The sequence below is a fragment of the Bacteroidota bacterium genome (assembly GCA_018692315.1).
GTDB lineage: Bacteria > Bacteroidota > Bacteroidia > Bacteroidales > JABHKC01 > JABHKC01.
The window spans coordinates 1-48,335 of record JABHKC010000076.1 but is presented as its reverse complement, the minus strand read 5'-3'; the positions used below and the strand labels follow the sequence as shown (position 1 = coordinate 48,335).

Below are 48,335 nucleotides of genomic sequence, written 5' to 3'. Positions count from 1 at the left end.
TTCTAATTTCTAATTTCCAATTTCCAAACAAAAACATTATCTTTAGCAAGTTTTTGAAAAATGAAATATTAGAAAACGTGGAAAATTGCAACGAAAAACAATTCCATTACATTTCCGCCCCAAGCGGTTTGTTTGCAGTTTTTACAAAAGAAACCGGGCAAACCGACAAATTACAATATATCCACACCGACCACCTTGGCTCTATCCAAACCATAAGCAATGAAAGCGGGCAGATAGAAGCAACCTACAGCTACGATGCCTGGGGAAGACAAAGAGACGCTACCAACTGGTTTTTATACTATACTACACCGCTGCAAGCATTTAACAGAGGCTATACCGGCCACGAACATTTAAGCGATTTTGGCTTAATTAATTTGAACGGCCGCCTCTACGATCCTGTTCTTGGCCGAATGTTAAGCCCTGATAATTATGTGCAAATGGCAGGGAACTCACAGAATTATAATAGGTATTCTTATGCACACAATAATCCACTTATCTATACCGATCCTAATGGGGAGAATCCTTTTTTTGTAATGGCGGCAGGCATGATACTTTGGTCTGGCGGAAAGGTAATGAGTGATTATGCAAGTATGGGTAGAATTGAACAAGGGTGGGGTACTGTCGGTAGTATATTACAGGTTGTCGGTGGAGTAATGATGACTTATCATATGAATGCCGCTTTTAGTGAAATTTTACCAGCAGAGCAGATAGGTAATAGTGCTTTTGAATTTGGTATTACACCTCATTTTTCCATGGGTACTGATGGAATCGGTTTGGGTGTCAACTCAACGCTTGTTCGTAATTTAGGCAATGGTTTCAATACAGGAGTGAATCTTGGTTTAACATATTACGCTAGTGCTCCGGGTACTGGAGAAAGTGGTTTTGAAGGTAGGCTTGGATATGGTTTTGGATATAAGGACAATCCTTTTAAGAACTCTAACCGTAATTTTTGGAAAAACCTTACAATTCAAGGAGGAATAGGCAGTACCTATTTCTTAAGCGGAGAGACTTCCCAGCTAAGTGGACAAGTCTATGCCGGTGGTGGTAAATGGAAGCTAACATATGAAAATGATACATGGGCTCCGGTTCCGGGATTATGGGACTTTAATGGGGCTACATCTGATCGAGATAAATTCAGAACTGCTGCTTTGAGTATTGATATTACAGGAGGAAAATTAAAAGGAGCCAACGCGGGCTTGCTTCTTTTTACTGGACAGCCTAGTGGGGTATCTAGAAATGGTACTTTTATTGGACCTGGAGCCAACAAATATAGATTGGGAGCTGTATATGGAGGATACAATAATTTTAGAGTAGGATATAATAGTGAAAAAAATATTAGAGGACCTGTTCAAAATGGATTCCATGATATTTTCGATTATTCCCACTTTAAAGTACTAAACATTGCGGATCGATTTTATGGAGGTTATTATACATCAAATCCTTATACATTATGGTAAAAAGAATTTATTTATTATTAGTTATAATACTATTTGTAGGTTGCAGTAAAAAGCTATTTGACCTAACTCTGTCTAAAACTCCTTATAGTGGAGTTGAGTTGAGAATTGATGGCTACTATTATTCGGATGAATATTCAATTTACGCTGCAGCATCAGACGATTATGATAGTTATGTTGATATAGCCGTATTTTACAGAGATGGGTTTTGTATTCATACTGGTACTCATCTTAATAGCCAGGAGGATACACTAATCTATATTGAGAATGAGATTTTGCTTAACGAAGAGTATATTTCTGACTTAAAGTCCACACCCCAACATATTGGGGTGTTCCAAATTAGGTATCCTGATATTGAATTTGAAATTTGGGAAGCCAGGACAACAACTTTTAGTAATTATGGGGAGATATTAAATGACTCTACATTCATTATCAATAAAAAAATGAATAATGGAACAGGAAATACTTACTCAGTAAACTTAACATACCGGTTTAAACAGTTCAGCCCAAAACCAGACAGTACGAATAATTTTGTTAAATAACTGAAAGAATCTCTGGATAAGCGAAGTTTCCGAACTTTGCTATTAGTTGTTGGCAGTTTCTCTCAACTGTAGAAAGTTTGCAATTTGTGGTTTATTCTAACATAAGATTAGTTGTTAATATTTGCTATTAGACATAATATGTTGAATAGGAGCTATATAAATAAATATTGAAAATATGAAAAAGATGAAAACAAAATTTAAACTATTATTAATAATCCTCTCAATCAGTATCCCAGCTATTTCTCAGGATTTTACTTTCGTTTACGACGATGTGGGAAATAGAACTGATAGGTTTATAACACTTTCTCCACCAAGCAAAGCTACAATGCAAGATACAAGTTTTGTAGATGAGGAAATCCTTGAGGAAGAAGAAACTACTGAAGAACAAAAACTACACGATAAACTCGGCAGTTTCAATTTGGTGGTTTATCCTAATCCTACAAAAGGAGAGGTAGTTGTGCAAATCTCCGGTGAGGAAAATCTTGGTACTGTTACTTACAAAGTTTTTGATCGATTAGGCAGAGAAATACTTTCCGGAGCAAAAAGTTCAAATGTTTTGCAAATAAACCTAAGTGGGCAAAAAGCCGGTGCATATTTTCTTTGTGTAGAAATATATGGCAAAGAAAAATCTTGGAAAATTGTGAAGGAGTAAAGCAAAATTTAATACTACGTTCTAATCAGTGTCAGTCCATATACTTTAGTGTTTGCCCTATAAAGGTCAAGTTTAAGGCGTGTGAAAAATTCAAAAAGCAGCCCCGATTAAAGCATCGGGATAAGTATTTGGATTTTGAGCAACAACGCAGAAGTTGGATTTTATTGACAAGCACTAATTACTAATTGCTACCGATTTATTTATTAATGATTTTGGTGATTCATAGGAATATTGAACCCTATAATTCAGAGAAATAGGATATAGAAACCAATTGAAAATTCAGTTCTTATGCACTTTCTGCTAATGAATTCACTTAAATATTTTCACTATAGAATTTCAAAAAAAGAAGAAGCAAAATTTTCAAAATATTATTAAATAAATAATTTTGAATTTTGAAAATGAATATATACTTTTGCGGGCTATTTATTGAAAATTAAAAATATAGTTAAATTATGGTAAATCAGTACGAAACCGTTTTCATTTTGACTCCCGTTTTATCTGACACTCAGGTAAAGGAAGCGGTACAAAAGTATGTAGGCTTTTTAAAAGAAAATGGAGCCGAAATTGTCCATCAGGAAGACTGGGGACTAAAAAAATTGGCTTATCCAATTCAGAAAAAATCTTCAGGTTTTTATTCACTATTAGAATTTAAAGCCGAAGGAGAAGTAATTGAAAAATTAGAAACCAGCTATCGAAGAGATGAGATGATTATTAGGTTCTTAACTTTCAAAATGGATAAGTTTGCTGTTGCATACAGTATTAAGAGAAGAAAAAATAGAAAAGAAGCAACCGAAGAAAAAAAGGAGGATTAAAAGATGTCACAAAATCAATCAGAATTTCGTTATTTAACACCCCCATCGGTAGAGGTAGTTAAGAAAAAATATTGTAGATTTTTAAAAAATAAAATCAGATATATTGATTATAAAGATCCTGAGTTTCTTAAAAAATTCTTGAACGAACAAGGAAAAATTCTTCCACGAAGACTAACAGGGACTTCTTTAAAATATCAAAGAAAAGTTGGCCAAGCAATAAAAAGAGCCAGACATTTGGCATTGCTTCCATATGTAACAGATTTAATGAAATAAAATTTGGAGGTAAAAAATGGAGATTATATTAAAAAGAGATATGGAAAATCTAGGTCATGAAAATGATTTAGTTAATGTAAAAAGTGGTTATGGAAGAAATTTTCTAATTCCGAAAGGATATGCCATTTTAGCTACTGCTTCTGTAAAGAAAATGCACGAAGAGAATATACGTCAAAAAGCGCATAAAGAAGAAAAACTTAAGAATGATGCAATTGCATTGGCTGCACAGCTTGAAAACAAAAAGCTAAAGATCTCTGCTAAAGCAAGTAGCACCGGGAAAATTTTCGGTTCTGTTGGAAATATTCAACTTGCTGAAGCTATTGCTAAGAAAGGAGTTAAGGTTGACAAGAAAAATATCAGTATAGAAGGCGATATTGTAAAAGAAATTGGTGCTTATACTGCAACAATCAAGCTTCACAAAGAAGTAAAAGTAGAAATTGAATTTAAGGTAGTTGCAGAATAAAGAAAAATTGGATTTATTTTAGTTATATAATTATTAAAAATCCTTTTTGTTTTCATAGTGTTTTAAGGTTTAGAAAAGTCTCACATCGTTGAGACTTTTCTTTTTTTGGGAAGTTCTGACTCAATTTACTCAATTAAATATTAATCTGAAAGCCAAATAGATTTAATCCATTTAGGATTGTCAATGTATTGTTTATTTTTCAATTCCATGAATTCCATTCATGGCTATTCAGCTTCAATCCTATACAGGATTGTTGTAGGTGCTTAGTAATTACACAGAACATAAGGCGACTTCTAAAAATGCAAATTTCTTCGTTGTTTCGATATTTTAAAATCCTCATTTACAATAGTAAACTGCGGTTTTGAAATTTCTCACGCCTTGAAATTTGCTATTTTTAGAAGTCCCTATAATAGATACAAAAATTGGAAATTTGAGATCGCTTTGCAATTTCAAATTTCCAATTAAATAAAAGATACATTAAAACTACTCAGGTTTCATTACCAATTTTACAGTTTTCGAGTCGTTTAAATATTTTTGTGCCGCTTTCTTAATATCATTAATTGTAAAGGAATTTACTAATTTGTCGAAGCTGGACTTGTCTTCAAGTAGGTTTTCCTTATGAAAATAGTTGTGTTTCAAGGTGTTCAACCAATATCTATTTTCTTTTAAATACTCGTTATGTTCCTTAATTTTATTCTTCTTAAACTCGTCCAAATTTTTCTGGCTTGGTCCATTTTTCCTTAAGTTATCAACTTCTTCAAAGATTATTTTGGAAAGTTTTTCTGCTTTTTCAGGATCGCAATCAAATTTCATTTCCAATTTCAACTGTTCTACAGGATAATGATAAGTTCTACTCTTAATTCCCACACCGTAAGAACCGCTTTCAGCTTCACGAATAGTTTCGGTATATCGTGTGTCTAAAACACTTTCAATAGCATCTATTAGCAATCTATTTTTCACATTATATTCTAGATCGTTGTGGTAACATACATAAACTGTACTTTTCGGGGTTTCTACAGGGAAGTTAAATGTTTTCTCCACTTTCTTCTTAGGAAATCGTACATTTTGATCTTTCCATGATTCCTTGTTCGAAAGCTTTGGCAAAGCTCCAATATATTTGTCTAACAAGGGTTTTGCTGTTTTCTCATCAATATTACCAACGAAGAAAAAAGTAAAACTACCCGGATCGGCAAATCTTTGTTTATAAATCTCACTTACTTCGGCGAAATCTGCTTCTTTCAACAGCTCTTTAGAAAATGGTCGTTCTCTGAAATGATAGTTCCCGTTAATTACCTGAATGCTATCTGAAAATGCAGAATTTGGGTCATTACTTTTATTTTCCATATAGCTACCCCAACGTGTAAGCAATGAATTAAAAGCGGTTTCATCAATTCTAGGCTTAGTAAAATATAGATGAACCATTTGAAGCATGGTTTCAAAATCTGCCTGAGAAGAGCTTCCATTTATGCCTTCCTGAAGGTCATCTACCCAAGGATTCACGTTTACAACTTTATCAGAGAGTAGTTTGTCAAGTTGGATATTATCGAAATTTGATAAACCTCCATAAGATACAATATTTGCCGAAAGGCTTGCTGATATGTAATCTTTATCGCTATGGAGTGAAGCTCCTCCAATACTGTAAGACGACATCAAAATTTCATCATCTTTAAAATCGGTAGTTTTAATAACAACTCTCGCTCCATTTTCATAAGTAAAAATTGTGGTTCCAAGCTTTTGGTTTTTTTCTGTCGAAATAAGTTTGCCGGGAGTAAGTTTTTCATTGAAAAGAGGTTCGTTAGAAACATTGTCTTCAAATGCTACTATTTCAACTTTATTTATATTCTCAAGAGCTTTATATATTTTTTCTTTAGATGGAATTTCAATATCTGGATTGTCTGGTCCTGTAACTACTACAACCCTATTTTTTTCCGTAATCCACTTTTTTGCAAGAACATTAATTTCTTCAACAGTAATGGATTTCATAATTTTCTTTGCAAATTCATATTCAAATTCAATTCCCGGAATTGGATCGTTTTGAAGAAAATGTTGCTGATATTCGGATGCGTAACTTGATGATTTTCTTTTGTTTCTCTCATTGAAAGCTGTTTCCATGCTTTTCAAATAATCCTTTTTTGCACGTTCTAATTCGGTTGATGTGAAACCATGTTTTTTGACTCTTTCGTTTTCTACTAAAAGGCTCATCAAACTTTCTTCAATTTGATTGTTTTTTGAGATTGCTGTGGATTGATAAACATCTTTTGTTCGACGAATATTGTAATAGAAAGAAAATGCATTGATAAACGGAGCTTTCGCATCTAATGAGATTTCTTTCAATCTGTCATTAATCATTGTGCTAAATAATTGCTCAAGAGTTAATCTTTTCAGATATTTTGCATTTTTTATTAAAATTGGGTCATGCTTATAATACACACTTACATTACAATATTGAGCTTCTTTATCTGTCTGAATATCAACGAGAGTTTTATCGTGTCCCGGAATTTTGAAACTCTTTCTTGGTTCTGGATTTTTCGTAGCAGGCATTTTTGAGAACATTGTTCTTATTTTCTTTTCAATTTCTTTAGTGTCGAAATCGCCAACTGCTATAATTGCCTGCAAATCGGGACGATACCAGGTTTTATAAAATCTTTTTAGTGCATCATATGGACAGTTATCAATTATATCAATATCTCCTATAATATCTCTTTCGGCATATTTTGAGCCTGAAAACAGAACTTTTTCATATTTCGAACGCATTCTGAAATTTGCACTCCTGCGAGTTCTCCACTCTTCGTGAATAACACCTCTTTCGCTATCTATTTCTTCGTCTTCGTAAGAAACATTATAAGCCCAATCATATAAAACCATGAGCGAAGTATCAATATTCTCTTTCTGGTCGATAGGTACTTTTTGAAGCATATAATTCGTAACATCATGAACTGTGTATGCATTAATCTCAGGTCCAAATTTCATCCCTATTCGTTGAAGATAGTTTATTATATCTTTCTTCTCGAAATTTTTTGTCCCATTAAATGCCATGTGTTCGCAAAAATGTGCTAAACCATTCTGGTCATCATCTTCGAGAATTGCACCTACATTGTTGACCAACCAAAACTGAGCCCTGTCTTCCGGTTTGTCGTTACTACGTATGTAATATGTCAATCCGTTTTCGAGTTTTCCGTAAATAACGTTTGGATCAATCGGTAATTTAAAATTCGGATTAGAATTCTGTCCGAAAATACTGCCTGTCATCATTGTGAATAAGACAATTAGGCTAAAAAATAACTTCTTTTTTTTCATCAATAAAAATTTAATTAATAATGTTAGTAAATGTTAATTATGAGTTATGAATTATGAATTACATAAATAGTCAATATTCAATTAAAAATATTCAATTAATATCATCTTCCAATACCTGAATCTGCATCACTATCTTGTCGTCTTTTGTAATTGTTTATTCTGTATGTAAGGCTTATCCGTATAACCGGAGCTTCATTTTTGTAAATAAAATGCGAATAAAAATCTTCGTATTTTGTTTCCACTTCATAAATTCCTGTAGCAAATATATCTCTGACATTTAGTGAAACACTTGCTTTTCTTTCAAGAAAATCGTGTCGGACTGACAAATTTGCAACATAATATTCCTCTTTTGTACCTTGTCCTTCAATGCCTGGACTAACATATACACCCGTAAGTTGAACACGTGTTGCAGACGAGATTTTAAAAGCTGCAGTCAAACGCGAATCCCAACTTGTGCTTTCCAAATCAATACTTTGATCGTAAATATCTGCTTCTATATTATATTTGTAGAGGTTTCCGCCAAGATTGATATTTAACCATTTATAAGGGTCATAATTGAACATAAGTTCTGTACCATAAGCGTAGGTTTTGTCAAGATTTTTGTAAGTGATGAAAACTACATTCGGGTCGGCTTCATCAATATCAATAGCATAAAGTTTAGTATTGTTGGTATGTCGATAAAATAAACCTAAGGATAAAAACGATTTTTTCATTCGGTTCATATAATTAAATTCATATGAATCAATATCTTCCGGTTTCAGCAATGGATTTCCCATACTAAAATTATATGAATCGCTATAGTTTGGAAATGGATTTAATTCCCAGGGCTGAGGACGATTTATTCTTCGTGAGTAAGAAAGCTGTACTTGCTGATTTGCTGGAAGTTGTCTCGTGATATGACAGGAAGGATAATACTTTAAGATTTCTACATCATATTTTTCATCTGTTGTTTTTTGGTGCAACAATCTGTCGGTATATTCTACTCGTAATCCTGCTTGATATGAGAAACCAAAAAATTGGCTCGAAAAGGTAGTATATCCAGAATATAGATTTCTATCGAAAAGCATTTCGTTGGAATATTGCGAATTGAAAACCCAGTCGTTAAAATCCGGATCTAAATTTTCATATACAAAATTGGAAGTCCCGCTGGTAATGTGAGTTTGAATTCCAGCTTCAAGTTTCCCTTTCGAAAATGGTTTTGTATAGTCAACTTTTGCTCTCAAGTTATTTCTTACAGGATTGTGGGTTGAACGCATTTTCGACAGCAATCCCAAACTAGTGTATCCAAAATCTGTTGTTTGTTCGTTCGATTCTTCAATGTCCTTTCCGTCCCACTGCCAACCACTTACAGAAACTACAAATTTATGTTCATCTTGTGCAAAATCGTGCTGGAAATTCACCGAAGCGGAAAAATATACTCCATCAATTTCAAAAATATTGTCAGATATTGAGAAATCATCATACGAAGAAACATCATCCCATAAATGATATTTTGTATTGAATTCGCGGAAATAGCCAAAACCACCATATGTTCCCGAAACAGTAAGTGTATTTTTATCACTCAAATAATAATCTGCACCCAAATTTATGCGCCAGGGTCGTTGTGTGTTTTTACGATCGGTTTTTTCCATTAAATAGCTTGTTGTGTCAGAAAAATATGTCTCGCGATAGTTTTCTGTTTCGGCCAAACCGGTGTTTCTGTTATAATTTGCAGAAATAAAATAATTGACTTTTTCTTTGCGTAAATTAAGTTGAAAATCTCCCCCATACTTGTTCATTGTTGCTGCAGTAAGGTTTACAATTCCGTTAAAACCATTACGTTTTTCCTTTTTCATTACAAGGTTTATTATCCCGGAAGTTCCATCGGGATCGTACTTTGCCGAAGGATTTGTAATGATTTCGATATTTTCAATAACATTTGCCGGAATTTGTTTTAACAAATCGTTGCCGCTCATAACAGTTGGTTTTCCATCAATTAGAACTGTGAAATTTGAACTTCCCCGTAGTGAAACATTTCCTTCTATATCGACTACTACAGACGGAACATTTTCGAGAACATCTGCTGCGGTCCCTCCTGCTGCATTTACGTGCTTACTTACATTTACTACTTTTTTGTCAATTTTGTATTCTACATAAGATTTTTCGCCTACAACTTCCACGCCTTCAATATTTTCAATGGCTTGAACAATTTTCAATTCTTTTAAATCAATAAATGGAGTTTCTTTGTTTAATTCCAAATCGGGGGTAATCATTTTCTCATATCCAATAAAATTGGCGGCAATATAATATTTCCCATATGGAATTTTTGATAGCTGAAATGTTCCACTACTATCGGAAATTGTGCCATCGACCATTGAGGAATCTTGCTGCTTATACAAAACTACATTTGCATACTCAATAGGGAGATTAAGATTATAATCAATTACTTTTCCCGAAATAACTGAATTTCCGGATTGTTGAGCAAATGAAACTGTAAAGGATATTAATAATAACAAAATGGTAAATATTCTCATACTCTATATATAAATAAAACATAATTTTTGCGAGCACTTACCAAATTACAAACCAAATCCTATAAAGAATTGATTATATTTCATTTAGAACAATATTGTTAAATATTTCATGCCAAATAGCGTCCGAATATGTACAGTCATTTTTCATAAGTGGACAAACTTCGTTTTAATATATTTCCTCTGATAGAAATTACAAAACTGCTTTTTGTTTGAAAGGAATTTTATTTATTGGTGATATTTGTTTGACTTATTGAAGAAACATTGGCTTAGGCTTAGTTCAAGCCTGATTTTTCAATGGGAAGTCGGGCTCAGTAGTTTCTCGCTGTTTTTATATTCTTAAATATTAGGCTTCGTTTTTATTATTTAACCATTTTATTATTTCTCTCAAAAAGTCAATTTCTTCTTTCGTAACATAGTAAGAATGAAAATTCTGATTTCGTAAACGATTAAGTTCTACCATCCACTTTGTTTTGGCCTCTTTACTACCACTTTTTTCATTTGGTCTTGTGTATGGTTTTTCAAATAAATCTCTCCAATTTTTAATTGCAATTTCTCGGTAATCTATTATATGCAAACAATTCCAGGGTTCAACTTTTTTGCCTGTCTCCCTCTTCTTTTGCTGTGCCATAACAACTGCTAGGTCTTGTATTTTTGGAGGAACACCATTGTCAAACCATTCTTCTTCAAATTTGCTAAATAACTTCTCCTTAAAGTCATTATTAAAATATATTTCAATTTCTCTAATTATTTCAAACGCTTCTGTATTAAACTCTTTTTTCTCTTTTAACAAATACTCTTCAAGACCAATTGGTTTAAAATCAGCTAGTTTATCACTTACTGCTTTTTGCAATGTCCTCCAATACTTAATATCTCCACCTGCCCCATATGAACTTTTTAGATTCTCTGTAACTTCATCACTAATATTCTTATAAAAATTTATTATTGGATCTAAATAATGTTTAGTTTCATTAAAAATATCTTGTGGCTTTGATTTTTCGTCAATAATCTTTTCGTTTAATAAATGGTCTACAATATCACTTAATAATCGAGTTACTGCATATATTCCTTTGTTAATGATTATTATATTGTCTTTCTCCTCCCACAAAACCTCTAAGTTTTCTCTTAAATAATCAAAAGAAAGTAATAGGTATTTGCGTAAACTTTCAAAAGTATTGTCTATATCTCCATTATAGAACGTTCCTAACTTTTCAATCTTGCTTTTTGAAACTTTTCCTAAAAACGATCCTTTTTTAAGAGAATTGACAATTGTTTCTGATGTTATTATTTTTTTATCTTCTCCTATTGATATTTTATTAAAAAGAGGTGATAATCTTGTTTCACCAAGATATATTGCAATTCTTGAACTAAGTGCTTTTTGTTGTTCCATTAGATTGCTGGAAGTCCATAACAGATCTGAATTTAATGTTAATCTAAGATTTTTTGAAACAGATTTTTGATTTTCATTAATTTCCATAAACAATTTAACTTGTTCACTTCTATCTAAATCAACAAATGCAACAACAGGTATAGTATTTTTTATTTTGTATTCTGTTTCTGCATAACCATACAAACGATGTTGTCCATCAATTATATATGCAGACCTATATTTCTTAGGCAAATGTAAAATACCAACATCTGAGATTGTAGAATTTACTTGTGTATTTGCTTTATCAAAGTTTAATCTACGACCACCACTATCAATACTGATTACAATAGAATTTGGAAAATATCCTTTTTGTTCGTCAATAAATTTTTGAACTGATTTTAATCTTGATTTTTTGATTAGTCTCTGATAGGTTGGCATCATATTTATGTTAGCCTTATTCCTATGTAAAACATAACCTATTTTTAATAATTTCTCAGGTTCTATCGAAAAAGAATAATATGTATGTCCGCCCATTTTACCTCTTATTGCAGGAACAAGATTATCAATTTCAGGTATTTCCTGTCCATAAAATAAAGAACCTAAAAGTTGATATCGAGTTGCCAAGCCTAATTGTTTATATAAGTTCAAGTAATATTCGATAGCATCTTCGTCAAAATGAACACCATTAAGTATATCTAATCTTTCAATATCGTGTTTGCTTAATGCGTAATTTTGAGTTGCAAAAATGTACTTAAATTTAAGTTTTTCATTAGGAAACAAATCTTTAATAGTTTGAACAAGACCTCCGATTGTTCCTTTCATTGCTTCAAGTTCGTCTTTAAAATCTCCCTTTTTATTTGAAACTGCTGATTTACACTCAACTATTAGGATAGTTTCTTTGTCTTTTGCAAATACATCAATTTGTTTTGTTAATTTTAAATTTTTCCTATCGTATGGCAAATGAAGGTTTCTATCCTTGTTTAATAAATTAAAACCAAGAGATGCAAAAAGTTGCCAAACTTTATCTTCAAAAAAAACATCTTGTGATTTTTGTTTTTTAATTCTGATTTTTGTTTTGTATTCTCTATCAACTTCCCAGCCATCTTTAATTTTATTTTCAAGTAATTTTTTCGCATTTATTGGTAAGCTATCAAAATTAAAAGAGTTTTTTCTCAGTCTAAGGCTTGATTTAATATCTTTTTCTGTAATTAATTTACTTAATAATTGTATCCTCGTTTCTTCGTTCATATTCTAAATATTTGTAAAGATGAATTCATTAACTCTATTTCTTGAAGCTCCTTTTCCCCCAATAGTGCTATGTCTTTGAACAATATGCTTTTTTCCAATATTCTTAAAAAGCTCATCAATACTATTGTGTGATGCATTTGTTAATATATAAAAAGCATTTTTTGAGTTAATATATTTTAATAATTCTGCAAGTCGTTCTTGATCTTCCCATTTGAAAATTGATTGATTGTATTGTATAAAACCATTATTTTCGTGAGCAACAGTATAAGGGGGATCTAAGAAAATCAAATCATTTGCTCTGATATTTTTCTTAACTAAATCAAAATCTCCATTTTTAAGTAATACATTGTCATTTAACAGTTTACTTAAATTAAGTAGATTTGGAAAACCGAATAGGTTTTCACCTTTTCTATATCCAAATGGAACATTATATTCCCCTTTGTTATTTACTCTATAAATACCATTATATGATGTTTTGTTCAAATAAATAAATCGAACGGCTTTACTAACTTGACTTCTTGGTTTTTGGCTACGAATTTTATAATAAAATTCCTTATCATTCTTATAAGTTTTTAATTTTGATATTATTTTCTCAGGGTTTTCTCTAATTACAGAGTAAGCATTGATTAAATCTTCGTTAAAATCTGATATATAAGATGTTCCTTTTATTAATCCTTGATTTTTCAGAAATAGAAAAATCGATCCCCCTCCAATAAATGGTTCGTGATAATTATTAAAACTTTCAGGAATAAAGTCCAAGATAGATTTTGTCAACCATCTTTTTCCTCCTGCCCATCTTAGGAAAGGTTTTGTATTATTAATCATCTTCATTTAAAGTATAAAAGGTTTTAAATGCATTAGAAATCAATTGATGCTTTGAAATAACTCTAATAGTCGAAAGTGTATTTTTTTCAATTAATCGATAATTACTTTCATCAACCTTTAATTCAAGGTTTAATTGGTTTTGAATAAGATCTCTAACCAAAATAGCACAAGATTCTACAGAACGAACTACAAGGATCCCATTTAAAACCCCTGTACTTAAAATTACTTGTAAAGCTAATGGGTGAACTTCTCTGAAAATTTTCGCCCTTTTCTCAAACCGTATTGCTGTTCCAACAAGTATATCTTTTAAGATACTCCTATATTCTTCACTTAAATCAGTTTTAATATTTTTTACAGTATTGTCAAACCATTCTTTAATATTAGACAACTCATCTTCATTTTTAATACGTTTATTAAACTCATTCTCTAAATCAAAGTCTGCCCAATGAGATTTAACAATTTCAAAATAATCATCAGAATTAAGTTTTTCTAATTTTAGATGCAATAATCTCGAATGTAAGGCTTCTACATCCTCGGACTCATCAATTTCAGTAATATCACCACCTATTTCAGTTATAAGACTAACCAATTCATTTATTTCTAATCTTCCAAATCTTTCTGAATCTATACCTCCATTTATATAATATAATTTAGGAACGTATATAATTACAGGCTTACCTTGTCCTAATGTCACAGAAGCTTCAGAGTCTTTACCAAATGTATCTTCTTTTTGAGCCATATATATACAAATATTCGCTCTTTTTAACATTAAAGCTTCTACTAAACCTTTTGCAACTCTATCTTCAATCCATGACTGAGTAGGATTGAAATATCTAAGTTTAAATTGCCTAACCTCTGAATTTTGAAATAGATTTTCAACAAAATTATTTACAGATATAAAGTCTGCATTATTTCTCATAGAAGTAGCGACATAAACATCCATATAATCTGCTGTTAAATAATTAGATAGATTGTTATATGCTTGTATTTGAATTTCTTCCATTTTATTAATATCAGTGGATTCTTTAGGAAGAATATATTTTACTTCTTTTTCTAAATCAGAAATATCGTAATTAAACATAGGGGAAAACAAACCGTGTTCCAAGGTTGACTTAAATTTACGAAGTAATGAGTCCATTTTTCTCCGTTTCTTTGAAGAATAATCTTCAATATTAAAAGTTCCTTCTTTCTTTTTTTCAATAATCTCTTTTAAAAACGAAGAAAGCACTTTTCTTTCTTTTTCTTCATTTTTAACCTTACTTGCTGCTATATATCCTAAGAATGGTAAGTCTTTATTAGGAATCTTATTTGTTTTATCCCATTCAATTCTATTTGTATAATTATCCGTATTTTTTTCTTCCAACTGCTCCATTATTGTTTGAAATGAAGTATCAGAGATAATATTCATTTGTTTAAAGGCTTCTTGAATGGTGTTATATAACCTTATTGCATCAATATGAAATTTAGTTATAGAACTCTCAAAAGCTTTTATTGTCCTAAACACATCTTTTCCTAAATATTTGTCGAAAAAAGGTTTGTAAATAGGTTTAATCCCATAATAAATAACAATACTATTAAAATAATCTAATGATTGTTCTGGTGTTAAATTTGTATTAAATAGAATATTTAGATTGTTCTCTAAGACCTTAATTATTTCTTTGTCAAGATTTTTTGAATTTATACTTAATCCTACAAATTCAGTTAATTGAGCTTCAAAATTTATTCTAAAAATAGACTTTTCTTCTGTAAACATTTCCCACAAATCTTTTGGAAGATTGATTCCTTTACAAATGAGCTTGAACTTTTCCTTTTCAGGCAGACGTTTGCCTTGTTCTAAATGAGCAATATTAGATCTATTAACATTATTTCCTATTTTTTCAGCTAACTGTGATTGAGTCAATTCAATATATTCTCGATGTATTTTAACGTGATAACCAAGTTCCTCTAATCCATTAATTTCTATATTCATAATTCAATATTTATTTAATTCAACACGCTTTGCTGGAAATCCGATATGAAGCCTAACATCTGTGTAAGAGGAAACTTCCCCTAATTTTTTTTATTAGTTGGGTAACTATTATTTCCCTTTTCACGGGAATATGTTGAACTTTTGTTAAATAATGTCATCTATTGGATTTTTAAAGTTTATAAAATTATTCCCCCAAACATGTGTTTATATTTTTGTTGTTTTACTCGATTCAAAGCATAATTTCGTTCAACTTTGTTATAAATTATTAATGTTAATAATACCTTTGCAAAAATAATAGAATTCTGACGGTTGTCAAACTATTTTTGTCTTTTTTCTACAATTTTATCTTTATTCATTTCCATAAAATGTAAAGAGTGAGAAAAAATTGAATTTATGGTAAAATAATTGTGGGAAATGTTGAACAAAAAACACTATAAATTCCACCTCCCTCCAAATTCCCCAAATTATTAAAATTATATATAAGCCAAATCCTTCATTATAAATCCACTGGCTTGGGTTTAGTCCAATCCCGATTTTTCATCGGGAAGTCGGGCTCAGTAGTTTTTCGCTGTTTTTATATTCTTATGTGTTAGCACACATAGTTAATTTTCAAAATACTTATTGATGATACCGTCATTAGTAATAATTTCTAGGGATTTTGTTTTAACTTGAGATATTATCATTCTGTCAAATGGGTCTTGGTGATGAAATGGAAGTGTAAGAAGTGTTTCTAAGTCTTCAAAGTCAAATTCAAGGATAATGAACTCTTTTTCTTTGAGATAGTTTTCCAAATCCTTAAAGCTAACCTTTAGTTTGAGTTTTCCGATGCTTACTTTTATTGCAATTTCCCAAAGACTAGCATTACTTATAAAAATCGTATTACTCTTTTCTTCAATTATTATTTTCGTATCTTTCTTTATTCTCTTATCGCCTACAATATACCAAAGTAGGATGTGTGTATCAATTAAATAATTTATTTTTGATATTCCCTAAAAATCATTAATCGGTTCATTAAAATCGTCGGAAACAAATTCAATAAGATCTTTCCCCGAACCGAAAATTGCAGACTTGCTCTTGGAAGTTACACTTAATTCCTTTTTTAATGATAATAATTTATTAATTGAATACTGGTCGCTTAATTTTGTAATCCAATCAATAAGTTCAATTTTTACAGTATCTGCATTCATATTTCATTAACTTTTAATATTCTAATTACAAAGATACATATTTTTGTTCAACTGTTTTTCTCTTTCTTGCATGTGTGAACCGGGTTGCTTACGTCCCCCAAGGACTGTGCTTGCATGTTTCCCTGCACACACAGGCAAACCAAATGTGCTATTTGTGCAGTGGCTTTCTATTTCTATATTTTCTTGTAGCAAATTTATCATTCTCAGGTCTCTGTTTTGTTTGTGCCCAACATTAGTATAAACAGAAAATTCCGTTTATTTCTTTATTATTATTTTTTGTTTTAAATGTCCATATCGTCGAAAGGATTAGCAATATCATTGAACTTTGTATGGTTCTTCTTGAACCATCAAGAAAGTACTTAAATAATGTATTTCCTTGAACTTTCTTTACTAATGTTTTAATTGATTTTGATGTTTTTAGACTTTTATCAGTTTCTCCGCTTCTTTTAACTTTTATTCCTTGTTTATCATCATATTCAAGTTTTGGCACTTCAACATTCTCAAAACAGTATTTATACGATTTGTAATTTTTCCCGTTAGTTTCTTTCGCTATGTAGTCTAAAATACTTTTCATATTTCCAGTTTTCTTAAATATCTCATTGTTTCTCTTTCTACTTGCTCAAACTCTGGTAAATCTTGAATTTGTTCTTTCATAGACTTCTGCCAACGAGCTTGATATTGCGGTAATCGTTGTTCTAATTTTATGAAAAATTCCTTTGGATTAACCTTTTTACTTTCACACTTAGCAATAAACTCATTGATATAAAAGTCAAGTTCTAATCCGTGTGTTTCAAGTAAATACCATATATCATAAAAATCTCGTGCTTGCATTCTTTGCATTACTGAACGAAGTTTTTCAACAAGAATTTCTTCAAGAGCGTAACAAAGTAATTTATGTTCTTCTTGGTCAGTATAAGTTAGGAAAACAAGTTTGTTAATTGGTTCAAACTGTAATTTCTCACTTTTCGAAATATCAACTTTAACACGTTTATTTATTCCCATTCCGCCAAGCGGACCGATATAACTGATGTAGAAATTTATTCCACCATTTTGGTGTTCATTATCATCAATTATTTCTAATGGTATATTGGCTTCTTCTCTAATATATTCAAATACCTCATTAAAGTAATCGAAAATTTGTTGATTTGAAATTTTGTAATATAATAATGTAAAATCAAGGTCTTCCGAAAATCTATAATCTTCAAAATATACTTTCTTCAATACTGTTCCACCTTTAAAAGCAATTGCTTTTGATAATTCATTATGCATAGCCACACCTTGCAAAATCCAAGATAGAATATAATCCTTTTCAATTTGCTGGTCTCGAACACCTACTGCTCTTGCTTTCTTTTGTATTTCTCCCGGTTTTATCACGTATAAATAGCTGTTTTAATGGTTTCTGTTTCAATATTTTGTTGAATACTCCATTTGGTTTTTATTTTTCCTGATTTTGGAAGTTCAGTATCTAAAATCACAACAGAATTTGTTTTTAATTTCTGTAAGTCCTCAATTATATTTGTTTCAACTTTTAATATTTCTAAAATGAATCCTAGTCTTTTCACTACTGCTTGTGAATTAAATTTAATAGCATATTCTAATAAAATATTAAATTTGATTTTATCACGAGAAATATAAATGGCTCTTGCTATTTCAACAATTCCACCTGAGTAATCAGGTTTGAAAAGGCAATCAATAATTGTTTTTTCAAGGTCTGAACAAACAACTTTATTAAAATTATCTATCCATATTTTCTTTGTTCCAAAAAAATGGGTTTCATTATGATAGATAAATTGAAATGGTACTTCTTTAACTTTAATTGTTGATGGTCTTACTTGTCTTGAAACTACAATTTGTTCTTTTAATGACGGTTGAGTAATTAAATTGTAAACTTGTAAGGCAGAATAGTAGCCAATGTAATATTTTGCATCTTGCACTAAATATTCAGCTAACAAATGCCAGTCTGGCATAAATGTTTCAGCATCTTGTTCGTACGGAATTACGTAATACAATCCTCTTTTTACTCTCATTAAAAGTCCCCTGCGCGTCATATCGCTAAGAAGTTCTCTTAATGCACTATCATTAGATTTGGGCAATGCTTTTTTAGCAAGTTCATAGTCAAAACAATGTCTGTCTTGTTCATTAAAGAATGTCAGGATTTCATTAGACTGCTTTGATATGTACTTATTTCTCATAGTTACTTTATCAGATTAAAACTGCTTACAAAGATATAAAACATAATTCAATAGAATTGCAATAAATAGAGTTAAATTATTAATCATAGTATAATTGTCAGATATAACCTGTTTTAATTACTATAATCAATCTGTTTTTTTGCGAGCGTTGGCAAGAAATAGCTCTTTTGGTTTTTTCGGATTGATGTTTTACGTGTCGGCAAAACCAAATGTGCTATTTGCGCCGTGGACATTTCATTTCAATCTTTTCTTGGAGCAAATTTGCTATTCTATTTCGCTTCATTAACTTGGTCACAACTAACTAATATGCCCACCCAAGTGCCCAATATTTGACATATCACTCATATGTAAATTATATTTAGTTTGTTTTAAATCAGGCATTTGAATATTTTGTTCCATAAAAGTCAGTTGCCTATATTTATTTTTTGCGAATTTATAAAAAATCTGTCTGACATTTTATATAGGCAAGATTTTTATTTGATACATATGTGTATATTTCTGTTGTTTTACTCAATTCAATGCAAAATTTTGTTCAACTTATTAAAAATTAATTTAATGTTAAAAATACTTTTGCAAAAATAAAAGAATACTGATAGTTGGCAAAGTATTTTTGACTTTTTTCCTTAAATCCCATCTCTGTGAGATATGCCATCAGAGCATCAACTCAAATTTTCTTTTGCTTAATGAACCGCTAAGTACGAGACCCGTACGCTTAGAGGTGTGAGATGTACACTGGCGGTTATTTGACCATCATCTGCCTACTCTAATAGAGCATGTTTCTTTTCATAATATTCACAATTATCCTATTTATCAATACGTTAATCCAATAAGATTATCAGGTTTGTATTGTTTAATATTGAAATCAATATTTTGTATCTTGTAAAGAACTTGTTTAATTAATCTCATTGTAGCATAATGCTCAAAGAGTAATTCATATTTATATTCTTTTTGTTCATCAGTCAAAATTTCAATATAATTTCTAGTTCCTTTTTTTATTCGATCAGGACTTCTTGGTCCAGGGTCTGACTCTCCATTATATCCAGCATATATAATAGTTAGATTTTTAATTTTATTGAAATCTAAATTAATATTTTTGTCTTGTGTTTCAATTATAAGCATATCATTATTAATAGACAAGAAACCTAATTCAATATAGGTTTTAGAACTAACTATAAATATAGGTAAAAACACCATAAAAAGCAATAATGATATTAGCTGTAGTATTCTATATATTATTGTACCTGAATCAAGGAAAATAATTAACAGAATACTAAATATAAAAGTTACAAGCATTCCAATAATGCAGTTCTTTAAAAATCTAGAATATTTAGTTTTTATAATTTTTATTTTCATAATTAAACTACAGATATACAATATTATTTTTGACATAATATCCTTATTACACTTCATTAAATAGGCTCTAACTAACTAATATGCCCACCCAAGTGCCCAATATTTGACAAATCACTCATATGTAAATTATATTTAGTTTGCTTTAAATCAGGTATTTGAATATTTTGTTCCATAAAAGTCAGTTGCCAATATTTATTTTTTGCGAATTTATAAAAAATCTGTCTGACATTTTATATAGGCAAGATTATTATTTGATACATATGTGTATATTTCTGTTGTTTTACTCAATTCAATGCAAAATTTTGTTCAACTTGTTAAAAACTAACTTAATGTTAAAAATACTTTTGCAAAAATAAAAGAATCCTGATAGTTACAAAGTATTTTTGACTTTTTTCCTTTGATTCTATTATTATTGATTTAATAAAAAAATGTAAGCTATCATAGTACTGAATATTTACTTTTTCCTGATAAAAAAGTAAAGAAAGAACAGCTATAACAAATCTGGAAATGTTTCTGCAAAACACAGATAGATAAAGCTTTAATCTCCTGCTATGTTAATTTTCAAACCATAAAATATTGAGTTTATGACAATTTTGTATGTGCTAAGCTTGATTTACTTCAAATTAAAAATAGGAAATCGTCCCGGAGTGTAAGGTGCTTTTATTTCTTCGAGCCGTGTTTCTATTGATTTCAGGTCTTTTTCAATCAAATTTTTTAGATTTTCTATTATAATCTCAAATTCTTCTTTGGCAATTTTAAATGAATTTGTGTGAGTTTTTGTTGGGGCAGAGCTGGTAAGGCTTAATTCGTAAGTAATTGTGCTAATCCTGTTCAATATTGTAGGGGCTTGATTGTCGTTGCGTTTGCTCAAAGTAGGGTCTCCATTTAGAATTTCAATAATTTTTTGTGATTCGTTCAATAGTTTTTTTGCATCAGCTTCTAATTTTTGCGATGTATTTCCTGAATTATTCAGAGCTATTCTTATTAGTTTGGCTTTGTGGTTCAAGTCGGAAGCCAATTTGTTAGCTGCTTTCATACTTCTGTTTATTTCGGCAATATCGTCGAGAAAATAGGAAAGAAGCTGTCTGTTTCTGTCAATATCTGCAGAAGATAGTAAAGGAACAACTTTAAATGGAGTAGGTGGGAACAATTCTGAAACTGAATCGTTTACACATTTGGAGAGTGATATTTTGTAATTTCCCGGAATAATTAATTTTCCTGCATCGCCAAATGAGTATCTGCCCGGTTTTGGAGTAATAAATCTTGCAGGAGATGTCGATGGGTGTCTTAAATCCCAGGTAATTCTATGAATTCCTGCATTTGCAGAAGATCGTAATTTTCTAATGATTTTATCATTCCTATCAAAAATTGTAAAAATCAAATATGGTTTGACTTCAGTATCTTCAGCTTTTAGTTCTAAATAGTCTGGATAAGCGATGTCGGTGTTTTTTTCTAAAGCATCTTTTTCTGCTTTTTGTCTTTTTTGTTTTACTGTTTTAATATCGTTTTTCAGATAATAGTAAAAACTTGCACCATATTGTGGATTTTTTGCTGTGTAATAGCTTTCGCCTTGTACTCCTTTATTCCTTAAGTTTAGCGGTCTAGTTTGTGAAAACAATAAAGCCTCATTTATTGGAAAAATAAAACTTTCTTTCTCTTTAAATTCACCATCAATCAATCGAAGAGGAGAATAATCGTCTAAAATATAAATTCCTCTTCCAAAAGTCCCAAGCACCAAATCGTTTTCTCTTTTCTGAATATCAATATCTCTGACCGAAATTGTTGGTAGTCCGCTCTCTAACTGAGTCCATTTTTCCCCACCATTGTTGGTGAAATAAACCCCAAATTCTGTTCCTACAAATATTAATTCAGGTTTAACATGATCTTGAGCAATTGTATGCACCGTACCATTTTCTGGCAAGTTACTGCTAATCGAAATCCATGTTTTTCCTTTATCTGTACTTTTTAAAATATAGGGTTTAAAATCGGCTCTTTTTCTATTATCGAAAGATGCGAAAACTGTATTTACATCAAAATTTGAGGTATAGATACAACTAACATAAGTCAATTCAGGAATACCTTTGAATTTGTCAAATTTTTTCCAATTTTTTCCGGCATCTTCAGTAATTTGAATTAGCCCATCGTCTGTTCCAATATAGATAAGATTTTCTTGTAGAGGAGATTCAGCTAATGAAACTATATTTCCGAAAAGCGAAGTTGAAGCATTTTTTGCCACAGCATCAACGCTTTGAATTTTATCCATAACCGGAAGAGAATTTCTGTCTAACTGACGTGTCAAATCAGGACTGATTGTCTCCCATGAATTTCCCATATCGTTGCTTCTAAACAGTTTATTTGCAGCAAAATATAGTCTGGTATGAGAATGCGGACTTATAATTAAGGGGGAATTCCAATTCCATCGATAGGGAGCTTCATCCTTAGCTTCTTTTGGCTTGATGCCAATTCTTTCGCCGGTTTCTTTATCATATCTTACCAAACCACCATATTGCCACTGCGAATACACAACATTTGGATTTGTCGGATCTACTTGCGATTCATATCCATCGCCACCAACCGTGATAAACCAGTCGGAGTTTACTATTCCAGCAGTATTTGTAGTTTGTGAAGGTCCACCCAAAGTGCTGTTGTCCTGAGTTCCTCCATAAACATTATAAAATGGATAATCGTTATCAACAGTAATTCTATAGAACTGTGTTACAGGAAGGTTTGCGATATATTTCCAGTTTTTAGCATGGTCGAAAGTTTCGTAAATTCCACCATCGCCACCTATCAAAATGTAATCGGTATTTTTGGGATCTATCCATAATGCGTGATCATCCACATGGCGAGATTTGTTTCCTAAATTATTCCATGTTTTGCCTCCATCTTTGCTGAATTTTGTCCAGGTATCTAATGAGTAAATAATATCTGCTTTTGTTGGATGGCAAATAATTTCCTGATAATATTGGGCACTATTCGACTTATAATTATATTGTTCTACCCATGAAGCTCCTTTATCTGTCGAACGGAAAAATCCACCTTTATCACCACTGGCTTCTATCAATGCAAAAACATAATCGGGATTTGCAGGAGAAATAGCTAAACCAATTCTGCCTAAATCGCCTGAAGGTAGGCCATTTGCAAGTTTTTGCCAATTTTCGCCTGCATCGTTCGATTTGTAAATTGCAGCCTCAGGTCCTCCATTTATAAGGGTGTAAACATGGCGTCTTCTTTGGTATGATGCTGCATAGATAATATCCTGATTTCGAGGATCGAAAACAATATCTGTTATTCCAGTATTTTCGCTTATCGATAAAATGTTATTCCATGTTTTTCCACCATCGGTCGATTTGAAGAGACCTCTTTCTCCTCCAGCTCGCCACAGCGGACCTTGCGATGCAACATATATGACATTTGAATTTCGAGGATCTACAAAAATTTTGGCAATATGCTCAGAAGTTTTCAGACCCATATTTTTCCATGTTTTTCCGCCATCTTCCGATTTGTAAACACCATCGCCATATGAAACGCTTCTTTGGCTATTGTTTTCGCCAGTTCCAACCCAGATTAGGTTTTCATTGTTTGGGTCTATTGTAATGCAACCTATTGAGTAAGACGATTGACTATCAAAAATAGGATTCCAGGTTGTTCCGGCATTTTCGGTTTTCCAAACTCCTCCTGAAGCCACTGCAACATAATATTCGCTTCTGTTGTTTGAGTTTACAGCAAAATCTACTATTCTACCTGAGGTTAATGCCGGCCCAATGCTTCGGAATTTTAGTCCGCTAAGCGAAACAGATGATTTTTTTTCTATTTCTTTTTGAGAAAAGCTTGTAAAGCTAATTAACAGTAAAAATATAATTAGAATTTGAGAGTTGAAATTTCCATTTATTTTCATGGGTTTATTAAATTTAGTTCTACAATATTTTCTTCAATGCAAATAAACCATTTTTTTTAATAATATGTGGCAATAAAAAAATGGACTATCTTCGTTATACCCATGTTTAAATTAGTAATTCTGATGTGTCGGAACTTTCTGAAATTAAACAGTTTATTCAGGTATTTGTAGGATTTTTGACATTTGCTTTAAGGGACTTCTAATAAGACTTATTAATTGTTTAGATTTCTTAGAAACAATTATAGATTCCTACGAATTAAGATTAATATTAAAATAAATTCATACTTTTGAATAATTAAATAAGAAAGTATGTTTTATAGATTTATTGCGATAATAATTTTGCTTTATGTTTGGACTTCAAATGGTTTTGCTCAAGAAGGAATATCGGACATTTATACAAGTCTTTATGAAGTTAAAACGGAAAGATTTAATCTTAGTGCAACCCGAATTGCTTCCAAACCTTTACGTAATAAAGAAAAATTGCGTAGAAAGGCTATAAATTGGTTTATGCTTCATAGCAATGAAATTTTGGTATTTGAAGACGATATGGAGAATGGAGTAATTAAAGGAAGAGGTTCTTTCATTTTTGAAAATAAAATAACATTAAGAGATAAAATACTGCCACCACGAGCAGCAGAGAAAACTGACGGCAAGATTTATTATACTGTTGTTATTAGAGTTACCGATTCGACATATTATTATAGTTTTAGGGATTTCAATCATAAAGCCTTGAATAATTTTGGAGATACCAGCTTTGGCTTTATTCCAAAACGATTTGATGATTTTAAGAAAGTTTGTGAAGTAGATGATGTTTGGTGCAGATTGGTTTACAAAGAAATGGTTCGCCAATGTAATACTGAAACTTTTGTTAAAATATTGAAGATTAATTGGTAAGCTCTGTTATTGATTTTTTTTGATTCAGTTGTACACAAAGAAATACGTTTTTTTTGTAACTAATCAGTGTATGATAATAAATTGTAACATGCTAAACTAAAGCAAAATAAATAATATAAGCGTAAAGGTCGTCATGCAAATTGCAATGTTTCGCAAAGAAAACATATTCAATAACTTAGCGTTTTTTTTGCGGTTAAAATAAACTTCAGAATAATTATAAATTCAGCACTTTAAACACACTGATTAGTTACATTTTTTTTATTTTCATGGAGAAAAGAAAATATTTTCAAATCTACTGATATTCATAAATTTTGTCATTGATAGATTTTGAAAGTAATATTTTCTATATTTTGTAAAACAATTAGTTACAAATTTGCACACTCTTTTAAATTCTTACTTCCTTACAATTCAAACAATAGTCTCGATGCACACTCAATCCTGAGCCACAGACTTTGCAAATCCACCTATTTTCTTCATTTCTTATAAAACTCTCCAATCCAACTTTTTTAATTGAATCAAGGTTTTCAATCATGCTCATTTTGTATTTTTTTCGGTATCTATTGTCAAGTCTTTTTAATCTTACACAAGGATATTTCGGGCAATCGAAACAAAATCCTGATTTGATTTCTTTTAAAAATTCGCAATTGACAATATTACAGCTTCTACATTGTTTTGGTTTGTTATCATCATCTTTTCTAAAACACCCGCCACACGGTTTTTTATCTCGCATATGTCCAATACAAATTCCACAATTCATTCCACATGCAGCAATCATATTTGCATAGTTCAAGTTTTGATTCATTTGATTACTTATTTAGATATTTTTTCTATTGTATTTACTGTTCTGGCCTGACCATATAAATATTTTTACTATTTATGGGTTAACATTACAGTTTCTTTTGTCTCTTTGTTTTTTAATCTGTTGGATTAGTATTCTGTTTCGAAGCTTTAAAAATGGCTTTTCAATTATTAAATGTAAAATGAATCCACCAATTATAGCTATAGCAATGCAAATCCAAAATGTCCAAATTTCAGTGATTTCTATTTCAAGTTTTTCAATCAAAATTTTGGAAAGATAATACAATTGTTTGTGTGTAAGATATATTGAATATGACAATGTTGCAACAATAAAAGTAAACCTTGATTTGTATCTATACAAAACACAAGTCGGGCTAATTGCTGCAACAACTATTATCCCATATGCAAATGAAATCAGTGGAAAACCAAAAATGGCAGTACTGTAGGAGATAAAATTCTCAATAACTTGATAAGCTATCAAAAATGTCAATAATCCAATAATTAAAACAAGATTTCCATGTTTGCTAATGTATTCTTTAATCTTTGGTTTGAAATTAAATACAGCTGCAATTCCTACTCCTATTAGTAATCCGTCTATTCTATTGTAGCTTGGGTAATACACTTTCTCAATAAAACCTAAAGCCATTTGTCTGCGATTACCATTATCTATAAAAGGTTGTACATACTCATGCCAACTGAAAAACCTAAGAATAAATCCAAGAAAAAGCAATCCAACCATCAAATATGGACTGAACTTTTGAGTACGACTTTTAAAAACTACAACTATTAATATTGGAAGTAATAAGTAAAATTGTTCCTCAATACAAAGAGACCAGGCGTGTGAAAAAGAACTTTGTGTTTTAGCATCTAAACTAAAGTTTTGAGTAAATGTCAAAAATCTCCATAATGGAGGTAAACCTGAACCCTCGCGTAAGTTTGGCAATGAATAGTATAAAATCAGAACTGCAATGAAAGCTGGTATAATTCTAAAAAATCTCTTTAAATAGAATTGTTTGAATGAAATTGAATTTGATATGCGAATCTCATTTAAAAGTTGATAACCAATCAAGTATCCGCTAAGCACAAAAAATAAATCTACTCCAGTCCATCCAATTTGTTTTACAGGTTCCAACCATGAAGGAACACCTTTTCCAAAATGAAAAATCATGACGAGTAAAATAGCAATTGCTCTTAAATGGTCTAAACCGTGAAGTTTATCAGGTTTATGGTCAAATAACTTCATTATTAGTAAATTGTCATTTTCATGTTGTTATTCTGGCAAAATACTTTTTTTCAAATATCTGTAATGCCCAATAATTTCATATTTAAAAAGGCAATCTTCTAAAACTTGTCCATCTCCAATATTGTGAACAATTAAAAACCGTTTACCATCATTTGATTTTTTATTAACCACAATTCCAATATGTACTATTCCACCACCCAAACTCCAACAAACAATTTCACCGGGCAAGTAATCTTCAGATTTTTCTGATATGATTTTTTCTTCTCCTTTTCTTTTAAAAAAGGTCATTAAATTAGGAACTCTTCTATGATCTATATTTTTGTCTGTAGTTTTTAGCCCCCAATTTTTAGGATAAAGATTAAAATTATCCTTCATATCTTCGTGGACTTCTTTTTGTAAATCAATTCCAATTTTTCTATAAGCTCGAATAATTACATCTGTACAAACTCCCTTATTGCTTGGTATGTCTCCATTTGGATAACTGATTGAGAAATAAGTTGGATCATATGTTACTTGCTGTTCTGTCAAAACTATGGCAGAATCTGCTAATTCAAATTCTACTTGCGAAAAGCAAAAATTGAAAATTAATGAAAATAGTATAATTAGTTTTTTTCTCATTTCCGATTATAGCCAATCTATACTGTTCCGCAATATTATTTCTATTTAAATTTTAACTCCAATAATCAAAATATCATCTATTTGTTCTTTGTCGCCCATCCAGTCTTCATGATTTTTCAACAAAATTTCATGTTGTGCTGCCATATCATGTTCTTGTATTTGGAATAAAAGTTGTTTGAATGGTCTTGATTTGAATTTTTTATCGTGATCTCCACCAAATTGATCGACATATCCATCGCTAAAAATGTAGATAGTATCGCCAGGTTCAGTTGGAATTACATTATTTGTGAAAGAAATTTCTGAGAAGGCGTGTACACCTATTGGCATTCTGTCTGGCTTCTGAATTCTCAATTGGTATTCCTTGTCTTGCACTATTTCAAAATTTCCTTCATTTTGTTCGCTGGGGCTGAATGTCTTGACTGAATTTCTGTAAATATACATTGGGTTGTTTGCTCCGGCAAATTCTATCATATTACTTTCTTTGTCGATTATGCAAAGGGCAATATCCATTCCGTCTTTTGTTTCTTCAATTCTACCCGATTGATTTAGAGAATTAATTACATTATCTCTTAAATGGTTTAGAATTTCGCTTGCTTTAGTCATATTTGCTTTATTGACAATTTCGTTAAGGAAGGCAATCCCGAGCATACTCATAAAAGCTCCGGGAACTCCATGCCCTGTACAATCGGCAGCAGCAATAAATATTTTATTTTTCTTTTTTGTTAGCCAATAAAAATCGCCGCTTACAATATCACGAGGTTTATCTAAAATTAAATAATCACTAAAATTTTCGTTTAGCAATTGGTGTGGTGGAAGAATAGCGGTTTGAATTCGTTTTGCATACCTAATACTGTCTGTTATTTCTTTTTTCTGATATGTAACTTTTTCTTTTTCTGCTTCTAATTCTTTTGTTCTTTCTTTAACTTTAATTTCAAGATTTTGCCTGAAAGATTCAACAGTGATCATTGCATCGTAAGTCCTTAAACTTGATAATACAACTGAGAAAATATTATCGGTAGTAAGCTCAGTTTTAGTCTTATAATCGTTTATTTCATAGGCAATAACTGCTTCTCGTTTTGGAGCCTGACCGGCTTGTCCTGTCCATAAAACAATTCTGATGAAGGGATTCTCAAGTTTTTCTCTAACATACTGAACAAACTCTAATCCTGCATGAAGAGTTTCCATAACTACATCTAATAAAATTAGAGCAATATCAGGCGTTTTATGAAGTATCTCTCTGGCTTCTTTTCCGGAATAAGCATCATAGAATTTGATTTTTTTCGATTGAAATTCAAATCCGTCTAATGCCATTCTTATCACTGTGTGTATATCTTTTTCATCATCAACTATCAAAACTTTCCATTGCTCGCCAATATTAGTGTCATGAGACTCTTCCTCATCTTCTGCAAATAAATCGTCAAATAATAAATCGTCATCCATTTTTTATGTCTTTATTTCTAGTGGTGTATGAATTGTGAAATTTACTCCCTTTTCTACTTCGCTTTCAACAACTATTGAACCCTTAAGTTTTTGCGTCAATAGGTTATAAACGATGTGCATTCCCAGGCCTGTTCCAAGTTGCTTATTTGTGGTAAAAAAGGGATCGAAAACTTTTGCTAAGACATCTTCCGGAATTCCTTTTCCATTGTCGATATACTGAATGGTTAGTTCACCATTATTTTTTTCTGCATTAATGTTTATTTTGCCAGTCTCTTTTTCGCGGAAACCATGAACAATAGAATTTATTACAAAATTGGTGATGATTTGTGCAAAAACACCTGGGAAACTTTTTAATTGAATATCGTCGGGACATGTAATTTTTACATCAATAGGTTTTTCTTTGAGTTTAGGTTCAAGGCTCATTATCACATCGTTGAGATACGATTTTAAATTAAACTCACGAATATCTTCAGTAGATTGGTCAACCGATACTTGTTTGAAACTTTGCACTAAATTGCCGGTCCTTTCCAAATTTGTAAGAAGCAATTTTCCCGCTTTATAGGCTGAATTTAAGTAAGATTCGAGATCTGTTTTTTTCATTTTCTTACTTTTGTAGAGATCAGCAAAATCTTTTGTTTTATTTATCAACGATGAAGAAGCAGATATCCCAATTCCTACCGGTGTATTTATTTCGTGTGCAACTCCGGCAACTAAATTTCCGAGCGATGCCATTTTTTCAGACTCAACAAGTTGTTCTTGAGTTTCTTTAAGTTCAATCAAAGTTTCAGATACCTTGTTCTTCTGAATTTCTATTTCATTTTTTTGTTTAACAGCTATATCTCTTTTTTCTTCAATTTCGTCCCTTTGGGTTTCAATTTCGTCTCTTTGCATCGATAACAAAACATTTGCAACTTTTTTCTGACTATAGCTTCTATAAACAATTATTGCTATCATCAAAAGCAAGATTACTAAACCTACTGATGCATAAAGTTGAAGGTTCTTTTTCTCATTATCTTTCTGAAGGATTTCATTCTCTTGCTCTTTCTTTTCAGTTTCGTACTTTGTTTCTAGCTCAAGAATGGATTTGTTATTGTCGGCAGTGAAAACCGAGTCGTACATTTCGGTATATTCGTGATACTGAACTAAAGCATTTTCGAAATCGCCCATATTTTCATAAATATCTGAAAGGGATTGAATTGCATAAAGTTTTGTTTTATGAATCTGAAATTCTTCCGCTACCCCCAGGCTTTGATTAATGTATGTTAATGCTTTTTGGTGTTCGCCCAAATTCGAATATGTTAAACTAATATTCATTAGTGCTTCTGCAATTCCTATCTGATCGCCAATTTCTCTGGCAATATTCAACGCTTTTTCAAAGTATTTGAGAGCTTCAGCATAATTTTCAAGTTCATCGTTGTAATAGCCTAAATTGTTTAGATAAAACGAAACTCCCATAAGATCGTCAATTTCTTCTGCAATTGTTAATGCCTGTGATGTATAGTCAATTGCTGTGTGGATTCTCTCTGTATAATCAATATCTATTGATTCGCTGTTTATAACTACATCGCCAAGATTGCTAAGGATGGAGGCTTCTAATTCTCTTTCACCTAAACCTTTTACTATTTCTAATGCTTTTTCGTAATATTCTTGAGCTTTGTCGTATTTGTTCCATAACATAAAAATTGGAGCCATATTTATCATCGACTTGGCTATGCCTAATTCATCGTTAAGTTTTTCACATATTTCAAGCGATTTTTGAAGAAATTCGAATGCTTTTGAATACTCGCCTGTAGCATCGTATATAATTCCTATGTAGCTATAAATATTCGCACTTTCTTTTCTATCTAACAAAGATTTGCTAATAGCTAAGGATTTTTCAAAAAACTCTAATGCTTCCTCATAGTTACTAATAGTAAGGTTAGCCAAACCTAAATTTGAGTATGATTTTGCAATGGCTTTCTGATTTTCGATTTCTTTCGCAATTTGTAGTGCTTTGTTTGCGATGGTAATACAATCTTCGGGATACAAATTCCTGAAATTATAGGCAAATTCGTTTAGTTTATTAGATTTTTCTATTTTAGAAAAGTTTTCAATAGTTGCATACAGGCTGTCAATATTGAGGTCTTCTGCATTAAGTTTATAAAAAAGACTTAATACTACTATTGAAAATATTACTATTTTTTTCATCAATTATCAAAAAATCTTGAAATATCAAAGATATAGTTTTATACTTAAATAAAACTAAAATATTTTGAATTTTTAATTCAAGTGAATATTGATGAGGGTAGAATTTCACCTATTCGTGTCGAAGAGATTCAACCGGATCTTTTTGTGCTGCACGTTTTGCCGGCATGTATCCGAATATTACACCAATGGAAGCCGAAACTCCAAAAGCAATAATTACTGAAAAGGGAGAAATTATTGTTAAGATATCGGCAAATTGTTTAATTAGTTCAGTAAAAACATATCCAAGAATAATTCCGATTAATCCTCCTGTTAAACTAATCATAGTTGATTCTGCAAGAAATTGTACAACTATATCTTTTTTTGAAGCTCCCAAAGCTTGCCTTGTTCCGATTTCTTTTATGCGTTCCATCACAGAAGCTAACATAATGTTCATAATCCCTATCCCTCCTACTATTAGCGAAATACTTGCTATCGCTCCTAATACAATATTAAAAATGTCTTTAGTCTTTTGTTGTTGCTTAAGCAAAAGTTCGGGAACGTTAATTTCAAAATCGGGAACTTCTGAATGTCGCCTTAGTAGCATTCGTGAGAGAATTTCAACTGTATTATTAATTTGTTCAGTTTCTTTGACTTGCACTACAATTTTGTCTAATTGATTATAATTTCCTTCGTCGGTACCGTTCGACGAAGAAATTATTGAGCCTCCTTCGATAAAAAACATACTTGTACTTGATAGTTTCGAACTTATCAATGCCCTATTTTTATATTGCATCAAAACAGTACGAATGGGGATAAATATTTTATTGTTTGACACATTTATTCCAAGTTCTGATGTGAGCTTATTCGAAAAATTCTGATTTTTCAAAACTCCAATAATTTTTAGCCAAACATGTCCACATTTAATGTATTGCCCAACAGGATTTATGTTGTTAAAAAACCTTTTTTGTGTTTTCGATCCTATAATACAAACCGGCAATCCGTGCTCCAGTTGATAATCATTAAAAACTTTTCCTTCTTCCAATTCAATATTGTAGATGTCAAAATATTCTGATGTTACTCCAATCATTTTTGCAGAAGTTCTTTTTCCCTCTCTTGCAATGAAAGATTCTATGGCAATTTCAGGACTGACAATATTTATATTAGGTAGAATTTCTTTGATAGCATTTACATCCTTAAGTGTAAGACCTTTAGAGAATTTTTTCGACTCGCTCTCTTCCTCATTTTCATTTTCGTTTAAATTTGATTTCAGAATTGGAGAAATTACAATATTGTTTACACCAACCAACTTTATTTGTTCAAGGATTTCCTGCTGAGCACCATTACCAATTGCAAGCATACTTATTACTGCTGCAACGCCAAAAATTATTCCTAAAGCTGTAAGAATTGATTTGAGTTTGTTTGCTAATAAGGCTTCAATAGCAATGCTTATATCATGAAAATATCTTTTCATTTTTGTTTTTTGTAATAAAAGTACCGAAATCTTATCAATTTATTGTTATACTAATTTTCTGTTCTAAATCTAACGGAACTTTTTTCTTTTTTTTCAATGAGTCCTTCCTTTCTTTTTGTCTTTCTTCGTTTAACTTCTTTTTAAGGGCCTCCTTTTTTTTAATTTCTTCAAAAATTTCCAAACCTTCGAATTGTAATTCTTCTACATTTTCAGGTGTCGATAAAAGTATCACCTCATCTTTGGCAATTCCTTTATTTACAATAATTTCATTTTCATTAAATTCCCCTAATTCAACAATTTGTTTTGTCGGACTAAAACCATTTTCTTTAATTACAAAACTTAAACTATCGTTTGTGTGAACAGCTTCGAGAGGAATATACAAAACATCCTCAAATTTGGCTGTGAGTATTGCATTGTTGGTGGTCATTGCAGGCCGTAATATTGAGTCATATTCATTGACTCTGATGAGAATCTCAAAAACTTTTGAGTCAGAATTTGGAAGTTGTTCACCAATATTTGCTTTATCGAAAATTATTCCTGTATATTTTTTTTCGGGAAAAGCATCCACGCCAATTTCAACTGCCTGATCAATTTCAATTTTGCTAATATCAATTTCATTCACATATGTTTTAGATATCATGGCAGAAAGGTCGGGAAGCGTAGCAACAACAGGATCCCAGGCACTGATTTTTGAGCCAACTTTACGTTTTGCCCCGCCCCATTCTTTTCTATAAATTACCATGCCTGATTTGGGTGCTTTTATTTCAAATTCGTCCAGGATTTTTAATAAATTGTCTAATTCTCTTTGTTTTTTCGATTTTGTTGCCGAGACTTCAACCATATTTGCATCAGCTTGTTTCTTTTTTATTTCGTAGTTTTTTTTCGCCTGAGAATATGCTCGTTCGGCTTTATCTAAGCTGATTTTTGCCTGACGAATTGTTGCCGGTGTTTCATATTTAGATTGCTCCAATTCTATTTGTCGTTCTTCGAGAGAATAATTCATATTTATCAATTCATCGCGCGCATTTCGCAATTGTAGAGTCGTATCTAATTGAGTTTTAATATACTGTGCTTCAATTTTTTGAATTTCATCGTTCAAATTATTCAATCGATTAGTTCCTTCAGTTCGATCTAAAGTAGCAACATAATCGCCCGAATCGACTACAGTTCCTTCAGGAATTAAATCTGTTATTTGAACATTATAAATTCCATTATTTCTCAATCGGGAAGGTCCTCTGATTTTTTCGGAGTTTTCGGCTTTTAATTCTCCTGTTGTCATCACAACAACCTCGAACTCGCCATACGAAACCTTTGTTTTAATTATTTCAATTCCTTCGGTTCCCGATGAACTGAAAATTGACATTGCAATAATAGCAACTATTATCACAGCGATAAAAATCCAATATTTAGTTTTCATAATCTAAATTATAATTTACTGTACTGAACTAAAAACTACACAATATATTTTGTAAAAATGTATAAAAAAATGAAATGAAATATTAATAAAATTGAGAAATATTTTTTGTAAAATAATGCATTTTTTGAAATTGCTAATATGATAATCTGAAATAATTTATTAAGTCCTCCTTCTTTTTTTCTTCTCTTCTTTTCCAATCAGTTTTTTTACTTCATTGAGCATATTTAAAGCTTCAATAGGCGTTAGGTTGTTTATATCAACTTTTTGAATTTCGTCTCTAATTTGTTCAAGAATCGGATCGTCTAATTGAAAAAAACTTAGTTGATAGCCTTCCCTATTTTTAGAAATTTCTTCGGTTGGTTTGCTTAGATTTTGCTCTTTTTGATTTCCTTCTAATTGTCCTAAAATTTCGTTTGCCCGTTTAACAATACTTTTTGGCATTCCTGCCATTTTTGCAACGTGAATTCCAAAACTGTGTTCGCTACCTCCACGCTTCAATTTTCTCAGAAAAATGATATTTTTATCTAATTCTTTGATGGCTACATTATAGTTTTTTATTCGCGAAAACGACTTCTCCATTTCGTTAAGTTCATGATAATGTGTAGCAAACAAAGTTTTTGCTTTCACTTTTGGGTGTTCATGAATGTATTCTACAATTGCCCATGCTATAGAAATTCCATCGTAGGTGCTTGTCCCTCTTCCGAGCTCATCGAACAAAATAAGGCTTCTGTTGGACAAATTGTTTAGGATGCTTGCAGCTTCATTCATTTCAACCATAAAAGTTGATTCGCCAAGCGAAATATTATCTGAGGCACCCACTCTTGTGAAAATTTTATCGACTATCCCAACTTTTGTCTCAACAGCTGGAACAAAACTTCCTATTTGAGCCATCAAAACTATCAGGGCAGTCTGCCTAAGAAGTGCAGATTTTCCTGCCATATTCGGACCTGTAATTATTACAACTTGTTGGTCGTTGTTATTTATGAAAATATCGTTTGGGATATACTCTTCGTCAATCGGTAGTTGCTTTTCTATTACAGGATGTCTGCCTTGTTTTATGAAAATTTCGACTGAATCATTAATTTCCGGTCTGAAATAATTGTTGTTTTTTGAGATAGTAGAAAACGATAAAAGGCAATCAATTATTGCAATCAGATTTGCATTAAGCTGAATTGGGACAATAAAATCGCTAATGCCTAGAACAAGGTCGTTGAAAAGACGAATTTCAATTTCATGAATTTTTTCTTCAGCAGTAAGGATTTTTGTTTCATAATCTTTCAATTCTTCGGTGATATACCTTTCGGCATTAACTAAAGTTTGTTTACGAATCCATTCAGGTGGCACTTTATCTTTATGTGTGTTTTTTACTTCTATATAATATCCGAATACATTATTAAAACTAATTTTTAGTGAGCTAATACCAGTTTTTTCGATTTCACGATTTTGAATTTTAAGAATAAAATTTTTGCTTGAGCCAGAAATTTCTCTCAAATTATCCAATTCTTCCAAAACATTAGTTTTAATAATATTTCCTTTGCTGATAAGATTGGGTGGATCGTTGCTAAGTTCTTTTTCGATACGTTCTCTTATTGAAATACATGGATTTAGTTGTTCGCCAATTTTTTGTAAAGTAGAATCTGAAGAATTTTGACAAGCTTTTTTTATTGGTTCAATTGCCGAAAGTGCAAATTTAAGTTGCAAAACTTCTCTCGGAGAAATCCGATTTACTGCCACTTTCGATATAATTCGCTCAATATCTCCTATCTGACGAATTTGTTCTTCTACAGAAAGTTTTAAAGTTTCATTTTCATTAAAATATTCAACAACATTTAGCCTTTCACTAATTGGTTGAATATCTTTCAGAGGCATTGAAATCCAACGTTTCAACATTCGTGCTCCCATTGGTGAAATTGTCTTATCCACAATGTCTATCAAGGTTTTTGCATCATCATTCAAGGAATCGAAAAGCTCAAGATTTCTGATTGTAAATTTATCGAGCCATACGAAACGATCTACTTCTATTCTTGAAAGAGTGGTAATTTGTTGATTTTCTCTGTGTTCTGTCAAATCAAGATAATGCAGAATAGCACCTGCTGCAATTATTCCATATTTTAAATTCTGAACACCAAAACCTTTTAATGATTTGGTACTAAAGTGTTTATTCAATCTCTCATTTGCCGAGTCAAAATTAAAAACCCATTCATCAAGCGGATAAGTATAATATTTATTTCCAAATAGTTGAGTAAAGTCTTTTCTTTTTTGTCTGTCAAAAATAATTTCTTTAGGTTTGAAACTACTCAAAAGTTTATCAATATATTCGAAACTGCCATCAGTAAGTAAAAATTCACCGGTCGATAAGTCTAAAAGAGAAATTCCACCATAGTTTTTGTCGAGATAAACACAGGCTAAAAAATTGTTTTCTTTGTGCTCCAACACATTTTCGTTGAGAGAAACTCCGGGCGTAACTAATTCTGTAACACCTCGTTTTACAATATTTTTTGTAAGTTTTGGATCTTCAAGCTGCTCGCAAATTGCCACTCTTTGTCCGGCTCTCACAAGTTTCGGCAAATATGTGTCTAAAGCATGATGAGGAAATCCGGCAAGTTCTACAAATTGAGCTGCACCATTTGCCCGTTTTGTTAGGGTAATTCCCAAAATATCAGCAGCTTTAATTGCATCTTCCGAAAATGTTTCGTAGAAATCGCCAACTCTGAACAACAATATTGCATCAGGGTGTTTTGCCTTGATATTGTTATATTGTTTCATCAAAGGTGTTTGAACCGGTTTATTGCTCTTTGCCAAAATCTTAAAATGAATTATAAATTATGAATTATAAATTAAAAATTGTGAATTACTTGGTTTTCAGGTCATTTTAAGTATAAATAGATTAACATATGTTTTCAAATTTAGTTTTCAAATTTTCAATAATATTTTTACAAAGATAGAAATACTAATTTCTAATTTCTAATTACAAATTGCTATTGATACAAAATTCATAACTCATAATTAATTAATAGTTTTGTTGGAAATTAAAAATTTGAATATGTGGGATTTTGAAATAAATAATTATGAAAATTTTCTTAGGCTGGAAAGAGCCTTATCTCATAATTCCATAAGTGCATATATCAGTGATATCAAGAAATTTAATAGTTTTTTAGAATTATCAAAAAAGGATAAAAAACCCAAGGAGATAGAATTGTCAGATCTTGAAAAATTCATTGAATGGCTTGCTAAAATGGGAATTAGTGCAAGAACTCAAGCCAGAATAATTTCAAGCCTCAAGTCTTTTTTTAAATATTTAATTTTCGATGAAAAGATTGAAAAAGATCCAAGTAGTTTGTTAGAAGCACCAAAACTTGGGATGAAGCTACCTGAAGTTTTGGCTGTGGAAGAAATTGATGAACTACTTGCTACTATAGATTTAAGCAAACCGGAAGGTCAGCGAAACAAAGCAATAATTGAAACTTTATATAGCTGTGGCCTAAGAGTTTCGGAACTGACCAACTTAAAAATTTCGAATTTATTTTTCAAACAATCCTACATAAAAGTTACAGGAAAAGGAAAAAAGGAACGCTTCGTCCCAATTGGAGAGATTGCAAAAAAGGAAATTATTTTGTACATAGAAAATTATAGAAATAAACTTGATATTAAAAAAGACAGCCAGAATATCGTTTTTCTGAATAGGAGAGGAAACAAGCTAACAAGAGTGATGATTTTTACCATAATCAAACAATTGGCACAGAAAATTGGTCTTGAAAAAGCAATCAGTCCGCACACTTTCAGGCATTCGTTTGCAACCCATTTGATTGAAGGAGGTGCCGATTTGCGGGCAGTGCAAGAAATGCTTGGGCACGAATCAATAATTACAACAGAAATTTATACACATCTTGACCGTGAATATCTTAGAGATGCAATTATTAGTTTTCATCCTCGTGGGTGAAATTTTGATATATAATTGTAGCTTGGCATGAAATTAGTTAAGTCGTACCATTTGAGCTAATAAAAACAAATCTGCTTTATAAGATTGACATTCTAATTTATTGACAACAATTTGTAAATTTAGGGATTATATTCCCTAAAAGTTATTACTTTTGAGAAATAGGACTTTAATTCGAAAAAATCATGAAAAATATAGACGTTTGCCTTTCGCCGGAATTATATCATTTGCATGAAAATGAAAATGCAATAGTTGTTGTGATTGATATTATTAGAGCTACAAGCAGTATTTGTGTGGCTTTTGAAAATGGTGTTAAGAAAGTTTTTCCGGTGAAAACCATAGCTGAAGCTTTAGAATATAAAAAAGGCGGATTTCTAATTTCAGGCGAACGAGATAGCTACAAATTGGAAGATTTTGATTTGGGAAACTCGCCATACGATTTTATGACTGAAAAACTTAAAGGTAAATCCTTGGCAATGACCACCACTAATGGAACGCAAGCTATAAAAACTGTTGCTAAAAACAATACTCTTGTATTAGGCTCAATGCTAAATTTCCAATTTTTGTGTGAGTGGCTAATTCAGAAAAACATGGATGTTCTCTTGCTTTGTTCGGGTTGGAAAAACAAGATAAACATTGAGGATTCTGCATTTGCAGGAAAAATTGTTGATTATCTTATTGAAAGCAAATATTTTACTTCTGATGGTGATTCTGCCAATCTTGTCAGAAATATTTATAAAACTGCGAAAAATAATCTTTTCGAATTCGTGATTGAAAACTCGCCCCGTTTAAATTCTAAAAGACATTTTCTTGAAAAGGATATAAAGTTTTGCCTTACTGAACAAAACCTGAGAATGATTCCTATAAAAAATGATAACTATATTGTTCCCGTTTGGGAAACTTAGGGTTTGAATTTCAGGCAAATACTTTTTAATTGAAAACCCGGCTAAAGCAATTGAGCTGAAAGCCTGGAAATTAATGCTTATTGAAATGACTTTCAACAACTTGAAGATATGCTTTCCCGTTTCTTAGGTTTTCTTCAGATGCGATACCTTGATCGAGAATTAATTTTTCTCCAATATTATCGTAAACAATTTGAGAATTTTCAGTAACAAATCCAAAACCATTGTTAAAGCAAAAAAATGCAAATGATGAAGGATCGGTATTAAAAAAGCTTTTGCTAAACAAATATTTCTCTGAAGGAATTTCAAGTTGATTCAAAATTATTTTTGGAATATCGGTCTGAGAGGCTATTGTTGAAACTACAGTCGATGCTTTAGTGATAGCTCCTCCTATCAATAGAAAAGGTATTTTGAACTTTTCCAATTCATAGTATTGCGTATTGTTCGGCAATCTGCTTCCATGGTCGGAAACTATTGCTATAAGTGTATTATCCCACTTTTCAGTTTGTTTTAGTTTATTGATAAAATTTCCTAAAAATCTGTCTGTGTAATTGGCTGAATTTAAAAAACGGCTACCCTCATCTTCGCCATCAAATTCCGATTTTAATGGAACATCGAATGGTTCGTGGCTACTCAAAGTGAAAATCACTTTAAAGAATTGAGTTTTTGAACTAACAATATCTTTATATAATTTATCGAAAACAATATGATCATGAACTCCCCATTTAGAATTGTTGTCCTTTTTTCTGAAACTGGATTTGTCTATAATTTCATCGAATTCCCCATTCACAAAATATGATCGCATATTTGCAAAATTCAAGTCGCCACCATAATAAAATGTTGATTTATATCCAACTTTTTTTAAATCTTTACTCAAGAATGGAAGGTTTTGTGTTTTGTTTGCAAATTTAATTATTGAATTAGTCGGTTGAGCCGGAAAACCACTCAAAATTGATACAATTCCTTTATCAGATCTGTCGCCCGAAGCATAAAAATTATTGAACAATATCCCTTCGTTGCACAATTTATTCAAATTAGGAGTAACTCCACGTTTTCCACCTAATGGTTCAATTATTTTAGAACTGAAGCTTTCTAAAATAATTATGATAATATTTGGATTTTTTGAGTTTGTAATTTTTTCATCAATGTCATTATTGGAATGAAGTTTTTCAAAAATCTCTGTTGCTTTTTTTGGTTCAAAGAACTTAAAGGAATTTAGATCGGAAGTTTTTGTAAGAGAGTAGATTACATTCCAAACCAAATTTATTGCTGCATGGTTTGCGTAAAGGTTTTTATGAAAATATACGCTTCCAATATTCATAGTAGAAACGCCAAAGCCTCCTCGAATTGGGATTATCAGACTGAAGAAAATGATTATCAATAACGTTATATTTAGTGTCTTTCTTACTTTAACTTTTGCAATTTTTGCCTTATGTAATTTATTGTAAATCAGTATAAATATAAAGCTAATGAAAATTGTTGCCAAACTTAAAAGTATTACTAACAACAAATCAGTTGAAGCCATCATTTCTTTCGGATTTGAAATGTATTGCAGGGGCGTTTTGTCGAGTCTGAAACCCCAGTTTCTATACAATTCCATATCGATAACTGTGAGAATGGTTGCCAGAATTATCAGCAGCAAGCTATATATTTTTATGATTTTTAAGAAATGAATATTAGAAAAAACTACTGAAAATATTATCAGTAAACTTGGGAATATTAGAAAATAGCCAATGGTAGAAAAATCAATTTTTAAGCCATGGTAAAAAATCAGAAAAATGTCGTTTACAGGCAATTCAGCTGTAAGTGAATAATTGTATGCCAAAAAAATGGCTTTCATTATTATGAAATAAAATATCCAAAAAAATGAATATTTCACTAAAAAGAAAATTCGCAATTTCATTTATTCTTTATTCACTTTTATTTTATGCCTAAAAACCTTTTTGGATTTTTTCGTGCTATAATATTAAAATTATTCTCCCCTATGAAGGCTCGTAAATCTAAACTAAACCTTCTCTCATTCGTTTGAGTTTCAACCATGTAATAGTCGGAGCCAAACAAAATTTTATCTCTTATTTTTTGGTTTGCCAACAAAACTTTAAATAAAGAAAAGTAGTTCTGATTATTCAGAGTAAATGAGGTGTCTGTATATAAATTTTCATATTCAACTATCATATTTCTGATTATCGAAAACCAATTTTCTTTCTCTTTAGGCGAATCTAAAAACCTGTCCCAAAAATAGTCTGAGCCAAAATGAGCAAGGTTTATTTTAAGTTTCATGAAATCTTTTAAAACATATTCGTAGTTTTTCGGATGGGCAAAATAATAACATAATTCTTTATTGTTTTTCCCTTCCGTCTCAATCTTGATTTTAGCTTCAGAAAGCAATTTAAACAAGTTTTCTTTTTTTCCTCTGAAATGCACAGAATTGTACGGACTGCAATGGCTAATTACCGGCAGATTGTTGTTTTCGCAATATTCATAAATAGGATACAGTCTTTTATCGTAAGGAAAATAGCCAAGCGGTGGATAAAGTTTTATACCTTTAAAATTCCAATCTTCGACACACTTTTTCAGAAAATCGAAAATTCCTTTTCGTCGAGGGTCAATATGGAGAAATGGAAGAATTTTTTCATTTTTTTGTGCAAGTTTTGCAAGTTCTTCAATTTGGTTTTCATATGGTCTGATAACTTTTCCGGCTTCCATAAATGCCATATCCATGGGCAAAACCACAAATTTTGTATCGGGGGGATAAAATTTCTGGCATTCGTCAAAAATTGCTTCTTGCGAATCTAAATTCCCAATACTCATAAATTTTTTGTATCTATCGAAAATGTCTTTGTTTGAGAATGGATTTATATTGTTCAGGATTTTGGAGGCAAAAAACGAGCCTGATTTTGACGCAAAAAATCTAACCAACTTCAAGGGAAGAAATTTAACAGGAATATCTTCTGTTTTAAAAATGTGAATGTGAGTATTATAAATCATGATATTGGGATTTGTCAACATTTGTGATTTGAAGTGATTATTGTTTTTGAAAAATATTGCTGATACTTTTCAAATTATCTAAAATCGTTGTTTCAGGTTTAAAGCTAAATTCTAAAATCAAATTCCTACTTTCCATAATCACTATTTATTTTACAAATAACGAATAAAAATACTTTTCAAATTAAAATTCTATACGCTGCTATATTAGCTCACAATTTGATTATTAAAAAATGCTTCCTCCAAATGCTCAAATCTTCAAATCCTCAAAAGACTTAACTTTGTCGAGAATAGAATGTGCGATGTTTAGAGCAGAATAACCATCATCTATAGAAACCAAAGGAGTAGTTTTGTTTTTAATAGCTGAATAAAAGCCAATTAACTCATCTTCTATGGCATTATTTTCAATAATTTTGGGCTTCTCAATATAAATGATTTTCTCACCTTTGTCGTTCCCAAGGTCAATATTCATATGAAAAGTATTGGTTTTATTGCCATTTTTTTTCTTAATCATAAAAACCTCAGTTTTTTTGTTCAAAAAATCTAATGATATGAAGGCATCTTTTTGAAATAATCTGCTTCTACGCATATTATTCATCGAAATACGGCTTGCTGTAAGGTTTGCAACACAACCATTAGTAAATTCTATTCTTGCACTTGCAATGTCTGGAGTATTGCTCAAAACCGCCAAACCATTTGCACTTATTCGTTTTATGTTAGATTTAACCAGGCTCAAAACAATATCAATATCGTGAATCATAAGATCCAGAACTACAGGAACGTCCGTGCCGCGAGGATTGAATTGTGCCAATCGGTGCGATTCTATGAACATCGGATTTTTGAGGTAGGGTTTGGCAGCAATAAATGCCGGATTAAACCTTTCGACATGTCCAACCTGTACAATTATTCCGGCTTCCTTTGTGAGTTTCAGAAGGCTGGCCGCTTCGTCTAATGTGTTTGTAATTGGCTTTTCGATGAAAATATGTTTCGACATTTTTAAAGCTTTCACTGCACAATCGTAATGCGAAACGGTTGGAGTTACAATATCAATTGCATCTACTGCATCTAACAGACTATCAATAGATTCGAAGGATTTGACATTATATTCACTGATAGCTTTTTCAGTATTTTTTTTATCGGGGTCGTAAAAACCAACAAGTTCGAAATCTGCAATTTTTTTTAGAAGATTAATATGAATTCTTCCTAAAAAGCCTGCTCCTAAAACACCAATTTTAACCATTCCAAATTGTTTTCTGCAAATGTACTTCTTTTTGTCAATCTTGCCGAAATATTGATAATTAATTTTATTAGGACTCAATAATTTTCTTTTTTTTGTGGGAAAAAATATGAATAGGCTATCAGGCTCTACTCCAACCACTAATATAAACAATAATATGGAACATATACAAAACCAAGATACTGACAGAATTGAATTATAAGACAATTCAAGAAGGGCAAAACTGATAATTAATATTTTTTGGGGGATTTGTATCGTGAATCTAATTGCAGTTATATTGGGTTATTATGAATTTGATTTACTTGAAAGGATAAGAGATGGTGGAATTTATTGCTACCAAGAAGCGGAATTTAATGACTTAATAGTGGGCGTAATTGGCATACTACAATCTGGATTATACATTGTCTCAATAGTGTTATTTCTTAACTGGTTTAGGCGAGCGTACGGAAATCTCCACAGAATTCCGGTTATAAACCTCGAATATTCTGAAACTATGGCAGTTTGGAGTTTCTGTATTCCAATAGTTAGCCTTTATAGACCTTATAAAATAACAAAAGAAATTGTAAAGAAGACAAGAAATATATTGACAGAGATACTTCCTGAATATAAGTCGGCTTCAAAACAGACAATTCTTGAATTTTGGTTGGCACTGTTTTTAATAGCAAACTATGTTGGACAATTTGCTCTTAAATCAATCTTCAAAGATGATACAATTGAACAAATGATAACTTCCACTCAAGCCTATATGGTTTCGGACTTTTTGGACATTATTGCAGCTATATTGACATTAATGATGATAAAACAAATATCTCAAGATGAAACACTATTATTTGAAAAAATAAATACTGGTGATAACTCTTAAGAATATAAAAACAGCATAAAATTACTGAATCCCGATGAAAAATCGGGATTGAACTAAACCCAAGCCAGCAGACTTATAGTGAAGGATTTGGCTTATTTGTTTTTAATAATTTGCGGATTTTGGGAGGAAACTAAATATCTGGTTTGTTTTCTGAATTTCATGTAAATGTTGAAATTGATTATTTTCATTTGAGAGTTTTTCAATTTTGATTGCTCGCCCAAAGCATTTTTTGCATTTTGCTAAATATTTCAGACCATTCATTACAGAAATTCATTTCTTTTTTTATCTTTACATATTTTATAAATTAATAAAGATGAAATTACGAAATTATTACTGAATTTGCTGGGTTTATTAGGTAGGATTTACCGATTTATTTTAATAATTCGAGGGTTTTGGAAGGAGAAGGAAAATAAACAGGGAATCTCTAAAATCAAACAAAACTCAAAAAAAAGACAATTCCAAGACATAAAAATAACAATTATAAAGAGCTGAAAAACTAATGAGGATATTATTAACAGGAGCTACAGGATATGTAGCAAGAAGACTATTGATTGTTCTAATAAATCTGGATTATAAAGTCATATGCTGTGTTCGAGATAAAAGAAGACTTGATGTAAGTTCAAGTATTTTACAAAAGGTAGAAATTATTGAAGTAGATTTTTTAGACCCTCAGTCTTTAAAAGTTTTACCACTTGATATTGATGCAGCCTATTACCTAATACATTCAATGGAAGCTTCTGCCAACAGTTTTTACAATCTTGAATCGAGCTGTGCACTGCATTTCAGGGATTATATTAATCGTACAAGTGCAAAGCATGTAATCTATCTTAGCGGAATTGTAAATCAAGCTGAACTTTCAAATCATCTTGCTTCAAGAAAAAATGTCGAAAAAATCCTTGTTTCAGGAAATTACAATATTACGGTATTGCGAACAGGAATTATTGTTGGATCCGGAAGTGCATCTTTTGAGATTATACGAGATATAGTTGAAAAATTACCCTTGATGATAACTCCCAAATGGGTACTTACGAGATCTCAACCTATAGCCATTAGAGACATAAGTTCTTATCTTTCAAAAGTCCTTTTTAATGAAAAGTGCATGAACCAATCGTTTGATATTGGTGGACCTGAGATCCTTACCTACAAGGAAATGTTATTGCAATATGCCAGTGTAAGAAAATTAAAACGAAGAATTATTACAGTCCCAATTATGACAACTCGCTTTTCTTCTTACTGGCTTTTCTTTATTACATCCACCACTTTTCGCTTAGCCACCAATCTGGTTCAAAGCATGAAACATGAGGTAGTTTGTAAAAATAATGATCTTGAAAAGCTTCTTGATATTCATCCCATTTCTTACAAAGAGGCCATAGAGAGTGCTTTTGTTAAGATTAAACAAAATATGGTAATATCAAGTTGGAAAGATCCAGTACACGATTCAAATTTGAGTTTAAAGCTTTCAGAGCATATTGAAGTTCCACAGTTTGGTTGTTATATGGACAGAAAGTCAATTAAAGTCGAAAACCCAGAACAAGTTGTTGAGAATATCTGGTCAATAGGCGGTGAAAGAGGCTGGTATTATGCTACCTGGCTATGGAAAATCAGAGGATTTTTCGACCGATTGGTAGGTGGTGTAGGACTCTCAAGGGGGAGGAAGCATCCTACTGATATTCATGTAGGTGCTGCCATTGATTTCTGGCGTGTTATTTACGATAGCAGACAAGAAAATAGACTTTTACTCTTTGCTGAAATGAAACTTCCAGGTGAAGCTTGGCTTGAGTTTAAAATTGATCAGAACAATGTATTACATCAAATTGCTACTTTCCGACCTAAGGGTGTATTTGGTAGAATGTATTGGGGAATAACTTTACCTTTTCACTTTTTTATTTTCAACGGTATGATAAGAAACATTGCACATACTAATATTACGAATGGAAGTGGCAATAATAAAACGCCGGTTTCTGAGATATTTTGAAAAGTATATCAATCTAAATAATAATGAATTATATGAAAATTAAATTACTAAACTAAACTACAAATAACTATGAAATTACCAGAATCCTATTACAATCGAACTTCCTATGTAGGAACAATAATTACTGCTATTAGTCTTTTACTAATTCTATTTATTTATATACTCACATCCTTTTTTATGGATGGTGGAACTTATATTGGTTTACTATTATATATGTTATTCCCCGGACTTCTCATTCTTGGTCTTGTTTTGATTCCTATTGGCATGTTAATGAGAGTGCGAAAAATCAAACAAGGCAAATCTGAAATAACTCCTACACATATGGTTATTGATATGAATAACCCTAAGCACAGAAACGCTGCAATAATATTTGTTGTAGGAACAATATTATTCCTGATTTTAACAAGTATTGGCAGTTATGAAGCTTTCCATTATACTGAATCAAATCGATTTTGTGGAGGGCTCTGCCATCAGGTTATGGAACCTGAATATTCTACATATCAAACTTCTGCTCATGCTCACGTGAAATGTGTTGAATGTCATGTTGGCCCAGGTGCCGATTGGTATGTTAAATCGAAGATGTCAGGATTATATCAGGTTTATGCAGTTTTATTCGACAAATACCCAAAACCCATTCCAACTCCAATAACCAGCCTTAGACCTGCCCGGGAAACTTGCGAACAGTGTCACTGGCCTGAGAAATTTTATCCTAATCGAATTCGTAACGAGATTCATTATTTAGCGGATAGCCTCAATACGCAATGGAATATTTCATATTTAATGAAAATCGGTCCATCACATGGCTCACAAGGAAATAGCGAGGGAATTCACTGGCATATAAACAGAAATATTAAAATAGAATACATTGAATCAACTCCAGACCGTGAATATATCGGATGGGTAAAATACATTAATTTGGAAACTGGTGATACTACAGTATATAATGACATAGAAGATCCTATGGATGAAGAGACTATAAACACCAGCTCTCCCAGAACAATGGACTGCATGGATTGTCATAATAGGCCATCACATCAGTTTTTGACACCTCAAGATTATATTGATAATGCAATATCTAAAGGTGATATATCATCTGATATTCCAGAGATAAAGAAAATAGCAATGGAGCTATTTACTGATTCCTATGACAACTATGATACGGCTCGGGCAATTATTGCAAATGCAATTAATGAATCGTGCAGAAATAATTACCCTGAATTTTTTGCTCACCAACAGCAATTAATCAAACATAGCATACAAGGAATAATAGATGCATATACTGCGAATAACTTCCCGAAAATGGGATCCAGTTGGGATACTTATCCAAATCATCTTGGACACGTTGAATACAATGGCTGTTTCAGGTGTCACGATGGCAATCATAAAGCAGAAAATGGAAAGTTAATTCGAAGGGATTGCAATCTATGTCATACCATCTTACAACAAGGATTGAATGAAAATCTAGTTTCCGTTCCCTTTGATGATTCACTGGATTTTATACATCCTGTTGATATAGAAGAAGAATGGAAGACGTCCATTTGTACCGATTGCCACAGATATCTGTATTAATAGTAAGCTGAAACTTTTTGTTGTATAAGGGGCATCCACCAATTACTATAATACTCCCCAAATTTCGGACAGATGTTTAAGGTGTGATTTTTTTCATCCGTTTAAACTATTGCTTTTGTGTACACTGATTAGTTTCTGATTACTATTTTGCTGTAATATTTAAACAAGCAATTATAATATTTATTTAACAAATGGGCATTGCTAAATTAGTATTGATTTATTATCTTTGTCTAAAAAAAATTATGAAATGTTTAAAATGTAATTGCACAGATAGAGTGAAAAATGGATTTGCAAAGGGTTTACAAAGATACAAATGCAAAGAATGTGGCTATAACTACACAGTTGAAAATCGTTCTGGAGAATATTCAAGAGCAACCAAAAGAAAGGCATTACAACTGTATTTAGAGGGTTTAGGATTTCGTTCAATAGGTCGAATTTTAGACGTAAGTAATGTATCAATCTTAAATTGGATTAGAGACTTTGGAGATAATGTTAAAGGATTAAAGTCAGATAATAATTCAATAAAATTTGTCGATCTTGAAGAAGTGAATAGCTATATTAAAAATAAAAATAAAACAGTTGGAGTTGGGTCGCTATTGATAGATTTGGAAAAAGATTCATCAACTTCTTTGTTGGTAACATCATAGGATTTAAGGCTCAGTTGAGCCAAAAAAAAATGCGAAAAAGTTGATATTTTTTTCGCATTTTTTTTGAAGCTATAATGTATGGATACTTCCGCTCAATTGAGTTTTAAATCATGTTGGGCTAAGCCACTGA

General features: G+C 31.4%; 37 protein-coding genes. 13 read left to right on the top strand and 24 right to left on the bottom strand.

Features of this window, described 5'->3' with window-relative positions:
• From HN894_06345 to HN894_06320, 6 genes are all read left to right on the top strand, one after another.
• Positions 1–1,457 (top strand): hypothetical protein (locus HN894_06345; GenBank protein ID MBT7142940.1); only part of this gene is annotated, 1,457 nt, incomplete at its 5' end.
• Entirely contained in the window at positions 1,451–1,996 is a 546-nt protein-coding gene (locus HN894_06340; GenBank protein MBT7142939.1) for a hypothetical protein, read from the top strand. The genes HN894_06345 and HN894_06340, both read left to right, overlap by 7 nt.
• A 184-nt stretch (positions 1,997–2,180) precedes the next feature.
• Positions 2,181–2,648 carry a T9SS type A sorting domain-containing protein gene (locus HN894_06335; GenBank protein ID MBT7142938.1) on the top strand — a complete coding sequence of 156 codons (468 nt, stop codon included), beginning with the start codon at positions 2,181–2,183 and terminating at the stop codon, positions 2,646–2,648.
• A 452-nt stretch (positions 2,649–3,100) separates the two neighbouring features.
• On the top strand, positions 3,101–3,460 hold the full coding sequence (locus HN894_06330; protein ID MBT7142937.1) for a 30S ribosomal protein S6: 360 nt from the start codon (positions 3,101–3,103) through the stop codon (positions 3,458–3,460).
• Between the two features lie 3 nt (positions 3,461–3,463).
• Complete coding sequence (locus tag HN894_06325) at positions 3,464–3,733, top strand: 30S ribosomal protein S18 (GenBank protein MBT7142936.1); 270 nt, start codon at positions 3,464–3,466, stop codon at positions 3,731–3,733.
• 16 nt (positions 3,734–3,749) lie between these two features.
• Complete coding sequence (locus HN894_06320) at positions 3,750–4,196, top strand: 50S ribosomal protein L9 (GenBank protein ID MBT7142935.1); 447 nt, start codon at positions 3,750–3,752, stop codon at positions 4,194–4,196.
• A gap of 483 nt (positions 4,197–4,679) precedes the next feature.
• On the opposite strand, the gene HN894_06315 is transcribed toward HN894_06320, so the two are convergent.
• The 13 genes from HN894_06315 to HN894_06255 form a co-directional block, all read right to left on the bottom strand.
• Positions 4,680–7,493, bottom strand: a complete 2,814-nt coding sequence (locus HN894_06315) for an insulinase family protein (GenBank protein ID MBT7142934.1) — start codon at positions 7,491–7,493, stop codon at positions 4,680–4,682.
• 101 nt (positions 7,494–7,594) lie between these two features.
• Positions 7,595–10,006, bottom strand: a complete 2,412-nt coding sequence (locus HN894_06310; GenBank protein ID MBT7142933.1) for a TonB-dependent receptor — start codon at positions 10,004–10,006, stop codon at positions 7,595–7,597.
• Between the two features lie 343 nt (positions 10,007–10,349).
• A complete protein-coding gene (locus HN894_06305) occupies positions 10,350–12,620 on the bottom strand; it encodes a DGQHR domain-containing protein (GenBank protein ID MBT7142932.1) in 2,271 nt (756 codons plus the stop codon).
• Positions 12,621–12,623: 3 nt separating this feature from the next.
• Positions 12,624–13,445: a Dam family site-specific DNA-(adenine-N6)-methyltransferase gene (locus tag HN894_06300; protein MBT7142931.1), complete on the bottom strand. Its 822-nt coding sequence runs from the start codon at positions 13,443–13,445 to the stop codon at positions 12,624–12,626.
• Positions 13,438–15,414, bottom strand: coding sequence for a helix-turn-helix domain-containing protein (locus HN894_06295; GenBank protein MBT7142930.1), 1,977 nt, complete (start codon positions 15,412–15,414; stop codon positions 13,438–13,440). Before HN894_06295 ends, HN894_06300 begins: the two co-directional genes overlap by 8 nt.
• Before the next feature lie 602 nt (positions 15,415–16,016).
• On the bottom strand, positions 16,017–16,391 hold the full coding sequence (locus tag HN894_06290) for a type II toxin-antitoxin system VapC family toxin (GenBank protein ID MBT7142929.1): 375 nt from the start codon (positions 16,389–16,391) through the stop codon (positions 16,017–16,019).
• 12 nt (positions 16,392–16,403) lie between these two features.
• Positions 16,404–16,601 carry a hypothetical protein gene (locus tag HN894_06285; GenBank protein MBT7142928.1) on the bottom strand — a complete coding sequence of 66 codons (198 nt, stop codon included), beginning with the start codon at positions 16,599–16,601 and terminating at the stop codon, positions 16,404–16,406.
• 21 nt (positions 16,602–16,622) lie between these two features.
• On the bottom strand, positions 16,623–16,802 hold the full coding sequence (locus HN894_06280) for a hypothetical protein (GenBank protein ID MBT7142927.1): 180 nt from the start codon (positions 16,800–16,802) through the stop codon (positions 16,623–16,625).
• A 31-nt stretch (positions 16,803–16,833) separates the two neighbouring features.
• Positions 16,834–17,175, bottom strand: coding sequence for a hypothetical protein (locus tag HN894_06275; protein MBT7142926.1), 342 nt, complete (start codon positions 17,173–17,175; stop codon positions 16,834–16,836).
• On the bottom strand, positions 17,172–17,975 hold the full coding sequence (locus HN894_06270) for a nucleotidyl transferase AbiEii/AbiGii toxin family protein (protein ID MBT7142925.1): 804 nt from the start codon (positions 17,973–17,975) through the stop codon (positions 17,172–17,174). The genes HN894_06275 and HN894_06270 overlap by 4 nt, the downstream gene beginning before the upstream one ends.
• The gene (locus HN894_06265) at positions 17,972–18,793 is read right to left on the bottom strand and encodes a transcriptional regulator (GenBank protein ID MBT7142924.1); all 822 of its coding nucleotides are present in this window, start codon (positions 18,791–18,793) and stop codon (positions 17,972–17,974) included. Before HN894_06265 ends, HN894_06270 begins: the two co-directional genes overlap by 4 nt.
• Positions 18,794–19,603: 810 nt before the next feature.
• Positions 19,604–20,146 carry a hypothetical protein gene (locus tag HN894_06260; GenBank protein ID MBT7142923.1) on the bottom strand — a complete coding sequence of 181 codons (543 nt, stop codon included), beginning with the start codon at positions 20,144–20,146 and terminating at the stop codon, positions 19,604–19,606.
• Between the two features lie 613 nt (positions 20,147–20,759).
• The gene (locus tag HN894_06255) at positions 20,760–24,044 is read right to left on the bottom strand and encodes a glycosyl hydrolase (GenBank protein ID MBT7142922.1); all 3,285 of its coding nucleotides are present in this window, start codon (positions 24,042–24,044) and stop codon (positions 20,760–20,762) included.
• Positions 24,045–24,353: 309 nt separating this feature from the next.
• On the opposite strand from HN894_06255, the gene HN894_06250 reads away from it, so the two are divergent.
• Entirely contained in the window at positions 24,354–24,938 is a 585-nt protein-coding gene (locus HN894_06250; GenBank protein ID MBT7142921.1) for a hypothetical protein, read from the top strand.
• Between the two features lie 385 nt (positions 24,939–25,323).
• On the opposite strand, the gene HN894_06245 is transcribed toward HN894_06250, so the two are convergent.
• From HN894_06245 to mutS, 8 genes are all read right to left on the bottom strand, one after another.
• Positions 25,324–25,740: a DUF3795 domain-containing protein gene (locus tag HN894_06245; GenBank protein ID MBT7142920.1), complete on the bottom strand. Its 417-nt coding sequence runs from the start codon at positions 25,738–25,740 to the stop codon at positions 25,324–25,326.
• Between the two features lie 72 nt (positions 25,741–25,812).
• Positions 25,813–26,979: an acyltransferase gene (locus HN894_06240; protein MBT7142919.1), complete on the bottom strand. Its 1,167-nt coding sequence runs from the start codon at positions 26,977–26,979 to the stop codon at positions 25,813–25,815.
• Positions 26,980–27,006: 27 nt separating this feature from the next.
• Positions 27,007–27,597 (bottom strand): DUF1287 domain-containing protein, encoded by a 591-nt coding sequence (locus HN894_06235; GenBank protein MBT7142918.1) that lies wholly within the window; start codon positions 27,595–27,597, stop codon positions 27,007–27,009.
• Between the two features lie 45 nt (positions 27,598–27,642).
• The gene (locus HN894_06230) at positions 27,643–29,037 is read right to left on the bottom strand and encodes a SpoIIE family protein phosphatase (protein ID MBT7142917.1); all 1,395 of its coding nucleotides are present in this window, start codon (positions 29,035–29,037) and stop codon (positions 27,643–27,645) included.
• 3 nt (positions 29,038–29,040) lie between these two features.
• Positions 29,041–31,224 (bottom strand): tetratricopeptide repeat-containing sensor histidine kinase, encoded by a 2,184-nt coding sequence (locus HN894_06225; GenBank protein ID MBT7142916.1) that lies wholly within the window; start codon positions 31,222–31,224, stop codon positions 29,041–29,043.
• 109 nt (positions 31,225–31,333) lie between these two features.
• Positions 31,334–32,674 (bottom strand): FtsX-like permease family protein, encoded by a 1,341-nt coding sequence (locus tag HN894_06220; GenBank protein MBT7142915.1) that lies wholly within the window; start codon positions 32,672–32,674, stop codon positions 31,334–31,336.
• Positions 32,675–32,708: 34 nt separating this feature from the next.
• Complete coding sequence (locus HN894_06215) at positions 32,709–34,091, bottom strand: RND transporter (protein ID MBT7142914.1); 1,383 nt, start codon at positions 34,089–34,091, stop codon at positions 32,709–32,711.
• Between the two features lie 159 nt (positions 34,092–34,250).
• On the bottom strand, positions 34,251–36,857 hold the full coding sequence (gene mutS / locus HN894_06210; GenBank protein MBT7142913.1) for a DNA mismatch repair protein MutS: 2,607 nt from the start codon (positions 36,855–36,857) through the stop codon (positions 34,251–34,253).
• Between the two features lie 277 nt (positions 36,858–37,134).
• Here mutS and xerD point away from each other — a divergent pair, with 277 nt between their 5' ends.
• Positions 37,135–38,031, top strand: a complete 897-nt coding sequence (xerD, locus tag HN894_06205) for a site-specific tyrosine recombinase XerD (GenBank protein ID MBT7142912.1) — start codon at positions 37,135–37,137, stop codon at positions 38,029–38,031.
• 182 nt (positions 38,032–38,213) lie between these two features.
• Positions 38,214–38,933, top strand: a complete 720-nt coding sequence (locus tag HN894_06200) for a 2-phosphosulfolactate phosphatase (protein MBT7142911.1) — start codon at positions 38,214–38,216, stop codon at positions 38,931–38,933.
• 70 nt (positions 38,934–39,003) lie between these two features.
• Here the strand turns inward: HN894_06200 and HN894_06195 are convergent, their stop codons facing one another.
• From HN894_06195 to HN894_06185, 3 genes are all read right to left on the bottom strand, one after another.
• The gene (locus tag HN894_06195; GenBank protein ID MBT7142910.1) at positions 39,004–40,833 is read right to left on the bottom strand and encodes a sulfatase-like hydrolase/transferase; all 1,830 of its coding nucleotides are present in this window, start codon (positions 40,831–40,833) and stop codon (positions 39,004–39,006) included.
• Between the two features lie 17 nt (positions 40,834–40,850).
• Positions 40,851–41,918 carry an amidohydrolase family protein gene (locus HN894_06190; protein ID MBT7142909.1) on the bottom strand — a complete coding sequence of 356 codons (1,068 nt, stop codon included), beginning with the start codon at positions 41,916–41,918 and terminating at the stop codon, positions 40,851–40,853.
• Positions 41,919–42,165: 247 nt separating this feature from the next.
• The gene (locus HN894_06185) at positions 42,166–43,155 is read right to left on the bottom strand and encodes a Gfo/Idh/MocA family oxidoreductase (GenBank protein ID MBT7142908.1); all 990 of its coding nucleotides are present in this window, start codon (positions 43,153–43,155) and stop codon (positions 42,166–42,168) included.
• 274 nt (positions 43,156–43,429) lie between these two features.
• Here HN894_06185 and HN894_06180 point away from each other — a divergent pair, with 274 nt between their 5' ends.
• The 4 genes from HN894_06180 to HN894_06165 all read left to right on the top strand — a co-directional run bounded on the left by HN894_06180 (position 43,430) and on the right by HN894_06165 (position 48,205).
• Positions 43,430–44,014, top strand: coding sequence for a DUF4328 domain-containing protein (locus HN894_06180; protein ID MBT7142907.1), 585 nt, complete (start codon positions 43,430–43,432; stop codon positions 44,012–44,014).
• 499 nt (positions 44,015–44,513) lie between these two features.
• Positions 44,514–45,989 carry an SDR family oxidoreductase gene (locus HN894_06175; GenBank protein MBT7142906.1) on the top strand — a complete coding sequence of 492 codons (1,476 nt, stop codon included), beginning with the start codon at positions 44,514–44,516 and terminating at the stop codon, positions 45,987–45,989.
• Positions 45,990–46,052: 63 nt separating this feature from the next.
• On the top strand, positions 46,053–47,558 hold the full coding sequence (locus HN894_06170; GenBank protein ID MBT7142905.1) for a cytochrome C: 1,506 nt from the start codon (positions 46,053–46,055) through the stop codon (positions 47,556–47,558).
• Between the two features lie 242 nt (positions 47,559–47,800).
• Positions 47,801–48,205, top strand: coding sequence for an IS1 family transposase (locus HN894_06165; protein MBT7142904.1), 405 nt, complete (start codon positions 47,801–47,803; stop codon positions 48,203–48,205).
• The last annotated feature ends 130 nt before the right edge of the window (positions 48,206–48,335 follow it).

Bases quoted from the DNA above. Each gene is read 5' to 3' on its own strand.
- HN894_06340 (MBT7142939.1), top strand. From the start codon at position 1,451: ATGGTAAAAAGAATTTATTTATTATTAGTTATAATACTATTTGTAGGT.
- HN894_06335 (MBT7142938.1), top strand. From the start codon at position 2,181: ATGAAAACAAAATTTAAACTATTATTAATAATCCTCTCAATCAGTATC.
- HN894_06330 (MBT7142937.1), top strand. From the start codon at position 3,101: ATGGTAAATCAGTACGAAACCGTTTTCATTTTGACTCCCGTTTTATCT.
- HN894_06325 (MBT7142936.1), top strand. From the start codon at position 3,464: ATGTCACAAAATCAATCAGAATTTCGTTATTTAACACCCCCATCGGTA.
- HN894_06320 (MBT7142935.1), top strand. From the start codon at position 3,750: ATGGAGATTATATTAAAAAGAGATATGGAAAATCTAGGTCATGAAAAT.
- HN894_06315 (MBT7142934.1), bottom strand. From the start codon at position 7,493: ATGAAAAAAAAGAAGTTATTTTTTAGCCTAATTGTCTTATTCACAATG.
- HN894_06310 (MBT7142933.1), bottom strand. From the start codon at position 10,006: ATGAGAATATTTACCATTTTGTTATTATTAATATCCTTTACAGTTTCA.
- HN894_06305 (MBT7142932.1), bottom strand. From the start codon at position 12,620: ATGAACGAAGAAACGAGGATACAATTATTAAGTAAATTAATTACAGAA.
- HN894_06300 (MBT7142931.1), bottom strand. From the start codon at position 13,445: ATGATTAATAATACAAAACCTTTCCTAAGATGGGCAGGAGGAAAAAGA.
- HN894_06295 (MBT7142930.1), bottom strand. From the start codon at position 15,414: ATGAATATAGAAATTAATGGATTAGAGGAACTTGGTTATCACGTTAAA.
- HN894_06285 (MBT7142928.1), bottom strand. From the start codon at position 16,601: ATGAATGCAGATACTGTAAAAATTGAACTTATTGATTGGATTACAAAA.
- HN894_06280 (MBT7142927.1), bottom strand. From the start codon at position 16,802: ATGATAAATTTGCTACAAGAAAATATAGAAATAGAAAGCCACTGCACA.
- HN894_06275 (MBT7142926.1), bottom strand. From the start codon at position 17,175: ATGAAAAGTATTTTAGACTACATAGCGAAAGAAACTAACGGGAAAAAT.
- HN894_06265 (MBT7142924.1), bottom strand. From the start codon at position 18,793: ATGAGAAATAAGTACATATCAAAGCAGTCTAATGAAATCCTGACATTC.
- HN894_06260 (MBT7142923.1), bottom strand. From the start codon at position 20,146: ATGAAAATAAAAATTATAAAAACTAAATATTCTAGATTTTTAAAGAAC.
- HN894_06255 (MBT7142922.1), bottom strand. From the start codon at position 24,044: ATGAAAATAAATGGAAATTTCAACTCTCAAATTCTAATTATATTTTTA.
- HN894_06250 (MBT7142921.1), top strand. From the start codon at position 24,354: ATGTTTTATAGATTTATTGCGATAATAATTTTGCTTTATGTTTGGACT.
- HN894_06245 (MBT7142920.1), bottom strand. From the start codon at position 25,740: ATGAATCAAAACTTGAACTATGCAAATATGATTGCTGCATGTGGAATG.
- HN894_06240 (MBT7142919.1), bottom strand. From the start codon at position 26,979: ATGAAGTTATTTGACCATAAACCTGATAAACTTCACGGTTTAGACCAT.
- HN894_06235 (MBT7142918.1), bottom strand. From the start codon at position 27,597: ATGAGAAAAAAACTAATTATACTATTTTCATTAATTTTCAATTTTTGC.
- HN894_06230 (MBT7142917.1), bottom strand. From the start codon at position 29,037: ATGGATGACGATTTATTATTTGACGATTTATTTGCAGAAGATGAGGAA.
- HN894_06225 (MBT7142916.1), bottom strand. From the start codon at position 31,224: ATGAAAAAAATAGTAATATTTTCAATAGTAGTATTAAGTCTTTTTTAT.
- HN894_06220 (MBT7142915.1), bottom strand. From the start codon at position 32,674: ATGAAAAGATATTTTCATGATATAAGCATTGCTATTGAAGCCTTATTA.
- HN894_06215 (MBT7142914.1), bottom strand. From the start codon at position 34,091: ATGAAAACTAAATATTGGATTTTTATCGCTGTGATAATAGTTGCTATT.
- mutS (MBT7142913.1), bottom strand. From the start codon at position 36,857: ATGAAACAATATAACAATATCAAGGCAAAACACCCTGATGCAATATTG.
- xerD (MBT7142912.1), top strand. From the start codon at position 37,135: ATGTGGGATTTTGAAATAAATAATTATGAAAATTTTCTTAGGCTGGAA.
- HN894_06200 (MBT7142911.1), top strand. From the start codon at position 38,214: ATGAAAAATATAGACGTTTGCCTTTCGCCGGAATTATATCATTTGCAT.
- HN894_06195 (MBT7142910.1), bottom strand. From the start codon at position 40,833: ATGAAATTGCGAATTTTCTTTTTAGTGAAATATTCATTTTTTTGGATA.
- HN894_06190 (MBT7142909.1), bottom strand. From the start codon at position 41,918: ATGATTTATAATACTCACATTCACATTTTTAAAACAGAAGATATTCCT.
- HN894_06185 (MBT7142908.1), bottom strand. From the start codon at position 43,155: ATGGTTAAAATTGGTGTTTTAGGAGCAGGCTTTTTAGGAAGAATTCAT.
- HN894_06175 (MBT7142906.1), top strand. From the start codon at position 44,514: ATGAGGATATTATTAACAGGAGCTACAGGATATGTAGCAAGAAGACTA.
- HN894_06165 (MBT7142904.1), top strand. From the start codon at position 47,801: ATGAAATGTTTAAAATGTAATTGCACAGATAGAGTGAAAAATGGATTT.